The sequence below is a fragment of the Marinomonas sp. IMCC 4694 genome, assembly GCF_008122525.1.
In the GTDB taxonomy this organism is placed as follows: domain Bacteria; phylum Pseudomonadota; class Gammaproteobacteria; order Pseudomonadales; family Marinomonadaceae; genus Marinomonas.
The window spans coordinates 576714-634384 of record NZ_VSRV01000001.1; the positions used below are offsets into that span (position 1 = coordinate 576714).

The 57671-nt window shown below is 47.4% G+C and carries 50 protein-coding genes (2 of these 50 cut by a window edge); 24 read left to right on the forward strand and 26 right to left on the reverse strand.

Going from position 1 to position 57671, the window contains the following annotated elements; translation table 11 throughout:
- The 3 genes from FXV75_RS02670 to catA all read left to right on the forward strand — a co-directional run.
- Window positions 1-411, forward strand: partial view of a muconate/chloromuconate family cycloisomerase gene (locus FXV75_RS02670; protein ID WP_148831062.1) — the 3' end only. 708 nt of this gene lie to the left of the window's left edge; only the last 411 of its 1119 coding nucleotides appear in the window; its start codon lies off the left edge, out of view; its stop codon occupies window positions 409-411.
- Between the two features lie 36 nt (window positions 412-447).
- On the forward strand, window positions 448-726 hold the full coding sequence (gene catC, locus FXV75_RS02675) for a muconolactone Delta-isomerase (RefSeq protein ID WP_148831063.1): 279 nt from the start codon (window positions 448-450) through the stop codon (window positions 724-726).
- A gap of 71 nt (window positions 727-797) precedes the next feature.
- Window positions 798-1727 (forward strand): catechol 1,2-dioxygenase, encoded by a 930-nt coding sequence (gene catA, locus FXV75_RS02680; protein ID WP_148831064.1) that lies wholly within the window; start codon window positions 798-800, stop codon window positions 1725-1727.
- Window positions 1728-2679: 952 nt separating this feature from the next.
- Here the strand turns inward: catA and tnpB are convergent.
- The 5 genes from tnpB to FXV75_RS02705 all read right to left on the reverse strand — a co-directional run bounded on the left by tnpB (window position 2680) and on the right by FXV75_RS02705 (window position 7043).
- Complete coding sequence (gene tnpB, locus FXV75_RS02685; protein ID WP_148831065.1) at window positions 2680-2880, reverse strand: IS66 family insertion sequence element accessory protein TnpB; 201 nt, start codon at window positions 2878-2880, stop codon at window positions 2680-2682.
- Window positions 2881-3045: 165 nt separating this feature from the next.
- The gene (gene dctP / locus FXV75_RS02690; protein ID WP_148831066.1) at window positions 3046-4116 is read right to left on the reverse strand and encodes a TRAP transporter substrate-binding protein DctP; all 1071 of its coding nucleotides are present in this window, start codon (window positions 4114-4116) and stop codon (window positions 3046-3048) included.
- Window positions 4117-4152: 36 nt separating this feature from the next.
- Entirely contained in the window at window positions 4153-5445 is a 1293-nt protein-coding gene (locus tag FXV75_RS02695; protein ID WP_148831067.1) for a TRAP transporter large permease, read from the reverse strand.
- Between the two features lie 101 nt (window positions 5446-5546).
- Window positions 5547-6101 carry a TRAP transporter small permease gene (locus FXV75_RS02700; RefSeq protein WP_148831068.1) on the reverse strand — a complete coding sequence of 185 codons (555 nt, stop codon included), beginning with the start codon at window positions 6099-6101 and terminating at the stop codon, window positions 5547-5549.
- 39 nt (window positions 6102-6140) lie between these two features.
- Entirely contained in the window at window positions 6141-7043 is a 903-nt protein-coding gene (locus FXV75_RS02705) for an aldo/keto reductase family oxidoreductase (protein WP_148831069.1), read from the reverse strand.
- Window positions 7044-7330: 287 nt separating this feature from the next.
- On the opposite strand from FXV75_RS02705, the gene FXV75_RS02710 reads away from it, so the two are divergent.
- The 3 genes from FXV75_RS02710 (at window position 7331) to FXV75_RS02720 (ending at window position 10451) form a co-directional block, all read left to right on the forward strand.
- On the forward strand, window positions 7331-8047 hold the full coding sequence (locus FXV75_RS02710) for a GntR family transcriptional regulator (RefSeq protein WP_148831070.1): 717 nt from the start codon (window positions 7331-7333) through the stop codon (window positions 8045-8047).
- 74 nt (window positions 8048-8121) lie between these two features.
- Complete coding sequence (locus FXV75_RS02715) at window positions 8122-9252, forward strand: Gfo/Idh/MocA family protein (RefSeq protein ID WP_148831071.1); 1131 nt, start codon at window positions 8122-8124, stop codon at window positions 9250-9252.
- Window positions 9253-9452: 200 nt separating this feature from the next.
- Window positions 9453-10451, forward strand: coding sequence for a TauD/TfdA family dioxygenase (locus FXV75_RS02720; protein ID WP_148831072.1), 999 nt, complete (start codon window positions 9453-9455; stop codon window positions 10449-10451).
- A 46-nt stretch (window positions 10452-10497) separates the two neighbouring features.
- Here FXV75_RS02720 and FXV75_RS02725 read toward each other — a convergent pair whose 3' ends face one another.
- Window positions 10498-12429 (reverse strand): sensor histidine kinase, encoded by a 1932-nt coding sequence (locus FXV75_RS02725; RefSeq protein ID WP_148831073.1) that lies wholly within the window; start codon window positions 12427-12429, stop codon window positions 10498-10500.
- Here FXV75_RS02725 and FXV75_RS02730 point away from each other — a divergent pair.
- From FXV75_RS02730 to FXV75_RS02750, 5 genes are all read left to right on the forward strand, one after another.
- Complete coding sequence (locus FXV75_RS02730) at window positions 12424-13113, forward strand: response regulator transcription factor (RefSeq protein ID WP_148831074.1); 690 nt, start codon at window positions 12424-12426, stop codon at window positions 13111-13113. The genes FXV75_RS02725 and FXV75_RS02730 overlap by 6 nt on opposite strands.
- A gap of 187 nt (window positions 13114-13300) precedes the next feature.
- Window positions 13301-14278 (forward strand): EF-P lysine aminoacylase EpmA, encoded by a 978-nt coding sequence (epmA, locus tag FXV75_RS02735; protein ID WP_148831075.1) that lies wholly within the window; start codon window positions 13301-13303, stop codon window positions 14276-14278.
- A 53-nt stretch (window positions 14279-14331) separates the two neighbouring features.
- Window positions 14332-16635: an ATP-binding protein gene (locus FXV75_RS02740; RefSeq protein ID WP_148831076.1), complete on the forward strand. Its 2304-nt coding sequence runs from the start codon at window positions 14332-14334 to the stop codon at window positions 16633-16635.
- A gap of 8 nt (window positions 16636-16643) precedes the next feature.
- Window positions 16644-18002, forward strand: a complete 1359-nt coding sequence (locus tag FXV75_RS02745; protein ID WP_148831077.1) for a sigma-54-dependent transcriptional regulator — start codon at window positions 16644-16646, stop codon at window positions 18000-18002.
- Between the two features lie 35 nt (window positions 18003-18037).
- Entirely contained in the window at window positions 18038-18766 is a 729-nt protein-coding gene (locus FXV75_RS02750) for an SDR family oxidoreductase (RefSeq protein ID WP_148831078.1), read from the forward strand.
- 59 nt (window positions 18767-18825) lie between these two features.
- Here the strand turns inward: FXV75_RS02750 and FXV75_RS02755 are convergent, their stop codons facing one another.
- From FXV75_RS02755 to FXV75_RS02795, 9 genes are all read right to left on the reverse strand, one after another.
- Entirely contained in the window at window positions 18826-20439 is a 1614-nt protein-coding gene (locus FXV75_RS02755) for a TRAP transporter large permease (protein ID WP_148831079.1), read from the reverse strand.
- A 16-nt stretch (window positions 20440-20455) separates the two neighbouring features.
- The gene (locus FXV75_RS02760) at window positions 20456-21133 is read right to left on the reverse strand and encodes a TRAP transporter small permease (protein WP_148831080.1); all 678 of its coding nucleotides are present in this window, start codon (window positions 21131-21133) and stop codon (window positions 20456-20458) included.
- Window positions 21134-21316: 183 nt separating this feature from the next.
- Window positions 21317-22309, reverse strand: a complete 993-nt coding sequence (locus tag FXV75_RS02765; protein WP_148831081.1) for a TRAP transporter substrate-binding protein — start codon at window positions 22307-22309, stop codon at window positions 21317-21319.
- Window positions 22310-22614: 305 nt separating this feature from the next.
- Window positions 22615-24726: a GNAT family N-acetyltransferase gene (locus FXV75_RS02770; RefSeq protein ID WP_148831082.1), complete on the reverse strand. Its 2112-nt coding sequence runs from the start codon at window positions 24724-24726 to the stop codon at window positions 22615-22617.
- A gap of 73 nt (window positions 24727-24799) precedes the next feature.
- Complete coding sequence (locus tag FXV75_RS02775; RefSeq protein WP_148831083.1) at window positions 24800-26845, reverse strand: methyl-accepting chemotaxis protein; 2046 nt, start codon at window positions 26843-26845, stop codon at window positions 24800-24802.
- 294 nt (window positions 26846-27139) lie between these two features.
- The gene (gene prpD, locus FXV75_RS02780) at window positions 27140-28627 is read right to left on the reverse strand and encodes a 2-methylcitrate dehydratase (RefSeq protein WP_148831084.1); all 1488 of its coding nucleotides are present in this window, start codon (window positions 28625-28627) and stop codon (window positions 27140-27142) included.
- 29 nt (window positions 28628-28656) lie between these two features.
- On the reverse strand, window positions 28657-29796 hold the full coding sequence (prpC, locus tag FXV75_RS02785; protein ID WP_148831085.1) for a 2-methylcitrate synthase: 1140 nt from the start codon (window positions 29794-29796) through the stop codon (window positions 28657-28659).
- A gap of 41 nt (window positions 29797-29837) precedes the next feature.
- On the reverse strand, window positions 29838-30725 hold the full coding sequence (prpB, locus tag FXV75_RS02790) for a methylisocitrate lyase (protein WP_148831086.1): 888 nt from the start codon (window positions 30723-30725) through the stop codon (window positions 29838-29840).
- Window positions 30726-30766: 41 nt separating this feature from the next.
- Entirely contained in the window at window positions 30767-31453 is a 687-nt protein-coding gene (locus tag FXV75_RS02795; RefSeq protein WP_148831087.1) for a GntR family transcriptional regulator, read from the reverse strand.
- A 307-nt stretch (window positions 31454-31760) separates the two neighbouring features.
- On the opposite strand from FXV75_RS02795, the gene FXV75_RS02800 reads away from it, so the two are divergent.
- Window positions 31761-32021 carry a DUF5062 family protein gene (locus FXV75_RS02800; protein ID WP_148831088.1) on the forward strand — a complete coding sequence of 87 codons (261 nt, stop codon included), beginning with the start codon at window positions 31761-31763 and terminating at the stop codon, window positions 32019-32021.
- Window positions 32022-32069: 48 nt separating this feature from the next.
- On the opposite strand, the gene FXV75_RS02805 is transcribed toward FXV75_RS02800, so the two are convergent.
- The 3 genes from FXV75_RS02805 to FXV75_RS02815 all read right to left on the reverse strand — a co-directional run bounded on the left by FXV75_RS02805 (window position 32070) and on the right by FXV75_RS02815 (window position 33777).
- Window positions 32070-32795, reverse strand: a complete 726-nt coding sequence (locus FXV75_RS02805; protein ID WP_148831089.1) for an SDR family NAD(P)-dependent oxidoreductase — start codon at window positions 32793-32795, stop codon at window positions 32070-32072.
- Window positions 32796-32827: 32 nt separating this feature from the next.
- Complete coding sequence (locus FXV75_RS02810; RefSeq protein WP_148831090.1) at window positions 32828-33220, reverse strand: thiol-disulfide oxidoreductase DCC family protein; 393 nt, start codon at window positions 33218-33220, stop codon at window positions 32828-32830.
- A 110-nt stretch (window positions 33221-33330) separates the two neighbouring features.
- Window positions 33331-33777: a DUF3429 domain-containing protein gene (locus tag FXV75_RS02815; protein ID WP_187424839.1), complete on the reverse strand. Its 447-nt coding sequence runs from the start codon at window positions 33775-33777 to the stop codon at window positions 33331-33333.
- A 319-nt stretch (window positions 33778-34096) separates the two neighbouring features.
- Between FXV75_RS02815 and FXV75_RS02820 the strand changes: the two genes are divergently transcribed.
- The 12 genes from FXV75_RS02820 to FXV75_RS02875 all read left to right on the forward strand — a co-directional run bounded on the left by FXV75_RS02820 (window position 34097) and on the right by FXV75_RS02875 (window position 49228).
- Complete coding sequence (locus FXV75_RS02820; protein WP_148831092.1) at window positions 34097-35473, forward strand: glycine--tRNA ligase; 1377 nt, start codon at window positions 34097-34099, stop codon at window positions 35471-35473.
- A 323-nt stretch (window positions 35474-35796) separates the two neighbouring features.
- Entirely contained in the window at window positions 35797-36774 is a 978-nt protein-coding gene (locus FXV75_RS02825; protein WP_148831093.1) for a LacI family DNA-binding transcriptional regulator, read from the forward strand.
- Window positions 36775-37029: 255 nt separating this feature from the next.
- Window positions 37030-38268 (forward strand): ABC transporter substrate-binding protein, encoded by a 1239-nt coding sequence (locus tag FXV75_RS02830; RefSeq protein ID WP_148831094.1) that lies wholly within the window; start codon window positions 37030-37032, stop codon window positions 38266-38268.
- A gap of 59 nt (window positions 38269-38327) precedes the next feature.
- Window positions 38328-39254, forward strand: a complete 927-nt coding sequence (locus FXV75_RS02835) for a carbohydrate ABC transporter permease (protein WP_148831095.1) — start codon at window positions 38328-38330, stop codon at window positions 39252-39254.
- 9 nt (window positions 39255-39263) lie between these two features.
- Window positions 39264-40151, forward strand: coding sequence for a carbohydrate ABC transporter permease (locus FXV75_RS02840; protein WP_148831096.1), 888 nt, complete (start codon window positions 39264-39266; stop codon window positions 40149-40151).
- 2 nt (window positions 40152-40153) lie between these two features.
- The gene (locus FXV75_RS02845) at window positions 40154-41227 is read left to right on the forward strand and encodes an ABC transporter ATP-binding protein (RefSeq protein ID WP_148831097.1); all 1074 of its coding nucleotides are present in this window, start codon (window positions 40154-40156) and stop codon (window positions 41225-41227) included.
- A 78-nt stretch (window positions 41228-41305) separates the two neighbouring features.
- Complete coding sequence (locus FXV75_RS02850) at window positions 41306-42067, forward strand: sugar phosphate isomerase/epimerase family protein (protein ID WP_148831098.1); 762 nt, start codon at window positions 41306-41308, stop codon at window positions 42065-42067.
- Window positions 42064-43206, forward strand: coding sequence for a Gfo/Idh/MocA family protein (locus FXV75_RS02855; protein ID WP_148831099.1), 1143 nt, complete (start codon window positions 42064-42066; stop codon window positions 43204-43206). The genes FXV75_RS02850 and FXV75_RS02855 overlap by 4 nt, the downstream gene beginning before the upstream one ends.
- A 10-nt stretch (window positions 43207-43216) precedes the next feature.
- A complete protein-coding gene (locus FXV75_RS02860; RefSeq protein WP_148831100.1) occupies window positions 43217-44272 on the forward strand; it encodes a sugar phosphate isomerase/epimerase family protein in 1056 nt (351 codons plus the stop codon).
- A 9-nt stretch (window positions 44273-44281) separates the two neighbouring features.
- Complete coding sequence (locus tag FXV75_RS02865; protein WP_148831101.1) at window positions 44282-45439, forward strand: Gfo/Idh/MocA family protein; 1158 nt, start codon at window positions 44282-44284, stop codon at window positions 45437-45439.
- Between the two features lie 88 nt (window positions 45440-45527).
- Window positions 45528-47975 carry a glycoside hydrolase family 3 C-terminal domain-containing protein gene (locus FXV75_RS02870; protein WP_148831102.1) on the forward strand — a complete coding sequence of 816 codons (2448 nt, stop codon included), beginning with the start codon at window positions 45528-45530 and terminating at the stop codon, window positions 47973-47975.
- A 68-nt stretch (window positions 47976-48043) separates the two neighbouring features.
- On the forward strand, window positions 48044-49228 hold the full coding sequence (locus FXV75_RS02875) for an MFS transporter (protein ID WP_148831103.1): 1185 nt from the start codon (window positions 48044-48046) through the stop codon (window positions 49226-49228).
- Between the two features lie 34 nt (window positions 49229-49262).
- Here the strand turns inward: FXV75_RS02875 and FXV75_RS02880 are convergent, their stop codons facing one another.
- From FXV75_RS02880 to FXV75_RS02915, 8 genes are all read right to left on the reverse strand, one after another.
- Window positions 49263-49967: an HAD family hydrolase gene (locus FXV75_RS02880; RefSeq protein WP_187424840.1), complete on the reverse strand. Its 705-nt coding sequence runs from the start codon at window positions 49965-49967 to the stop codon at window positions 49263-49265.
- 2 nt (window positions 49968-49969) lie between these two features.
- The gene (locus FXV75_RS02885; protein ID WP_148831105.1) at window positions 49970-51607 is read right to left on the reverse strand and encodes an FGGY-family carbohydrate kinase; all 1638 of its coding nucleotides are present in this window, start codon (window positions 51605-51607) and stop codon (window positions 49970-49972) included.
- 14 nt (window positions 51608-51621) lie between these two features.
- Complete coding sequence (locus FXV75_RS02890) at window positions 51622-52353, reverse strand: SDR family oxidoreductase (protein ID WP_148831106.1); 732 nt, start codon at window positions 52351-52353, stop codon at window positions 51622-51624.
- 22 nt (window positions 52354-52375) lie between these two features.
- Window positions 52376-53635, reverse strand: coding sequence for a sugar ABC transporter permease (locus tag FXV75_RS02895; RefSeq protein WP_148831107.1), 1260 nt, complete (start codon window positions 53633-53635; stop codon window positions 52376-52378).
- Entirely contained in the window at window positions 53632-54450 is an 819-nt protein-coding gene (locus FXV75_RS02900) for an ATP-binding cassette domain-containing protein (RefSeq protein WP_148831108.1), read from the reverse strand. The genes FXV75_RS02895 and FXV75_RS02900 overlap by 4 nt, the downstream gene beginning before the upstream one ends.
- A gap of 81 nt (window positions 54451-54531) precedes the next feature.
- Complete coding sequence (locus FXV75_RS02905) at window positions 54532-55587, reverse strand: sugar ABC transporter substrate-binding protein (protein ID WP_148831109.1); 1056 nt, start codon at window positions 55585-55587, stop codon at window positions 54532-54534.
- A gap of 328 nt (window positions 55588-55915) precedes the next feature.
- The gene (locus tag FXV75_RS02910) at window positions 55916-56926 is read right to left on the reverse strand and encodes a LacI family DNA-binding transcriptional regulator (protein WP_148831110.1); all 1011 of its coding nucleotides are present in this window, start codon (window positions 56924-56926) and stop codon (window positions 55916-55918) included.
- Between the two features lie 384 nt (window positions 56927-57310).
- Window positions 57311-57671: the 3' end of a 2OG-Fe(II) oxygenase gene (locus FXV75_RS02915; protein WP_148831111.1), read on the reverse strand. Its footprint extends 419 nt past the window's final position; the window shows 361 of its 780 coding nt (coding positions 420-780); the start codon falls outside the window, past its right edge — the gene reads right to left on this strand; its stop codon occupies window positions 57311-57313.

Consider the following 57671-nt stretch of genomic DNA (forward strand, 5'->3'; position numbering starts at 1 on the left):
CTGTCGCAAAAATTTAACATCCCAATTTTGGCTGATGAAGGGGTAGCTGATGCGTCAGATGTGTATCAATTAGCTCATCGAGGTTTTAACGGCTCGATCGCTCTAAAAATTGCGAAATCAGGCGGCCCTATTGAGGCTCTCTATGCCGCAACGGTTTCATCCGCTTCGGGGCTGGAACTTTACGGCGGTACTTTATTAGAAGGCTCTATTGGAACAGCGGTCTCGATTCACGCTTGGTCTACGTTACCGAAATTGCATTGGGGTAGTGAGATGTTTGGTCCTCTTCTTTTACAAGATGACATAATCAAACAACCGCTTCGCTACCACAAAAATGGTGTAGATGTTCCTGATTTGCCCGGTTTAGGGATTGAAATTGACGAAGAGAAGCTTGCGCTTTATCGACGCAAATAACACAGCACCAACGCAAACAATTATGAGGAAATGAACATGCTTTTTAAAGTTGAAATGACGGTGGATATTCCTGATGACCTTTCGGCGGCAGAAGCCGATGCTATCAAATTGAAGGAAAAAAAATATTCACAAGAATTGCAAAACTCTGGAGTGTGGGTGCATTTATGGCGTGTTGTTGGGCAGTACTCTAATGTGAGTATTTTTGAAGTGAAAGATAATGCTCATTTGCATGAGGTTCTTACTGGTTTGCCTTTGTACCCATTTATGACAATGAATGTGACGGCTTTATGTCAGCATCCATCGTCTGTAAAGTAGCTCTAAATTTTTAAAATAAAAATAAATTTCATTAAAGTGTTGATATAGCACTAAAAAACGGAGAAATTAAAATGACTGTTAAAACAATTCAAACAGAAGCAGTACAAAATCTATTGAAAAAAGTCGCTGGGTTGGATAACGACCAAGGGAGTCCTCGAGTTAAGGAAATAATGTATCGACTCATGTCTGATATATATAAAATTATTGATGACCTTGATATCACTCCAGATGAATTCTGGCATGCTGCAAACTATTTAAATGAACTAGGCACGAACAAGGAAGCAGTATTACTGGCTCCAGGCCTTGGATTTGACCATTTCTTAGATATTCGTGAGGATGCTAAAGATGCAGCGGTAGGCCTACTTGGAGGAACGCCACGAACAATCGAAGGACCTTTATACGTTGAGGGTGCACCATTATCTCAAACAGAAACACGAATGGATGATGGTAGTACCCCAGGTCAGGGCATGTGGCTTCATGGCCAGGTTGTCGCGGAAGATGGTAAGCCTATTGCAGGAGCTCTTGTTGATATTTGGCATGCTGATAGCAAAGGAGGCTATTCTTTCTTTGACACAACTCAAAGCGAACTAAATTTACGTCGTAAAGTTTTAACTGATGAAAATGGCTATTACTATGCTCGTAGTATTGTTCCAAGTGGTTATGGCTGCCCACCAGATGGCTCTTCAATGAAAGTGCTGAATTTATTAGGCCGTCATGGTAATCGACCAGCTCATATACACTATTTTGTATCCAAGCCAGGTTTCAAGCATTTAACGACACAAATTAATTTAGCTGGTGACCCTTTTACATATGATGATTTCGCTTTCGCAACTCGCGATGAGTTAGTTGTAGAGGCTAAACCATCAAATGACCCAAAAATGATTGAAAAGCATGAATTTGATGGTGAATATTTAGATGTGGAATTCAATATCACTTTATTGGAATCTAATAGCTCATCAGCTGAAGAAATGCATAGCAGAGCACGCGTCTCATTAGTTTAAATTTATTTTTTGGGATGTAGATAATTTTAACCCCATGATGTTATTTTAATTAAACACTGAAAACAGCAGGCTATCCTGCTGTTTTTTTTATAAAAATCTTCTGTATTTCTTATTTAAGACGCTTTTATAAGTAATACATTAGTTGCAGTTTCCTTAGGGGATATGCGACTCAGTCGGTTACATGAGAAAATCTTGCGACTTAATCAGACTACTATTCCTATAGACGATGAACCCTCTTTCCTTCGCTTAATCAAATTCACCAGAAAATGCCGTAAAACCCGAAAAGAGCTTTTCCTTGGTAGAATGAGCGGACTTCATGGCATCAACTCGAAGCTTAAATTTAACCGTTTTACCTCAAGGCTGGCAATGGCCGGCGTCCCCATCCTCCCGCTACCACGCTATGCATTCACTTTATGCAGAATTTATACAACATGAGTGATCCTGCGATGGAATGTGCTCCATTTAGATTACCTCAATTCGTTTATTTGCTGCTTTATAACTATAGAGGCAATTCCTGATCACACTATTAATCAGGACTTCTCAGTTTGACTACCACACTCGCAACAGAGCATGAACTTAATTCAGACTTGTTCGAAGCTGTCTCAGTGTTGGTTATTAATTGTGCATTTTTGCATTTGTATCATTATCAATTTGTGACCAAAAAATCACTATGAATGTACTTTAATACACTACTATGTAAAATCTTTAGAATGATACAAGTTGCTGATTTAATTGAAATAAAGTACATTAAAGACGCATAAGGTATTCATGTGCAGTTCCCTCCGGAGGGTGAGGTCGGAGGTTCAAATCCTCTCGGGTGCACCATTTATCTAATTAATTCAAAGACTTAGACGACAGCTTCCTTTCTTTTATATCTAATAACGTCCCCGTTACTTTTTTCGCAGTTAATACTGTGTTTTAACTAAGGCTCCTCAAGCAGCATTTGCCTATTTTACTTTCGATGGCCTTTCATTACGCCAAGATCGTAGCCATCCAACAGCCAATTAATCTGTTCGCCGGTGAGTGACACCAACTCGTCTGAGGCTTTGGGCCACTTAAACTTTTCCTCAGCAAGGCCTTTGTAGTAGAGCACGAAGCCATTGTCTTCCCGCATCACGCACTTGATTTTGACGCTTACCAATAACTGATTCATATTCTTAACAGTGCAAAGAAGAAAAGCAAAAAAGACAAATGAAAAAGTTAAGCGGACAAGAGTTTAAAAACAACGGGTCAAAAACAAAAGGTCATAAACAAAAGATGTAAAAACGTAGAAAGTAGAAAGGCGAATGGCTCGCCTCTCTACAAGTGATAAAAAGGGCTAATTTAGGTCCATGTTGTATTCAGCTTGGACTCTTTGCTCCGCTTTTTTCGCTTCGGTGTCTAAGAGAGTAAACCATTTGTCGCCGTCTTCGATGTTGTCTTTGAACCAGCCGTACACCGGTTGGGCTGCTTTTGCAAATTGTGCTTTTTGTTCTGGAGTCGGGACATACAGCTCACCGCCAGCTTCATTAAACGCCTTGTAAGCGGCAATAGACTTGCGTTTAGGTGATGCAAACGTGGCTTGTTGCAGTGCTGAGAAGCCATCAACGACGACACGGCGAAGGTCTTCTGGCATGTCCATGAAGGAATCGTTGTTCATATACCAAAGCGCCGACATATACGCATGGCCGTCTAGGGTGACATGCTTAAGCCCTGCATCGGTAAATTTCATGCCCATAATGTCAGTGATGCCATTTTTAGAGCCTTCTACAACACCCGTTTGGAAAGACGTAAACAGATCGCCCCATGGGATCGGAGTAGGGCTGGCGCCCAATGAACGGACCAGTTCTTGAGGAAGGTCAGAAACGACGGTGCGAATTTTTAAGCCTTTCAAATCCTCTGGTGTTTTTACTGTTCGTTTGGTATTAGCAAAGTTGCGCCACCCACCCGTGTTACCAATCGTCATCAGGCGTACGGTATTATCGGAATCGGCCAGGATCTGTTTGCGTAGCGCACGGGTGAAGTCGCCAGAGAGCACTTCTTCAGCGATGCGGTCATCACGTAATACATAAGGTAGATCAAGCACTTGAACGTAAGGATACATGGCCGACGCGCCGCCAGACGTTGAAATGTAAATATCCAGTGAACCGTACTCAAGACCTTCTAAACATTCGACACCGTTCCCACAAAGTTGGGTTCCCATGAAAATATCAATGCCGATACGACCGTTTGAATGGGATTCGACAAAGTCTTTAAACACTACTAGGCCGTCGTAATCTTCGTCGTTTTCGTTGGAGTTCGCCACCGCGCGAAAATTAAAATCGGCGGCTTGCGCGATGCCGCTCATCATGACGCCTGCGCCTATTAATGTTGCTGCAACGACACTCGTTATTTTTGTTTTCGTGAGCATTTTAAAGTCCTCATTTAGGGTTTGCATTGCGATTCACTACCCGGTGACCAGGCCGAGTAGCCTCGGTATGGTCATGGATAACGATGGGAAAAAAGTAATCAAAAAGATAACCACAACCTCAACGGCCAAGAAAGGCAGAATGGCTTTTGAAATGGTTTCGATGCGTTCACCCGAGACGCTGGAAGCGACGAACAGTACCAGCCCCATGGGCGGTGTGGCCAAGCCGACGGTGAGGTTAACGCTCATGATGATGGCGAAATGAACTGGGTCTATGCCCAAGTTGACAAAGATGGGCCCTAAAATGGGGCCAAGAATAATAATGGCAGGGCCAGCGTCTAAAAACATCCCGACTAAAAACAACAATAAGTTGATTAAAAACAACAACATGAGAGGGTTTTCGCTGATAGACAATACCCATTCAGCCAGCATTTCCGCGCTGTGAGATAGGCTCACCACGGTTTTAAAGGCAATGGCAGAACCCACTAAAAGCAGCACAACCGCCGACGCTTGGGCGCCTTTAATAAAGATATCGGGAAGGTCTCGCAGTTTGACCGTTTTCATCACCCACACACTGATGATCAGAGCGTAAGCGGTGGCGACGGCAGAAGCTTCTGTCGGTGTGAAGATCCCACCAATGATACCGCCCAAAATGATCACCGGCGCTAACAAAGGGAAGATCGCATGGCGTGTTGCTGTGCCTCGTTCTTTCCACGTAGATTTGGGTCCGGCAACGGGGAAGTCGTATTTTTTAGCCATTAAAGCGACCATGGCCATTAATCCACCACCGATCAAAATTCCCGGTACTATGCCGGCGGCAAATAGGGCGGCAACAGAGACTTCCATCGTGTACGCATAGATGATCATGATACCCGAAGGCGGAATGATGGGCCCAATGACCGACGACGCCGCGGTAATGGCGGCGGCAAATTTTCGACTGTAGCCGTTTTTTTCCATGGCGGGAATCATCATCGAGCCGATGGCGGAGGTATCAGCGACCGCCGAGCCTGACAAGCCCGCGAAGAGCATGCTCGACATCACATTCACGTGCGCGAGACCACCACGCACATGCCCAATAAATGACTGAGAAAATTGCACCAGGTTCATGGTAATGCCGCCACGGTTCATTAATTCACCCGCGAGCATAAAAAAGGGAATGGCCATTAGGGGAAAAGAATCAATACCGTTGTAGATATTGCGAAACAACAAAGACACGTCGCGCTCCATGCCAGTGGCATACAGCATTAGCCCAGGGGCGGCCAGCATCGCAAAAAACACCGGCATACCAATCAACAACAGGATAAGGAATAAAGGCAAAAACAGAGCTAACATAGTACGCTTCTCTTTTATTATTGTTTTTTAGTTTTTAGTTTTTAGTCTGAGCAGTTCGGTGCCGTTGAATTTTATAGTCGTGATTTACTCAGCGCGCCACCTCAGTCAGCGGCGGCGTCGACGCGTACGTTATAGCGAAGCTCAAACGTATTTTTATCGCCTAATAAACAGCCAATTTCACGTAAACACAGCTCAATATTCGCCAATAACATCGTAAAAAAGCACACCGGCATGGCCAAATAAATCCAAGCACGAGAAATGTGAATCGAAGCGGCTCGTGAACGAAAGCCCCGCTCAAAAAATTCTACGCCCATGAGTGATAATTTCAGCAATACAGCGCCGGCGAGCAAGAGTAATGTCAGTTTTAATAGGCTGGATGCTTTGGTTGGCAAAGCGTAAAGCAGCATATCAATGGCGACGAAGGAGCCGCGACGATACGCTTCACCCGCCACCACGGCCATCATCCAAATCATTAATGCTCTGGCGACTTCTTCCGGCCAAGGCAAAGCATTGCCCAATACATAACGACAAAACACTTGCAATAAAATAACACTGATCATCAAGGTCACTAAGACCCAGGCAATGTTGCGTCCTACTCGATTGAGTAGTTCGTTAATACACGCCAGCCAAGCGACGAGCCGTTTTAGAATCGCCATACACTTCACCCTCAACAGTACAATTTATTGGAATTCGTATTATGGCACTTCGTGACCTGCCGCCGCGGTCCAGAGTTCAAACCAAGTTTCACGGTCGATCTGAATGTTTTCAACAGCGGACAGCGCTTTAATGCGCGAGACGTTATTGGTGCCTACAATCGGCATAATGTTGGCTGGGTGCGCCAGTAACCAGGCGAGTGCAACATGATCGGCTGAAGCGCCTTGTTGCTCAGCGAGGTGAGCGAACAGGGGCGCTAAACGGCGTGTTTGCGGGGAATCGGCGAATAAATCACCACCGGCTAAAGGCGACCAAGCCATCGGCGTCAGCTTATCAAGCTGCATGGCGCTGAGGGTGCCATCGGTAAAGACGTCGCGTTGCAATAAACTGATTTCAACTTGGTTTGCTGCCAATGGATGGCGCATGTTGGCTTGCAATAGACGCCAATCCCAGACACCAAAGTTAGACACCCCGACAGTACGGACTTTTCCGCTGTCGATAAGGGCATCCAAGGCGGCACCGGTTTCGGCGGCGTTCATTAGCGGATCTGGACGGTGAATCAGCAGCACGTCCAAATGATCGGTTGATAGGTTCTGTAAACTTTGATCCACGCTGGCGTTTAAATAGCCTGCACTGGTGTCATAGAATTTTACGCGACGATCGGGGAATTTTTCAGACAGCAAAGCGATGTCACATTTTGAGATCAATTGCATTTTTGCGCGCAGTGCAGGGTCTTGGGATAACACCTTACCAAAGAGCTTTTCACATTCGTAATCACCGTAAATATCCGCATGATCAAACGTGGTAATGCCCTGCTCAAGGCACAAATCGACTTTTTCGCGAACGTGTTTTGCGGACGTGTCTTTGGCCTCGGATAAACGCCAAACACCATAAATTAGACGACTTAGTTGTATATCAGACTGCCCCATTGTTACCGTTCGCATGTTTTGTCTCTCCGACTGTTGAGCGTTATTACATTTTATTGTCGCTCAGAAAATTGTATTTTTGTTATAGGCTCTTTGCCACAGATTGAATGATCCAAGTGACTTTTGATGAGCTTGTATAATTACCCTAACAGTGTATTCTGGCCGTGTAAATCAATAGTGAATGAATTGTGTTAAAAAAATGATTGGCGCCTTTATCGCATTGGCAACGCAGTATTTAAACGCAGTCACTTACGTCCATAAGCGGCTAAGTTATGGTCGAGCGGAACAAGTGAATAGGTAGAAAAGTGGAAAAGAAAAGCAAAACAAAACAGCTTCCTCTATACATTCAAGTGAGTGAGCTGCTCAATCGAGAAATTGCCGCCGGGCATTGGTTACCAGGTGATCGCTTACCTATTGAATCCGAGCTTGCTGCGACCTTGGGCGTGGCGATTGGCACCTTGCGAAAAGCGCTTAAGAAACTCGAAGAAGACGATCTTTTAGAGCGCCGACAAGGGTCAGGCAACTACATTAAGCGCGCCCCTGGTGGGCAGGCGATTTACCAGTTTTTTCATTTGGAAATGTTATCTGGAGGCGGCGTGCCAACGGCGGATACCTTGTCTGTCACCCTTGACGATGATGCCTTTGTACTGCGTCAGCTTAACCTTCCTGCCGATGGCAAGCTGTGGTGCGTGAAGCGAGCGCGTTATTTGAATCGAGAATTGGTCGCAATGGAGCAAATTTGGTTCAATCATCGCCATGCGCCCCAGTTAAAACCGAAAGACCTACACGAATCCCTTTACCTGCATTATCGCGACAGCTTTTCTTTTTGGATTAGCCGAGTGGAAGACGAAATCGACTGCTCGACGGCGCCGGATTGGGTTACCACGCCGCTTTTGCTGGCTCCTAACGCCATGCTGCCTAAGGTGCATCGTCGAAGTTGGTCGAATGAAGGGGTTATCGAGGAGTTCTCTTTTACTTGGTTTGATCCCGCTAAATGCCGTTATTTTGCTCGATGGCATTAACCAAGCTCGATGGCATTAACCAAGATAATAAGCAGAGTTTACAATAAAAACATAATAATAAGAGGGTAACCGTTATGGGTCATTCAGTGCGTTATGGCATGTTAGGCTGCGGAATGATGGGTCAGGAACATCTAAGAAATTTGGCGCTGATCGAGGGGGCGAACGTGGTGGCGATCACGGAACCCAACAAAGACATGCAGCAACGTTGTGCCGCGTTGGTTCCTAATGCGCGTTTTTTTGACACGCTAGACGCCATGCTTGCGGCGGATATGGGTCTTGAGGCCTTGGTGATTGCAACGCCAAATTACCAGCATGCCGATCAGCTGTTGGCCTTGTTTGAGCAAACGGCCTTGCCTATTTTGGTTGAAAAACCGGTGGTGAGTCGCTTGGATCAAGTTGCTCAAATTCGAGCCGCCGCGGCCAATCATCCGTCCCCAGTATGGGTCGCCATGGAGTACCGCTATATGCCGCCCGTCGTCCAATTTCGCAAGCAGCTGTTAGACGGTGATATTGGTCCTTTGTCCATGTTGGCGATTCGTGAACATCGTTTCCCTTTTCTTGAAAAAGTCGACGACTGGAACCGTTTTAACCACAAAACCGGCGGTACCCTAGTAGAGAAATGCTGTCATTTCTTTGATCTGATGCGTTTGCTCACGCAAAGCGAAGTCAAACGGGTTTACGCCTCTACCGGACAAGATTGTAACCATTTAGATGAAACGTACGACGGCACCATGCCAGACATTATCGACAATGCGTACGTGGTGGTGGATTTTGAAGGAGGCCAGCGCGCCAGCCTTGATTTGAATATGTTCGCAGAAGGGTCGCGCTATCAAGAAGAGCTGTGCGCCATTGGCCCCAAAGCCAAATTGGAATGTTTTGTCCCGGGTCCTGGGCGATTTTGGCCGACAGAGACGCTGGGTGCGGCACCGATTCCAAAAGTGGTTCTTAGTCCGCGTTTGCCCAAAGGGCCTATTGAGGCTAACATTCCTGTCGATGAGACCTTGTTAGGCGCGGGCGATCATAACGGCTCAACGTATTACCAGCATCTTGGTTTTTTTAAAGCGATTACCCAGCAGGCACCGGTAGACGTGACCATTGACGACGGCCTTCGAGCGGTCGTGATCGGTCTAGCGGCGCAGCATTCTGCGCAAACAGGACAGGCTGTTACCCTAACCGAATCGGGCTTTTCTTTTGAACGCTCCTAGCCTGTTGTGAAATAACCGTGCACTAAAACTTTATATAAATCAGTCATTAATCAAGAGTTAGGGTTTTTATAAGCAAAATTCATTCACTATTGATTTACTTTTTAATGAGGCGTGTTTAGAGTGAATCACCCTCTATGCACGTTTGATCTATGTGAATAGCCAATTATTTTGCAACACGATGACTGAAAAAGGAGCAAACAATGAGTGTGGTGATATCCAAACTAACAGAACAAAAACAAGTCAATGGATTGGATTTTCCGCTGCTGGTCACGCCTCACAATACCGAGGTAAAACAGCATAAAGCGACGTTTTTAGAGTGGGTAAATGAGAACAAAGCCGATTTGCACGCTTTACTGATTAAGCATGGGGCCGTGTTGTTTCGCGATTTTCCGGTGGAAAACTCCATTGAATTTGAGCAAATGCTAGATCAAACGGATTACCAAAATATGCCGTATGTGGGTGGCGCCGCGCCTCGCGCTCAAGTCACCGCGTCTCGAATTGTGACGGCCAATGAATCTCCGGCGTCTGAAACCATCCCGTTTCATCACGAAATGGCTCAAGTGCCTACTCCGCCGGGCTACATTTTTTTCTACTGTGAAACGGCAGCCACCACTGGTGGCGCGACATCAATTTTGCACTCGGGGGAAATTTGTAAACAATTTTTTGCATTGGCTCCGGATTTTGCGAAAAAAGTTGAAGAGCAAGGCGTTCGCTATATCCGAGTGATGCCAGAAATGACCGACAATTCGTCGGCGATTGGTCGCTCTTGGAAAGACACGTTTCAAGTCAATTCGCGGCAAGACGCTGAGGCCAAAATGCGCGAAGCCGGGATGACATGGGAATGGTTAGAGAACGGTGATGTTCGCACAGAAACTCAAGTGCTGCCGGGCATTCGCTTCGATGACGAAACCCAGCAAAAAGTTTTCTTTAACTCCATTGTTGCGGTCTTTACTGGCTGGAACGATGCCCGTAACGAAGGCAAAAAAGCGGTCTCGACGGCGGATGGAAAGCCCATGGACGAAGCCGTACTCAACCAGCTTGTTGTCGCTATGGACGCACTCTGCGTTAATTTTAAGTGGCAACATGGGGATGTGCTCTGGCTTAATAACCACACCGTTCTACACGCCCGCCAACCCTTCGAAGGGGATCGCCGCATATTGGCGTCTATCTCGTATAAATCACCCCATGGTCTTGGTTAACCAAAACAAGCTAAAGCGCGTGTCTATGCTTTGCACAGGCACGCCTTTATGACATGGATTTGGGCAACACGATACTGACTTTGGCCCCTGTTACTTTGCCGGACTCATAAGCGTTTTCTAAAAGGAGCTGGCTGTTCATTGTTGCGATAATTTCTTTTGCAATCACTAAGCCCAGCCCCAGCCCGCTGGTTCCGGTTGTATTTTCGCCCCGTTTAAAGGCTTTGGGTGTTAATAATTCCTCATTAAACCCTATTCCTTGGTCCGTAATGCTGATGTTGACCTGCGTTTTATTAACCACCATGTTAATAACAATAGTGCTGTTTTCAGGTGAGTATTTTATGGCATTGCTCAGAATAAGATCGAAAGCCATTAAAAATCCTTCTTGGTAGAGGTTAATATACTCCACCGGCTTGGACGTTTTTGTGTCGTATAAACACGTTATAGTTTGTGATGTTGATGGGGTTAATTCATCAATATGTTGAGTGAGTAATACCCACACCTCTTCTAAACGAACCAAATGAGAAGAGTTAAATTGTTTCATACGCTCTTGTGTCAAACAAAGATCAAGAACGTCGCTTATTTTATCAATGGCGACTTTTTGTTTTGATAAGCTTTTTTGTAAAAAATCAGATAAGCTGCTTTTTTCTTCAAACAGATTGCGATTCGCTGCCGACATAATCGCCAGCGGTGTGCGGATTTCATGGGAAAGCAAATTGACAAAAAGCCGTTTTTGCTCTACTTCCACTCTGTTTTTCTCGGCTAAGCTGGCTGTGAGCGCATTTTTTTCTCTTTCTTTTGTTTGTCCATAATTAATAGCTAAAAACAAAAAAACCACATCAATTAATAACGTAATGCCAGGAGCGTTATCAGTAAATCCATTTTTATTAATGATGCCATGAAGTCCTAATATTTGTATCGTATAACTAAGGAATATAGAAAGATAAATAATAAAAAAGAGTTTTGAAAAGGACTCTTTTTTCCAAAGAAAAATAGAAAAAACCAACAAAGAACCTAATAAAATTGACGATGATAAATGCACGATTCTTAAAGATAAATATATTTCCCCTATTACAACCGTAAGAATGGTCCAGAGTAATAGCGTGTAAAAATATAGAGAATATATTCTATTTATTTTGGGTAGATGTTTTTTTAATTTTAATGTACTTTGAGCTAATAAAAATATCATCAAAGCATTTGATGTTTGTGATATTGTTGATATTTTATCTCCAGCTCCGATAGGAAATATAATGTTACTAAAGCCATAAATTAATATGCCTGGGTTAAGCGTTCCTATCGTTAATAATGAGAAATAGATATACCCAATGTCTTTAAAGAAAACAAAATTAGTGAGAGACATTAATATTAAAATAAAAGATAACGCCAAGGTAAAAATGAAAATGATCCATGCTTTTCGTTCCTGAGCTTCAAGAATATCATCAGTAATTAAAGTCATTTTTATGGCTAATCCATTCTGCCCTGACAGCTTTACCCAGACGGTCTGCTCAAATCCCCCATCTTGCTGTTGACCTTGCTTTAATGGCACCAAGGGAAGACGCCTTCTATCGGTTTGATTTTGAGTATCCCCTAATGAAAATTGAGATGAGATTTTATTATTTTCAGTCAAGTAAACATCGATAATGTCTGTGTAGGGCGGTGTAATCTGTAAGAACCAAGTGGTGGTGTCTGAGCAGTTGGGTGGCACGGTGACGATCGCTTTTACCCAAAAGTTGCTTTTAGATAAGCCAAACGAAGTGTCGCTCAGTGGCCTTAAAATCTGGCTTTGGAGGTCTTCAAAACGAAGTTTTGCAGAGCTGTCCTCAAAAACTTGCAAATCTTGAACGATCGGATAAACTAATTTGCAGGTGTTTTCACTAGCGTATGCCAATGAATTGAACAGCAAAATACACACCAGCACAAACGCATTGCTTAGCCACCTTGCTGCATTGGCGTTGCCATAAAGGAAATAAAATAATTGCAAGCGTACAACCCCACCGTGAATATTTTGTTGTTAGAAGACAACCAAGACCTAGCCGATGAAATTATCTATTTTTTAGGCAAAAAAGGCCATCGCGTTGAGCACTGCGATCGACTCATTTCTTTATTGCAACACCTTGAACGTAATACCTATGATATTTTGCTGCTCGACCGATTACTGCCCGAAGGCGATACGCTTTCTTTTTTACCGCTAATCAAGCAAAAGCACGTAGGGATGTTAATTATTATCTCTGCGCTTGGGGATGTATCTGAACGTATTTCCGGTTTACAGCAAGGAGTAGACCATTACTTTGCTAAACCGGTTAATTTTGATGAACTTTTGGCTTATATAAATAACTATGCGCGAAAACGCGATGTAGAAACAGACAGCAGGCTGTTGCATCCTCTGAATTGGACGTTAAAAGGAAGCACATTAACGACTCCGCTGGGTGAACATGTGATATTGACGATGAGAGAAGCGTCGTTAATTGATGTTTTAATAAACGCATCCCCAGCCATGGTTGATAGAAACAAACTGCTTGCCGAGTTAGGTGAAGACCCTGTGAATTTTGATTTTAGGCGTCTTGATTCTGCTCTTTATCGCATACGCAAAAAAGTGCAGGATGAATCAACTTCTTCCCTACCTGTTAAAACTTACCATCGCCGCGGATACAGCTGGCAGATATGACACTCTAGGTCTATATTTTTACGCCTCCAACGTGCTGAATAAACGACAGGCATCGATTAACCGCTTCTCTTTGTAACGGTGAGTTGATAGTCGCTCAATCCGGTTACTGCTTCCCACGCGAGTTGGGAACCAGTAACCGGATTCTTTCATATTTGTTATGATGTGCTTTATTTTTTGAGTACTTATCATGTACGACGCGTCTTTATGGCAACCCAGTGCTTCTCTTTTTGTTCTGCAACAGCGTGCGCGGCTGTTTAAGCAGATTCGAACATTTTTTGATGCCCGTGAGGTGATGGAAGTAGACACGCCGTGTTTGTCTCTGGGCAGTATTACCGATCCTCATATCGAAGTGCTTAGCACTCACACTCGCTCTCAAGGCCAAGATCTGACGTATTACCTACAAACGTCCCCAGAATTTGCGATGAAACGTTTGCTGTGTGCCGGTAGCGGCTCAATTTATCAATTGGGTAAGGTCTTTCGGGCAGAGGAAATGGGTCGTCGGCATAGTATTGAATTTACTATGCTGGAATGGTATCGAGTGGGATTGGATCATTGGCAGTTGATGGATGAGATTCAGTGCTTGCTGTCGGTTGTCCTAAACGACAACGCCCTTGTGTGCGAGCGTCTCAGTTACCAAGCTGCGTTTGTGCGTCATGTCGGTTTGGATCCTTTCACTGCGACGCGCTTGCAGTTGCAACAGGCCGCTCATCAGCATACTGAATATGGTTTGCAAGAAAACGACCGAGATACCCTGCTCGAACTGCTGTTTTCCAGTGTGGTTGAAAACGCCATTGGTCAAGTTTCCCCTTGTTTTATCCACAGCTACCCAGCCTCACAAGCCGCTCTGGCGAAGACGCAGCTTGATAGCAATGGGCTATTAGTCGCCGCTCGCTTTGAGCTGTATTGGCAAGGAATGGAGCTGGCGAATGGTTACCATGAGTTGACCGATGCGAAAGAGCAGGCGCGACGCTTTGCAGAAGATACCGCCGCTCGACAGCGCATGGCGTTGGCAGAACGACAATGCGATGGTCGGCTAATTACCGCATTAGAAAGCGGCCTGCTGGCTTGCGCTGGCGTGGCGTTGGGGGTTGATCGGTTGTTGATGTTATTGTGTCATAAGTCACACATTAGTGAGGTGTTACCTTTTGCCCATGATCGAGCGTAATGTATGGCCCTGTATTGGGAATGTCAGGTTTAGAGAACAATAAGGCGCCAGTAATGAAAACCATTAACGATAAACAGGGCTGGAAAAAAGTATGGCCGAGGTTTAAAAAACACCTTGCCTGGCTGTATGCAGTGATTTTTTTTGTGACTTTTTTGTGTATTTGGAAGGGTGGTGAAGCCCTAAAAAATCAACAAATTAAAACGCTGCGAGTCGATTCTTTTGAGCAATTAAATCAGTTGGCGAGTGTGTTGGAGAGCGCCATCGCAAAATATCAGCATATGCCGACTTTGTTGGCCTCTAATGATAGGGTTAGGAAAGCACTGCGGGACGGTTTTGAACCGGATGTTAACCAATTAAATCGTGAGCTGGAACAGATTAACCGCATTACGGAAGCGTCAGACAGCTATATTTTAAACATTGAAGGTTTGACGATTGCCGCGTCAAATTATCGTGAAAACGCCAGTTTCGTCGGGCGTAACTTTGCGTTTCGACCGTATTTTCAAGACGCGATTAAGGGTAAGCCAGGGCGATATTACGCTTTGGGTACGACGTCGAATCGTCGTGGTTATTACTTTTCTTACCCTGTGTACGAGGGGGATGTGGTGATTGGTGTGGCGGTTGTTAAGGTGGATTTAACCCAATTTGAAAAGCGCTTTGCGAATCAAAATTATGAATTTTTGTTGCTCGACCCCGACGGCATTGTGTTTAGTAGTTCGCGCCCGAATTGGCTGTATCGAATTTTTGGTGAGTTGTCCCATACAGAATTGCAACGAATTGCCGATTCTCAGCGCTATTATGGTAAGTCGATTGAGAAGTTGGCGGTGGTGTACCAAAAGCCGTTTGACGAGAAGTCTCAAGTGGTGGACGTTTTGGAAAGTTCGCTGATCAATGGGGTGGATGACATTCAGCGCTTGTCTTTTTTGCGCATGAGTAGACCCATTCGATTGCTGAACTTCCAGATTTCTATCTTAGCGCCCCTCAAAACCATTAATGAACAAATCTCCTTATGGCGAACCATTTTTGCGGGGGGCGTTACCATCACGACCTTGTTGTTTGGTTTGGCGGTATTGCGTCGTCGTATGTTGCGCGAGCGATCCGATGCGAATGAAATGACACGTCATAATCAGGCATACATTCGCGAGGTGATCCAGAATACGCAGGCCGGTCTCGTGACGCTAGACGAGCATCATAAAATCGAATCTTTTAACCCTGCGGTGGAAAAACTGGTGGGTAAGCCCCTAGCGCCTTTGGTCGGTTTTCCCTTGAGTGTGCTGTTTACCTCCAGTGAGCAGGGCGCGTTAACCTTGCCCATTCAGGAGGATTTTCTAAACGCTTCCAGTGATTTAGGAATAAAAGTACTGACCCGAGAAGGTCAGTTAAGCTATTCCGATCAGGTGGCGGTACCAGTCGAGATGACCTTGTGCAAAATGCAGTTGCCCAATCGATTGAGTTATTTGGTGACGTTTCATGATATGACCGAACGCAAACGTTACGAGCAAGATATTACGCAAGCACGGATTGAATTAGAGGCGCGAGTCAAAGAGCGAACGGTTGAGTTAGAAGGGGCCAATACCCGCCTTCGCCATGAAATTGAAGAGCACAAAGGCACGCAACGCGAACTCATACAAACAGCAAAATTGGCCGTGTTGGGGCAGCTGAGCGCCGGCCTTAACCACGAGCTGAACCAGCCACTCACAGCGATACGCGCTTTTGCCGGTAACGGTCTGACGTTTTTAGATCGCGGTCAGCATGAGCAAGCTCATGCTAACTTACGGCACATTAGTCAATTGGGGCAACACATGGGTGACATTATTGCCCGCTTTAAAGTATTTGCCCGCAAAGGCGATGTTCATCAAGGGCCTATTGCGGTGCAAACGGCCATCGTTGGTGCACTCAAAATCATGAGCCCGCGTTATAAAGAAGTGGCGATTGAACTGGTGGTGGACGAAGACAGCGGTTTTATTGTTAATGGCGACATGGTGTTTTTAGAGCAGGTGTTGGTAAATTTACTGGCCAATGCAGCCGATGCGATCTTGGAAGCCCCCAATAACGTGCGTCGTGTTAGCGTAGAGCAGCGTTTGGTCAATGATCAGGTGGTGATTTCCATTCATGACTCAGGGAATGGGCTCAGTGACGAAGCCGTTAAGCATTTATTTGAGCCGTTTTTCACGTCTAAATCGTCCGGTGTTGGGTTGGGTTTGGGGCTGTCTATTAGTCAGCGTATTATTGACGCCATGGGTGGGCAGATCAGCGCCACCAATCGCCCCTCAGGCGGGGCTGAATTTTGTGTTAGGCTACCTCGATTCAACCATCACATCCCCGCTAAAGACGCTAAAGACGCTAAAGACGCTAAATAGGAACGCTAATGCCAGACAATAAGCACGTTTTATTAATCGACGATGAGCAAGCCGTGCGCATGGCCATCTCTCAGACGCTCCAACTGGAAGATTTTCAGGTGGTTGAGTTTGTCTCTGCCCAAGGCGTGGTGGAGCGTTTGTCGTTAGATTGGCCGGGTGTTATTGTCAGTGACATTAATCTACCGGGTAAAAGTGGGTTGGCGTTGTTCGAAGAGGTCAAAAAAATTGACGCTGAGATTCCATTCATCCTAATTACCGGACACGGCGATATTAGTATGGCAGTGAACGCCATTCGTGATGGGGCGTATGATTTTATTGAAAAGCCTTTCTCCAATGAAGACTTTTTGGAAGTAGTGCGCCGCGCTTCAGAAAAGCGTCGTTTAACTCTGGAAAACCGTTTTTTGCGCCTAGAATTGGCCGCACAAAATGCCCCAGGGCCTCGAATTATTGGCAATACGCCGGGCATTCATCGTTTGCGTCAAGCGTTATTGCATGTGGCGGACACCGGTGCGGATATCCTGATCCAAGGGGAAACCGGCACCGGCAAAGAGCTGGTGGCACGGTATATTCACGAACACAGCTCGCGCCGTGTTCATACGTTTGTCGCCATTAACTGTGGCGCTGTGCCGGACTCTATTATGGAGTCGGAGTTATTTGGTCATGAAAAAGGCGCGTTTACCGACGCCAAAGCCCAGCGTATAGGTAAACTAGAACACGCCAACGGCGGAACCTTGTTTCTTGATGAAATCGAAAGCATGCCCATGTCGATGCAAATTCGTTTATTACGCGTGTTGGAAGAGCGTCGTTTAGAGCGCCTAGGGTCGAATACCGCGATCGATTTGAATTTGCGTATTTTAGCCGCTACCAAGGTGGACTTGAAACAACTGAGCGAGGGCGGAACCTTTCGAGAAGATTTGTACTATCGGCTCAATGTAGTGCGTGTAGACATACCGCCGCTGCGAGAGCGCAAAGACGATATTTCCTTGCTGTGGCAGCATTTTTGCCTTGTGGCGATCGCACAATACAAGCGGGAATCCGAAGCTTTATCAGCCGCGCGCATGCACAGCTTATTGAGCTACGATTGGCCGGGTAATGTCCGTGAACTACGTAACTTGGCCGAGCGTTATGTCTTAATGGGGGAGGCGGGCTCGTTTGAGTTTGATCAGATCATTATTAACGAAAATAACCCTGGGGTCATGACGCTGCCCGAACAGCTCGAACGCTTTGAAAAAACCCTATTAGAGCAAGAACTGCTGCGCCAAAAAGGCTCCATTAAAGACACCATGGACGCGCTTGGACTACCGCGTAAAACCCTATACGACAAAATGCGTAAATACGGCTTAGACAAAGATATCTATAAGCAATAATGAACCGACTCAACAACAACAAAAAGAGAAGACGTATGACAGATAATTTAAAAGGGAAAGTCGCCGTAGTGACCGGCTCAGCCTCGGGTATTGGTTTAGCCAGCGCGGAGGCGATGATCGCCGAAGGCGCCACAGTGGTGTTTGTTGACCGTGACGAGGTCGCGTTGCAAGCCGTGTGTGAGAAACACGGTGACGCGGCGGTTCCTATGGTGGTTGATCTGCTGGATGCAGAGGCTTGCAAGCAGTTGATCCCGCGTATTTTAGAGGCGGTGGGGGTGATTGACATTTTTCATGCCAATGCTGGGCTGTATGTGGGCGGGGATTTGGTCGATGCAGATCCCGATGCGATTGATCGCATGATGAATCTCAATGTGAACGTGGTGATGAAAAACGTACGCGATGTGATTCCGCACATGGCCGCACGCAAAACCGGCGATATCTTGGTGACCAGTTCGCTAGCCGCTCATTATCCTACGCCCTGGGAGCCGGTGTACGCGTCGTCGAAATGGGCGATTAATTGCTTTGTTCAGACCACACGCCGTCAGGTGTTTAAAGATGGTTTGCGCATTGGGTCTATTTCGCCAGGTCCTGTGGTGACTGGGTTATTAGCGGATTGGCCCGAAGAAAAATTAGCCGGAGCGAAAGCCAGTGGTAGCTTGGTAGAAGCCAGTGAGATTGCCGAGATATTGATTTTTATGCTGACGCGTCCACGCGGTATGACGATTCGAGATGTCGTCGTCATGCCCACTAACTTTGATTTATAAGCCAAAAAAAGCGCCCTTTCGGGCGCTAAACTGTATAAATTTTTGCAAAACTGAAACCGTTATTGCACGATTTCTGGACCCATGATGCTGTACGGTAATGCCGTAGACAGTGCTGGAATGTAAGTGACCATCACCAAGAACACCATCAATACCAACACGAATGGCATAGCGGCTTTAACCACACGGGCCAAGCTCATGCCGGTAATACCGGATGTTACAAAGAGATTCAGACCAATCGGCGGTGTGATCATACCGATTTCCATGTTGACCACCATGATGATACCTAGGTGAATGGGGTCAACCCCCAGCTCCATTGCGATTGGGAACACGACCGGCGCAACGATGACCAACAGGCCAGAAGGCTCCATGAATTGGCCACCAATGAGCAACAAGATGTTCACAGCAACAAGGAAAGTAAACCAGTTAAAACCGACGCCCAGCATCCATTCTGTGATCATTTGAGGGATGCGTTCTGCTGACAAGGTGTGTGCGAACAACAAGGCGTTTGCGATGATAAACATCAACATGATGGTTGTTTTTGTGCCTTCTAGCATAACTTTACGAGATTCTTCGCCAAACAAAGAGGGGAAGAATCCACGTACCATCATCGACAAGTTACGGCCCCAAATCGGTGTCCCCGCGGCTAAGCAAGAACCAATCGATTGTTCGATGTGTTTCGAGCGTTTAAACACATAGAAAATGGCCAATGCCACTGACATGATGGCGCCCCACAAAGCACGATCACCACCAGTAACGGTTTCGCTGTCGGCAAATACGAAGAACGACATGATCTCCCACACTAGGAAGAAAGACACGCCATAAACCATGCCATTGAAGCCCACACGAGCGTGAGGTGCGTCGCCGTCATTGGTCCATGTTTTGCCTTTAAGTGGTCCCATATCGCGGTATACAAATAGGGCAATAAACATCGAGTAAACGGCTGCAACAACCGCGGCTTCCGTAGGCGTAAACACACCACCGTAAATACCGCCCATGATGATGACGACTAAGAACAAGCCCCAGCCAGCGTCTTTACCACCACGAATCAAATGACCAAAGCCTTTCCATTCTTCTGCAGGTAAATTTTTGATACGAGCCACAACATAGATGGCCAACATCAACATACCCCCCGCCATTAAGCCGGGGATAACGCCTGCCAAGAACATGCGTCCCACTGACACATCTACTGATGCGGCGTATACCACCATCACGATCGATGGCGGAATCAAGATGCCCAAGGTGCCCGCGTTAGCAATGATGCCCGCGGCGAATTCTTTTGAGTAACCCACTTGCGTCATACCGGCAATCGCGATGGTACCGATGGCCACTACGGTTGCTGGAGAAGACCCAGACAAGGCCGCGAACATCATACACGCCAATACCGATGCCATTGCCAAACCACCACGAAAATGGCCTACGCTGGCAATCGCAAAGTTAATCAAACGCTTAGCCACGCCACCCGTCGACATGTACGACGAGGCGATGATGAAAAACGGGATAGCCAACAGCGTATAGTGTTGACCAGCCCCAAACAGAGAAATAGCGACTGACGACAAAGAGTCGTGTGAGAAAAAAGTAATAAATAATATGGACGATAAGCCCAACGAAATACCCACCGGTAAACCCACAAACAGTAGGACAATGACCAATGAAAATAGAATGATTGATTCCACAATGACGCTCCCGCGGCTAGTCTTTTAAGACGTTTTTGTTTTCTGCGACAAGTTCTTGCGCTTCATGACCACTGATCAGCATGTCACGTTTGCCACTTGCGATATCGATAAAAGCTTGCAAAGAACGGTAAGAAAGCATCGCCAAACTGATGGGTAGAATAACCAGCACGATCCAACGATGAACACGAGGACGCAAACCAAACATTTCCTGAACAAATTCAGGATAACGCAACTCGTTTGACCCTATGCCAATGTTGTACATTTTTTGCCAGTACTCAATCGCCCCACCGCTCACATCTACGCCTAGCATGGCTAACCACGTAGAATCGAGCAGAATTAAGCCGTACATCATGGCGGCTGCAGCGCCAAATAAAGACAACCCTTTAGAAACGCGTTTAGGCACGGCGTTTAAGACGATGTCTACACCCAAATGCAGACCGGTTTTAATGCCGTAACTCATGCCTAGCAAAATCAACCAAGAGAAGGCGACGGTATTAAACTCTAATGCCGCGTCCCAGCCAGTATTAAACCCATAACGAGCGATTACCTGACCAAATGATACCGCCATGATCGAGGAGATAACGATGATCAACAGGTTTTCTTCGGCCCGCTCCATGACTTTTGGGAAGCGTTTTTCCAATGCCCAAAGAATAATAATAAAAAAAAGTAGATAAAGATGCGGCCAAAGTGCCATGGGGGTCTCCTAACTAAGTGGACCAGAACACAGTAAAATGCAGAGTTGCGGTATATTGTGTGGATTCTAGGATTAAGCGCTGATTCGTGTTGCTATGAGAAGGCGAAAGGCTAAAAAGAATGCACAGAATAAAAACACAAGAGCTGGCCTGTTAAGGCCAACTCACTGCGAGATAACAATTCATTAAGCACCGGCAGCGGCGTCAATTAGGTCTTTACCAATGTAGCTTTCAAACTGCTTCCAAACGGGCTTCATGGTGTCTACCCATTCTTGGCGCTGTGCAGGCGTAAGGGTATTGATTTTACCACCGGCTTTAAGAATGTTGGCACGGTTAGCCGCTTCGGCCGCTTTCACTTCTAAGTTCGCTTGCTGTGTGACTTCGTCAGCAATTTGAGTGAACTGCGCACGGTCTTCCGCTGAAAGGCTCTTCAAAAATTCAGACGATGTCATGAACAAGTACGCCAACAATTGGTGGTTGGTTTCTGTGGTACTGTCTTGTACTTCGTAGAATTTTTTCGTGTAGATGTTAGACCAGGTGTTTTCTTGGCCGTCTACGACACCAGTTTGCAAAGCACCGTATACTTCAGAGAACGCCATCGCTTGAGGAGAGGCATCCATTGCGGCGATCATTTGTTTTGCTACGTCAGAGGTTTGCACGCGGAATTTTAGGCCAGACGCATCGCTTGGAACCATTAGCGCTTTGTTGGCAGAGAAATACTTCATGCCAGACATCCAGTAACCCAAACCTACGAACCCTGCGTAATCGTCCATTTCAGTTAACAGCTTTTTACCTTGTTCTGTTTTGGTAAAGCGAATCGCGTGGTCCATGTCTTTAAAGATGAAAGGTAGATCAAATACACCGTATTTGTCAGTGTAAGAACCAAACTTAGAAAGAGACGGTGCAAGCAACTGAACGTCGCCTAAAAGTAGGGCTTCAAGCTCTTTAGAATCACCAAATAAGGTAGAGTTAGGGAACACTTCGACACACAATTTGCCGTTCATTTCAGTGTTTACACGTTCTGCAAAATTGTTTGCAGCAACGACTTTAGGGTGAGTGGTTCCGCCAGTTACGTGGCTGAATTTTACAACACGCTCACCAGAATCACAGTTTGCAACCGCAGTACCTGCAGAAAGGGCAAGAGCTAAAGACGTTAGAGCAAGGCTAATTTTTTTCATTGTTATAAGACTCCAAAACTGAATTATTATTGTGTACCTGATATTTAGCCTGATGATTCTATGGAGCAGACATCAAAAACAGGCAGAGCGAAACAGGTGATGCTTGTCATACTGTTTACACAATCTATGCCAACTTTGTTTTTTTAAATTAAATATATGATTTTAAAAGAAAAATATTATAACCAAATGTTTTCGAGTGTTTTTTACTCGTTATGAAAACGTTTTTTTTGGGGGGATTACACACACGATTTATTTTGTAATGGGTGGTTATTCACCCATTTTTCTATGGGGTGTGAATGCGTGATTTATGGCGGTGTGTGCCGCGTGCGCAACACGGTTTTAAAAGCCGCTAACATGGCTTTTTTCCCCGACATGTTGGCTTTTTTGCGATCAGCTTCGGTGTCTCGACCTAATGCAGCGGACAAAAAGAGCCGATGAATAGGATTTTTGTGGGACAGCTGGCTTAGTTGCGCCATTAATAAGGCCACGTTAAGAATCGCCGGACGAATGCTGTCGAAAGGCCTATGATGATCCACAAACAGCGCAATATCTTGCTCATCTTGAGGGGATAGCGTCGTCATTACTGAGGGCTCATGGCGTGATGCAACGGAAAGAGGAGAGTGGCGCAACATCAGCAACATCAGTTCTGCGGACAAATCCTTGTATTGTAAAAGCACATTGATGACAAAACGTTCGACAAAGTGCTGGTGCCATTGATTTGCCAAAAGGGTGGCAGGTTGTGAAATAGGTTTGACCATCATGAAAGAATAGTGGCCACTGGCCTGATCTTTTGCTGTACCAAGGCGGACGGGCGTAAAGCCATTTTTTTGCCAAAAAGCCACCACATCGACGGTGGCGGCAAAACTGGCGCACAAAAAATCACCGTTTTCTAGTGCTGCTCTGTTTTCAATATGGTTAAGCAATTGGCTGGCAAGGCCTTGGTGTTGCAGGCTTGGCTCGGTGGCAATGCGGCTAATGCGCCAATAGCAATATTGTCCAGCGTTGGTTATGCCCTCGTGCGCGAGTAAGGATTGTGGCACCAAATGGCCTCTGGGGCGTCGTGTGCCTTGTAAGACGGCGTGACTTAATGCGTCGGGTAAATGGCCTTCTTTGGTCACGACGGCCACACTGTTTAGGGCGTTGTTGTGGGTGGAAAGGTACGTAGTCACCGAGGGATCATCAAAAATCCAGCGCAAGTTATCTGGTGATGTTTGATAGTGGGCGCTTACTAATAAATGAAAAGTATTGGCGAGGTGCATCGGTTGACTAAGCCAATCTGCTCCTGATAACGCTGCATAATGTGCCGGTGCGTTTTGTGATTCTTGCGCGATAAAAATCGGGTGATTAGGGGATAAAAAAAACGTCTCGTTAATCCATTTTTCGAGTGGGTCATTTTCCCCCCATCGAATTGGCGTGTCTAAGGTGAGGTGTTTTAATGCCGACAAAGAGGAGCTGGGTGGCGCTTTTTTGTGTTCTAAATACGGACAAAAGCGTAAGCCAAAGCCTTTTCCGGCGCCTTCGTAGCCATAATCTGTGGTGCTAAACACGCTGTGAATGGCGAGCTGACTGAGCGCTTCTAGCATTGGCAAAGGGATCATCGATGCTTCGTCGACAAACAGATAGTCCCATTTGGGGTTCTCTTGCTGATTAAGACTTTCTAACAACATAGCATCGGGCGCAAAGAAGGGTAAGTCGGCCACGGTTTGAGTGGCTCCCCATGACGTGGCAAAACGTTGTTTTAAAGTCGCTATGGCGTTTTGATTCGGTGCCGTGATCGCCACCCGTTTTCCGGCTTTGGTGAGCGTGGCTAGGGTGTCACCGAGTAAAGTAGATTTGCCTCGACCCCGTGGCGCCATTAGAACGTAAGACCGTGCCTGACCGCTAAGTAAACACGCTTGGGCGGTGGTTTGTTCCTGCGTCAGAGGTGGGTTGGCTATTATGGTCTCCAACGCCGGTAAGGCTCTCAGTTGGTGAGAGTGTATTTGAATAAAAGGTGATGTGTTCTTGTGCAAAAGAGCAAACAGGTACAGTTTGAAATAAGAGGTGATTTGCTCTGGTTTATAAGGCCACGGCAAATACCGCGATAAATCCTGATCAGCCAGTCTCTGCCAGTTATGCTTGGGTAAGCCGATGGCGAACACTCCGTTACCGCGTACCGTACCCGCCAGAATCGCCAAGGCACTGGCCGACACGCCATGAGTTAAGTCTACCAAAATCGCTTCGTGAGAGCGGCCTAAATGCTGACGAATGTGCTTGAATGAGCAAGTTGAGAAAGAAGAGGGGCTGGCATCGTATTGATTCACATCGTGCGCGACAACAAGGGGCGAAGCCAACAGCTGGCTCAGACAGAGAAAATCCGCCAAAATCTCACTAGGTGAACCTGTGAGTAAATAACAATGTCGATGGTTGTCAGGCATGAATCAATCTCCTTATGGTCGCGCTATGATACTGCGACCACAAGGAAGCGCCAATGCTACGCGTGTCAGTCGGTTATTTTAAGGTAAAAATAGCTAGGTCGCTTTGCAGCTGAGACGCCAGCTTACGTATCCGCACGCTGTGTTCTTGTGACGTGTCGGCTAGCTCAAGTGTTGTTATCGCAGAGTGCTGAAGATCTTCCGCATTACGGCTAATTTGCGTGGACGCAACGCTCTGCTCTTCTGTGGCGACGGCAACGTTGTTGATGCCGGTTTCAACGTTTTGTATCGACTGATAAATCTTATTCAATAGGCTGTTGGCGTGATTCGCTTGTTGTACGCTGTTGTCTACCTGATTGCGACCGTTTTCCATGTCGTTAACGGCGGAACGGCTGTTGTTCTGCAGCGTTTCAACGACAGCGCGAATTTCTTCTGTGGAGTGTTGTGTGCGTTGGGCCAATACTCGGACTTCGTCGGCCACAACCGCAAAACCACGACCTTGCTCACCGGCTCGTGCGGCTTCTATCGCGGCATTAAGGGCCAGTAAGTTGGTTTGTTCGGCAATATTACTGATGACGGTAACCACGTCACCGATGTTTTTAGAGCTGACTTCAACGTTTTGAATGGTCTGAGAGGCTTTGCTAAAGGCGGAAGAAAGGGCGCTGACGGTGCTTTCTACCTGTTGCACAGCGGTGTTGCCTTCTGCGGTTAACTTCCTCGCTTCGATCGACTCTTCAGAGACTTGGTTTGAATTCTGTGCTACGTCTTGAATGGACGCCGCTATTTGTGTAATCGCCGAACTGACTTGGGAGCTAGCGTCTTGGCTATGATTCGCGCTGACACGCAGGTCATGATTCGCACTTGAAATGCCCTCGGTTGACTTCAATAGCTCTTGACTAGACTGCAAGATCGTCTGTACCAGAGAGATTAAATTGTCACGCATACGAATTGAGTCGTTCTGCAATAAGTCAATTTCGTTTTGACTGTCGGCGTCTTTAGTGTGTTTAAAACGGAACGATAAATTCCCTTGCCCCAGTTGGTTTAGTGCGTGCGAGATGTCTTTTAGAGGGGCTAAGGCGGAGCGGATAAACGCCCATAACACCGTGCTTAGTAAGGCCGCGGCAATCGCACAGACCCCCATAATGGCCCAAATAATGCCACTGATCTCCTCTTGATATTCATCATTGTAAGATTTTAATGTCACTACCCAATTCCAGCCTTTCACGTGTTGATACACAGCTTTGGACGAGCGTGCTGTGTCGCCTTTTCCCTGTATTTGCAATGCGTAAGACACGATGCCGCTGTTGTCTTGGTACATTTTCTTAAAGGTGTTTGTTAGCTCGGGAAATTCTGTGTATAAATTTTTGCCCACTAAATTTGGGTGAATCAGTAAGTTGGCTTCATTACGTCCGGTATCGGTTACATAAATGTAGCCGCTTTTACCAAACGTCATACCGTTAATGGTATTGGCGGAAGACTCAATGATGTCCGCATAAGGCACGAGCAATTCAATCAGCACGTTTGGCAGATGAGGTACACTGGCATAATGGCTGAGGTATTGCTTGTTTTGGACCTGAGATGGGCCAACTTGAGGGGCTTTACTTTGAAGTGCTTTCGCTGCGTCGGGCAAGGTAACCAAACTGCCCGCTGCGGTTTGGCCAGCTTGATCTTCTATGCTTGTGATCGCTCTCACAAGGCCGTCTGAGGTTTTGAGTATTAAGCTGGCGTCGACGTGAGCGGCTTGGGCAAAGTTCGTTAGAAAATTCGGCTGATCTGTAATCCCTTGATTTAGAACGTTTTGGCCGTTAAGAAATACAGTAGGCACAGTTCGATTATTGAGAGTGGTTGTTAAGGCTTCATCAATGGTTAAGGTTTTGAGTTGACTTGCCAGCAGTAGGCTCAAACGGTCGGCAGTTGTATTTATGTGCTGGTATTGAGCTTCCAGTTGTTCGGCCACCAGTGAGGCTTCTTTTTGTTGGTGGCTGCTTACGATCGTGTTGATTTGGCTGCTAAATAATCGCTCAATAATGAAAATGACGAAAATAAAAACAACCGTAACGCTTAGGAGGGTGCCAAGGCTCAATTGTTTGGGTAAAGACGTTTTTTTAAAGGCTGAAATCATAGCGCGAGAGTCCTTGCGGCGTTGAATATGGTAGTCGTCGCCAAAAATGGCTTTTTAGTGCAGTTAAGATACCGTTAAGAAGGCGTTTTTACAATTTGCTTACTGTTGTTTTTGGTTTTCGGCTTAAATGTTCAGACTTTATCTTGTTATTTTGATTCAGATTGGCAATGAAAGAGCCATGGAACGAAAGAACCATAAAACGAAAGAACCATTAAAAGCGTGGGCGATGGTTGCCCATAAAAAAGCACCCTTTAAAAAGGGTGCTTTGCAGAAACGCCTCAATGCAACAGATCGTTATGCGATAACGAACAAGTCCATAAAGCGGTTAACGGGCGTGTTTTCCAATGCCGTTTGGTCTTTACATAAAGTGAAGATTTGGTTGCACTGACGATGTGGAAAACGGGTCGCCAAGTTGTTTTTAAATTTCTGTTCAAGCAAGGGAATGCCTTCTTCACGGCGACGACGATGGCCTACGGGGTATTCCACTACGACTTCTTCGGTATGGCTGCCATCTTTAAAGAAGACTTGAATCGCGTTAGCAATAGATCGCTTATCCGCTTCTAGGTATTCAGCCGTGAAGCGCTTGTCTTCGACGATGTCCATCTTGTTGCGCAATGCGTCGATGATGGGGTTTTGAGCATGGAAATCATCTTCGTAATGCTCGGCAATCAGGTTACCAAATGCCAAGGGCACGGCGGCCATGTATTGCAAGCAATGGTCGCGGTCGGCGGCGTTGGCCAAAGGACCGGATTTAGAAATAATACGAATCGCTGATTCGTGCGTACGAATGACGATTTTTTCAATGTCCGCCAAACGGTCTTTGACTTGTGGATGCAAAGTGACAGCCGCTTCGGCCGCAGTTTGTGCATGAAATTCTGCTGGGAAAGAAATCTTAAATAGGATGTTTTCCATCACGTAGGTGCCGTAATCTTGAGAGAACGAAAACTGACGTTGTGCCTCCGGTTTGATCGCTTGATCTTTGTTGGTTTTTGAGAAAGATACGTCGTAAAAACCCCACTGAGGCGCGGTTAATACGCCAGGAATGCCCATCTCACCGCGCATCGACATGTCGGCCAAACGTACCGCGCGTGACGTGGCATCGCCCGCGGCCCAAGACTTACGTGAACCGGCGTTCGGTGCATGACGGTAAGTGCGAAGGGCTGAGCCATCGACCCAAGCTTGTGAAATCGCCGCCATGATCTGCTCGCGATCCCCCCCCATCATCTTAGTCACCACCGCCACGGAAGCGACGCGTACTAATAAAACGTGACATAAACCCACGCGATTAAACGAGTTCTCCAGAGCGATAACGCCTTGAATCTCGTGTGCCATGACCATGGCATCTAATACTTCGCGCATGGTCAGTGGACTTTCTCCGTTGGATAAGCGCACTTGTGAAAGGTGATCCGCCACGGCCAAAATGCCGCCTAAGTTATCAGAAGGGTGCCCCCACTCTGCTGCCAGCCAAGTGTCGTTGTAATCCAACCAGCGAATAATACAACCGATGTCCCAAGCGGCTTTTACTGGGTCGAGCGACAGCGAAGTGCCTGGCACGCGCGCGCCATTGGGTACAACAGTACCTTGGACAATAGGGCCCAAATGCTTGGTGCATTCAGGGAAACGCAAGGCCAACAAACCACAGCCTAGGGTGTCCATCAGGCAGTTACGGGCGGTGTCTAGGGCTTCTTGGCTGTCGACTTTAAAGTGGATCACATAATCCGCAATGTCCTGAATGACTTGGTCGTAATCTGGGCGGTTGTTTATGTCTACGTTGTTGCTCATGGAATATCCTTTATTGTTAAATTTGCTTGTTATGGGCGGTGGTCGATGTCGATCCACTCGGAATGATCTGGCCCAATGTAATCGGCGCTTGGACGAATAATGCGATTGTTAGCGCGCTGCTCCATCACATGAGCGGCCCAGCCAGTAACGCGAGAGCAGACGAAAATGGGCGTGAATAACTTGGTCGGAATGCCCATAAAACGGTACGCGCTGGCGTGGAAAAAGTCGGCGTTACAAAAGAGTTTTTTCTCGCGCCACATAACGGCTTCGCAGCGTTCTGAGACCTCGTACAAGTGATCGTCGCCCATGTCTTCGCTGAGTTTTTTAGACCATTTTTTGATGATGTCGTTACGTGGGTCGCGTTCGCTGTAAATAGCGTGCCCAAAGCCCATGACTTTTTCTTTGTTGGCAAGTTTTTGCATGAGTGCCGCTTCCGCTTCGTCTGCGGTTTGCCATGCTTCAATCATGTCCATGGCCGCTTCGTTTGCACCACCATGTAAGGGCCCGCGTAAGCTGCCGATGCCACCGGTAATGCAGGAGTGCATGTCAGACAAGGTCGATGCGCACACGCGAGCGGTAAAGGTAGATGCGTTGAATTCGTGCTCTGCGTACAAAATCAACGAGGCGTTCATGACTTTTGTGTGCAATTCACTGGGGGCTATGTCGTGCAGCATAGTCAAAAAGTGCGCCGCCAACGAGGGCACATGGGCATTGTGAGTATTAACGCGAACGCCATCGTGGGTAAATCGATACCAATACACTACCATGGCAGGTAAGGTCGCCACTAAGCGATCCGCCGCGTGTAAAGCCAATAACGGTTGTTTTTCAAAGGGTAATTCTGGTTCAAGATTGCCTAAAAAAGAGCAGCCTGTTCGCATCACATCCATCGGGTGTGCGGTGCTAGGAATCAGCTCTAGCACGGCTTTGAGCTCCTCGGGTAAGCTGCGTAAGCTCATCAGTTTCTGTTCGTAGTCGTGCAATTCGTGACGGTTTGGTAGGGCGCCATACAATAATAAATAGGCGACTTCTTCAAAGCTGGCTTTGTCGGCCAGCACGTCAATGTCGTAGCCGCGATAGGTTAAACCGGCGGCCGCTTTACCAACGGTACAGAGTGCGGTTTCACCGGCGCTTTGACCACGTAGTCCAGCGCCTGAAAGTATTTTAGCCATGATCCTACTCCTTATGTCTTTTTATAATAGTGAGTGATGATTTACAGGTTTTTTTTGACTGAAAAAAGGGCGTCTAGCTTGTTCTCGTATTCATGATAGTTAAGAAATTCATACAATTCGTTGCGAGTTTGCATGCTGTCGACCACATTGCGCTGGTGGCCGTCAATTAAAAGGTGCTGATAGACATTGAGCGCCGCTTTGTTCATTGCTCTAAAGGCACTCAATGGATACAGCACAAGATCCACCCCCGCGGTACCCAGCTCTTCTCGGCTGAATAATGGCGTGGCACCAAATTCGGTGATGTTGGCCAACACCGGCACATTGACCGCGGCCACAAATTCTTTGTATTGCTCCAAGGTGATCATGGCCTCGGGGAAAATCATGTCGGCCCCGGCCTCTACACAGGCGATAGCACGCTCAATCGCCGACTCCATGCCTTCAACCGCAAGGGCATCGGTGCGCGCCATAATAACGAAATTGGCGTCGACTCTGGCGTCGACGCAGGCTTTCACTCGATCGACCATTTCGTCTTGGCTGACGATGGCTTTATTGGGACGATGGCCACAGCGTTTTTGCTGTACTTGATCTTCAATATGAACCGCCGCGGCGCCGGCTCGTTCCATTTGTTGAACGGTTCGTGTGATATTAAAAGCGCCGCCAAAGCCGGTATCGATGTCGACCAGCAAGGGCAATGGGGTGGCTGAGGTGATACGACGAACATCTTCCAGCACATCGTGTAGATCAGTCATGCCCAGATCCGGTAGACCGTAGGAAGCGTTTGCCACGCCGCCACCGGATAAATAAATGGCATGATGGCCACTTTGTTCTGCCATCATGGCGCAGTAAGCATTCACAGCGCCGACCACTTGTAAGGGGGATTGAGTTGCAACGGCGTGTCTAAAACGGGCGCCAGCTGAAAGTGTTGTCATGGTGTTCCTCTCTTAGGGTTTCAAATGGGAAACAAAAAGGGTTAATGAGAAGCGAGGGCGGTGTGCTCCATCGCTAGCTTTAAGAGTTGACTTGCGCGGCTAATATGGCGGCGCATGAGTAACTCAGCCAAATCACCTTCGTGATTGGCGATGGCATCTAAGATGGCTCTGTGTTCTCGCAATGCTTGGCGTGGGTCGCTGCGTTGATCGGCGGTATGTCGACGATACATACGAATCACGGCATACAATTCTTCGGTCAAAAGGCGAATTAATTTGACGTTTTGGCTGGCGTGAATAATGCGCTGGTGAAAATCGTCATTACCGCCTTGTTGTAAATAATGGTCGTCTTTGTTGTTGTCTAGGTGTGCTTGGTGTTTATCGAGTAGGGCGTATAACTTGAGTACTTCATCGGCCGGCATGTTATGGGCCGCTAACCTAGCGGCCATGCCTTCCAACGCTTCGCGCATGGTAAAGGTATCGAGCATGTCTTGAATGTTCAGCTGTATTACTCGCGCACCCACATTAGCGGTACGAGTGACCAAGCCCAGCCCTTCCAATTTAACAATCGCTTCTCGTAAGGGGCCACGAGACACGCCATATTGCTTAGCCAGTTCTGGCTCAGAGATTTTGCTGCCTTGGGGGATATGCCCTTGTACGATCGCATTGCTCAGCTGCTGAGCAATGTCTTCAGAAAGCGTGGCAGATTTGATGGAAATAAGGTTATTCATAAAAGACTAACTTGCTTCATTGTTGACAATGTACTCTTTATAATCGTATTCAAGGGGTTTATCAAGTTAGATTGTCGACAATTTTGCGATATACGTCTTATTCTTTCGTCTTAGTGTGTTAATTTATGAATATTTTTTTGGGGGGGGAGGTGCGGCTAAAGGCGTGTTTATAAAGTATTTTTTGCTTTTTTAATGAGAAATACGGGGCAGGGTAATAAAAACTGATAAAGTCGAGCCAATACGTTGGCCGAATTAATGGTTACACAGGCCGCCCATTGTTTAAGAAATTGTTATTTGAGAGATTATTATGAAGAAAATTAAAAACGAAATAGCATTGAGCAAAAAAGCCATTCAAGTGGGCGAAAATTACGCGTTGAAGCGTGGCTATGAGGGCTTTTCAGCTACCATGTCGGCGAATGAAAAAACCGAAGCCATTTACCGTTTGTTGGTGTTGGATAAGTTGATTGTGGCTCTGCCTGCTGACAAAGAAGACCTGCCGAGCATGAAGCACAAATTGGCGTTGTGGATTCAAAAGTTGTTGCCAAAAGACGATCCTTTATTGGCTTAGTCGTCTTAATAGCAAAGCGTGCTTGAGTTAGGCCAATTCCCCATCAATTTACCAACTAATCGGCTGATTATTCCAATCAAGGTAAGCCGCTTTGTTGTTCATTTCGACGTTGTTCATAATGAACAGCAGTTGCGAGGCGACAAACTCAGGAGTAAACAACTTTCCTTCTGGCACCGAACGTTGAAATGGCTTAGACAAGGGCGTGTCTGTGGTGCCGGGGTGAAAGGCAATCAGCTTTACATTTTTGGCGCGGCGCGCGTATTCAATTGAACTGGTCTGAATGAGCATGTTGAGTGCGGCTTTAGACGCTCGATAACTGTACCAGCCGCCTGTTTTGTTGTCTGAAATACTGCCGATGCGGGCGCTAAACAACGCGATTTGAGTCGCATGCTCGCCTTTTAACAAGGGCAAGAGTTTGCTCAGCCACAACATGGGAATAATAGTATTGGTGTGTAACATTGCTTCCAGTTGAGAGGCGCGAATGTCTTCCAGTTTCCGTTCTGGCATCATGCTATCGTCGTGCAATACACCATTGCACACCAATACTTTCGTTATTTTACCCGCGTAAGGGGCGATTTCCTTACACACTTTATCGATGGCTTGTTCGGTGTAATCGCCTGTCAGCCAGTGTGTTTTTGAGGTCGCCGTTTCAGGGGGTAAAGATCGACTGACCGCAAAAACACCAAGGCAATCTGGATGTGCTTCGAACTGCTGAATGGCGGCTTGTGCAATTTTGCTGCTGGCGCCGATAACCAGCGTGTAAAATGATGACATTGAGTTATTCCTATCCATTAAAACGGCTAGCGTTAAAGGTCACACTGATCTTTTTTGCAGGGCTCACAACGGGGTCTACCACTCACAAACGACGAGATCTGATGGCGATAACGTGCGAAGAATAAGTAGGTCTTATCCGCAAAAAAACGAATCAATGGCCAGCGCAGTACTTGCATCCACTTATGTTTACCCACCAGTTTCCACGCCAGACAAGTCACATCCAAGCCGGTGATTATTTGGCCATTGGCTAATTGACCATGTAGGACTTTGTCGGCCTCAACCGGATCGATGTGTGGGTATTTGTCGGTGAAATCATCGGCATGAATGTCTTCTAAGCGCAGCTTTTGTAGGGAGTCCAATGACCGTAACATGTTCATCTCAGCGACGCAGAGGGGGCAAAGACCATCGTAAAATAGGGTTAGCATGAGTGGCGTCTCGTATAAAAAGTGTGTCTGTATTAAGGTATACGAAACTGAGTGGTTTTTAGATCTGTAGAGTGGCCCGTGTGGGGCTATATTGTCGACAATACCACGTATTAATAGTGTGGATAAAGCATCAATAGGTGCAGTACACAGACCACAAGAGTGATCACAAAGCGCATGTTAAAATAATGTGAATGAGACGGTTGGATGAGTGTGTTGGCGCGTACTTCTAACCAAAAAATGCTCATAAAACCTAACAACAAAAGAGCGATAGCCAAAGCGGTCGTGTGCATAAGTAGCGCTAACCAAGCTGCCAAGGCAATAAGTTTAGTGGACAGTAAAAGCCATTTTCCAAACGTCGACACCTGTTTGTGCACCAGCTGACCCCAAAGCGCACCGCTCAAAAAACTTAAAATCATCGCGCTGTAAGTGCTGAACAGCTCATGGCCGGACCAACCCAAAAAAGTCTCATTTTGCCAGTTTAGATAAGTGGCTGTCGCAAAGGGAATAACACCTAATGAGCCCAATAATGTGGTCAAAAAGGTATAAGAAGGTTTCATGATAAAAGTCCCTATCTTAAAAGCTTTGATCTCAAAAAGCCCTATTGTTAAAAACGAAAGGTAATAAGGCCAAGAGATGAAAGCACAAAATGTGCAAAAAAAAATCATTGGTATTTTAAACGCAAGCGATAAATAAATGCCAGTTATATGAGGCATTCCCCTCCTTGGTTGCGTGCTTGATTGCGGCGCTCATGAATAATCGCCATTGAGCGAGGTACGGGCAAAGAGTACAATGATCGGCTATAACGATTGTATGAACATATTGCCAAATGGCTTTTGTGTACTTCATTAACCAATATTGCTTAAGGTGTGTTTAGAAATGCCAGCTAAAACAATGGATGAACTCGTCTCCCTATGTAAACGTCGTGGATTTATTTTCCAAGGCAGTGAAATCTACGGTGGTATGCAAGGCGCTTACGATTACGGTCCGCTAGGTATTGAATTAAAAAACAACCTAAAAGCCGCGTGGTGGCGTTCGATGGTTTACGAACGTGATGACGTAGAGGGGTTGGATGCAGCGATAGTCCAAAACAAACACGTTTACAAATATTCTGGTCATGAAGACACCTTCACTGACCCAATGGTTGATTGCCATGAATGTAAATCTCGTTTGCGCGCCGACCACATGAAAGACATCAAAGTCTGTGATAACTGTGGTTCGACCAATGTAACAGAACCTCGTGACTTCAACTTGATGTTTAAAACCAACGTCGGCCCAATGGTAAACGAAGAGTCGTACACGTACCTTCGTCCAGAAACCGCACAAGGTATTTTTACTAACTTCAAAAACGTTGTGGATTCGACTTCTCGCACCTTGCCTTTTGGTATTGCACAAATTGGTAAATCTTTCCGTAACGAAATTACGCCGCGTAACTTCATCTTCCGTGTTCGTGAATTCGAACAAATGGAATTGGAATTCTTCTGCAAGCCAGGTGAAGATGAAAAGTGGCATGAATTCTGGGTAGGTGCGCGTAAACAGTGGTGGTTGGATCAAGGTCTATCAGCAGAGAATATCGAGTTTGAATACGTGACTGGCGACGATCTTTCGCATTATTCAAAATCGACTGTGGATATCTTGTACCGTTTTCCACATGGTTTGGAAGAGCTTGAAGGTGTGGCCAACCGTACCGATTACGACTTGGGTTCTCATACCAAAGCGCAAGATGAATTCGATATCACCGCGAAAGTGAAAAAGAACGAACATTCTACGGCGAAGTTGGCGATTCGTGACCTTGAAGCGAACAAATGGGAAATTCCATTCTGTATCGAACCTTCTGCCGGTCTTGATCGTGGTTTACTTGCCGTGATGACAGAAGCCTACACAGAAGAAGCGCTGCCAAACGGTACGACTCGTACTGTGTTGAAATTTAAGCCGCATTTGGCGCCGATCAAAGTCGCTATCATGCCGCTGAAAAAGAACAAGCCTGAGATTGTTGCGCTAGCGAAAGAGTTGAAAAACAAGCTTCAAAAACTGGGCTTGGGTCGTATTCTTTATGAAAACACCGGCAACGTAGGGAAAGGCTACCGTCGCCATGACGAGGTCGGTACGCCTATTTGCGTGACCGTAGACTTTGATTCCATCGAAAAAGAAGGCGCCCCCGTGACCGTTCGTGACCGTGACACCATGGAACAAATCGTTGTGAACGCAGCGGACCTTCCTGCTTATGTAATTAACTATTTTATTAACCAAAATTAAAACAGTCGGTTGATAAAACTGTTAACTCAATAACCGTTAAAATGCCGTTAGGATGACAATCTTAACGGCATTTTTTATCTTCTTAATATTGAGTCTTTTTAAAAGCGCGCGCAGTTTGAATACATTGTCGGCGTGTGTATGCCCAGTAGCCAAATAAGCTATTCGTCATGATATCGGTACGATAAATGCGGATGAGCTTGTGAAGAACGAATCGGTGGTCCATTTCACCCTTCACAAATTACTGTCTCTTAAGTCAAGTTTAAGATGACCTCTGTTTGTTTAAGTGAATATAATGTGAGTCATCGGGTTGATAGGCGGTAGTAATGAGCACCATTAATGAAGTAGCCAGTGCGGCTGGCGTGTCTAAGGCGACGGTTTCACGTGTTTTGAGTGGCACCACACCTGTTAAAGAGGAAACTCGAGCTCGTATTTTGGCCGCCATAGAAACACTGGGTTATAGCCCAAATCAGGCGGCTCGCTCGTTGGCGTCCAATAAGTCTTTTACGGTTGGTGTGGTGGCCAGCTCGGTTGAAAGCGGGTATTACGGCCCGTCTGTTGGTGCCATTGAACGCACTCTGCGTCGATTTGATCGTCACGTTATCATTGCCAGTGGATACAAAACGCTCATCGGTGAGCAAGATGCGGTTGATTTTCTGATAAAGCGACAAGTTGATGCTTTAGTATTGGTAACAAATTGGCTTTCTCCGGAGCAAATATTAGAGATTAACAAGCGTTGCTCGGTGTTTGTGATGAATCAGCATTTCCCCGGCGATCGTGGTAAAAACATCAGTTTTGACAACTTTAAAGGGGGGCATTTGGCGCTGGATTATTTGCTGGGTCGTGGGTACAGGAAAATCGCTATTGTCAGTGGTCCGCTTTGGAAAGACGATGCCAATCAGCGTCACCAGGGTTGTCTAAAAGCGTTATCTGATAAAGGCTTAGTGCCTTTTTGGCATCAAGAAGGAAGCTTTGAGCGCAGCGATGGTACCCGTCATATGGAAGCGATTTTGGCTTTGCCAGAGCGCCCCGACGCGGTGTTTTTTGCCAATGATGAAATGACGATTGCGGCGTTACGTGTGTGTTATCAGCAAGGGGTAAAGGTCCCTGAGGATATGGCGATTATGGGGTTTGATGATTCAGAATTAGCCAACTACTATTCCCCTAGCATTACCACGATCCGAATGCCTTTGGCGGATATGGCGCAAGCCACGGCTAAGCTTTTAATGAAACGAATTTATGGCGCAAACCTAGAGGTTAAAGCGGCTTTTGAGCCCACACTCGTGGTTCGAGAATCGGCTTAGTCATGTTTTTTTGACAGAAAATACGGTTATCTTCGAGAATATCCGATTTTCTGCCACTTTCTGTGTTGTTACCGTCTTCATTTCCCCTTCTGTATTGTGCAAAAAAAAATCAAATAAAGATTGACGACTCAAAAACCTTCTGGCTATTATTTAGCAATGAAACCGGTTTCATTTTATCAGTAGATACTGTTTCTTGCTTCGCAAAGATGGACGCATTGGTGGCGAAGCCCCAACCCAATAAAGGATAAAAATAATATGATGGGCAAAAAAATTGGAATGTTGACGTTGGCGCTAAGTGCTGTGTCTGTATCGGTACACGCAGCCAATGTGGAGGTGATTCACTGGTGGACATCGGGCGGCGAGCAAAAAGCGGTGACGGTATTTGCGGATGAATACAACAAATTGGGCGGTGACAGCTGGGTCGATTCTGCCGTTGCCTTGGGAGAAAACGCTCGTGCTCTTACTATGCAGCGTATTCTGGGTGGCGATGCCCCTGGCGCAGCGCAGTTCAATACGTCTCGTCAATTTGAGGAGTTAATCGAAGAAGGGTTGTTGCTGGATTTAACGCCGATAGCGAAAAAAGAAGGTTGGCTGCAATTTATTCGTCCCACTAGCGTATTGGATCCTTGTATGAAAGACGGTGGCATTTATTGTGTGCCAGTCAATATTCATTCCAACCAATGGTTATGGACCAACAAAAAAGTGTTTGCTGATGCGGGTTTGCAAGAGCCAACCACCTGGAAAGAATTTTTACAAGTGGCGCCTAAGTTACGTGCTGCAGGCGTTATTCCCTTGGCGCTTGGTGGGCAAGCATGGCAAGAGCGTCACTTGTTTGATGTGGTGATGATAGGCACAACCGATAAGGCATTTTGGAGCCAAATATGGGACAAAAAAGACCCAGAGGCCGCATCGGGCGACACGATGCGCGGGGTATTTGAGACTTTCGGTGCTTTGCGTCAGTTTATTGACCAAGGTTCGCCAGGTCGCAATTGGAATGATGCCACCAATATGGTTATTACAGGTAAAGCAGCCACACAGGTCATGGGCGACTGGGCACGCGGTGAATTTTCAGCGGCAAATTTAAAAGCCGATGTGGATTATGGCTGTATTCCGGGCCCCTCTATTAAGCCGTATTTAACCTTAGCGGGCGATGCATTCATCTTCCCCAAAACAGACGATGCTGACCTCGAAAATGCGCAATTCAAAATGGCGTCTATGATGCTTAGTCCTCAGGTTCAAGCCAAATTCAATAACGCCAAAGGTTCCTTGCCAGTGCGTGATGATGTGGACATGTCATTGGCCGATGCCTGCATGAAAAAAGGCCTCAAACTGCTCGAAAACACCGACGCTACGTTTGCGCCCGCGAACGTTTACATCACCGCAGACACCAATGGTCAGGTGGATGATCTTATTACAACCTTCTGGAATGAGCCGGATATGAGCGTAGATACAGCATTAACCATTTTTGCTGGCATCATTGACGACGCGGAATAATCCCTTATTCGCCCTCTTGCTTTAAGAGGGCGAATCTTCGACTGTTTTAGGAGTTTCCTATGGATGAGAGAAGCAATTCCTCCCAATCGTCTCAATGCATTACCCCCACTCGAAGCGGCCGCAAACTACAACTGTCGGCGGTGTTGGCCAGTGTGCCCATGGCAATAGTCGCGCTAGGTATTTTTGTTATTTGTGTTGCCTATTCTGTGGTCTTGTCGTTCACCAAGTCTAAGCTGTTCCCTAATCTCAATTGGGTTGGATTAGATCAATACGACCGCTTATGGGGCAGTGCCCGCTGGCTTACGTCGGTTGAAAACCTCATGCTCTATGGTGTGTTGTTTATTATTTTATGTCTGCTTTCGGGCTTTCTTATGGCGGTATTTTTAGATCAAAAAGTACGCTTTGAAAGCGGTTTTAGAACACTGTTTTTATACCCCTATGCCATGTCTCTTGTTGTAACCGGTTTGGTTTGGCAATGGATGATGGAGCCTTCGCTTGGGATCCAGAATGTGGTGCAAAAGCTGGGGTGGGAGTCGTTTCAATTTGCGCCGCTGGTGGATTCGGATTATGCCATTTATGGGGTGCTCATTGCGGCGGTGTGGCAATCGTCTGGTTTGGTGATGGCGCTGATGTTAGCGGGTTTACGTGGCGTTGATGGCGAGATTTGGAAAGCCGCTCGTATTGATGGGATTCCAACGTGGAAGATCTACCTATTTATTGTTGTACCTATGTTGCGTCCTGTGGTGATTACCTCCGTGGTGTTGTTGGCGGTGGGTGTGGTACGCGTGTATGACTTAATTGTGGCGCAAACGGGGGGGGGACCGGGCATGGCAACTGAAATGCCGGCCAAATTTGTGATTGATCATTTAACCGGACGCAGCAATGTAGGCTTGGGAATGGCAGCGGCTACCATGATGTTATTGCCTGTATTAGTGGTGATTGGCCCTTGGATTTATCGCGAATATGTTCGCCCAGCTAAGCGATAGGAGACACAAATGACTAAGTTAACTGGCCCGCAAGGCCCAAAACCGAGCCGCAACTCTACCTCACGTTATGGTGTGTATGGTTTTTTGATTATTGCTGCGATCTTTTTTTGTATTCCTTTGTACATCATGGTGGTGACGAGCCTAAAAGGTATGCCAGAAATTCGCTTGGGAGATTTGTTCGCTTTACCAGGCGATCCCAGTTTTGCGGCATGGACCAAAGCCTGGTCTGAAGCCTGCACTGGCGTGCAATGTGATGGTATTCAAGGGGGATTTTGGAACTCGATCAAAATCTCGGTGCCCAGTGTTGCGATCTCTATTGCGATTGGTGCAATAAACGGTTATGCCCTGTCCTTTTGGCGATTTAAAGGCGCAAATGTGCTGTTTGGGGTGTTATTGTTTGGGGCATTTGTGCCCTTTCAAGTGGTGATTTTTCCTATCATTATTTTCTTTCGTGAAATCGGTATTTACGGTTCATTGTTAGGGATTATTTTAGTTCATACCGCGTTTGGTATGCCGATTATGACGTTGTTGTTCAGGAACTATTTTTCTTCGTTACCCGAAGAATTATTCAAAGCGGCCCGTGTTGATGGGGCGGGATTTTGGCAGATATTTTTCCAAATTATGATGCCGTTGGCCATTCCTGTGACTGTGGTGGCGGTGATTCTGCAAACCACTGGGATCTGGAACGACTATCTGTTGGGCCTCATTTTTGCCGGTCGAGAAAACTTACCGATGACGGTTCAGCTTAACAACATTGTATCCGCCACCTTTGGAGTTCGTGAGTACAACGTCAATATGGCGGCAACGATTTTAACGGCGATGGTTCCATTGGCGATCTATCTTTTTTCGGGTAAATATTTTGTGCGTGGCATCGCTGCTGGCGCGGTTAAGGGGTAATTATGTACAGCGTATCTATCAAAGATCTCGACCTTAAATACCAAGATGCTCATGTTTTAAAACGCTTAAATCTCGACATTAAAAAAGGCGAATTTTTAGTGCTGCTTGGCTCATCAGGGTGTGGGAAATCCACGTTACTTAATTGCATCGCCGGTTTGTTGGACATATCTGCTGGGCAAATTTGGATAGACGGACGCAATGTTACCTGGGAGGAACCAAAAGACCGTGGCATTGGCATGGTGTTTCAGTCTTATGCTTTGTACCCACAAATGACGGTAGAGAAAAACTTGTCCTTTGGCTTAAAAGTCAAAGGGATGCCGCAAGATGAGATTAAACAGCGGGTGGAACGTGCATCAAAGGTGTTGCAAATTGAGCCTTTACTGAATCGTAAACCTTCTGAGTTATCCGGTGGACAGCGCCAAAGAGTGGCCATTGGACGAGCTTTGGTGCGAGATGTGGATGTGTTTTTATTCGATGAACCTTTGTCGAATTTAGACGCAAAACTACGGGCTGACTTGCGGGTTGAGATAAAGCGCCTGCACCAGAAATTAAAAAACACCATGATCTACGTGACCCATGACCAAGTGGAGGCGCTCACATTAGCCGATCGCATTGCCATCATGAAAGGTGGCGAGATTCAGCAGTTGAGTTCTCCGTTTGAGATTTACCACAAGCCCTCTAGTTTATTTGTGGCGCAGTTTATTGGTTCGCCTAGCATGAACTTATTGTCAGGCCAATTACAGGGGAATGAGTTCGTCTACGGATCACAAAGTATCAACGTGGCGGAATACGACTTTGCTATCGAGTCTGAAAAATTTCAAGCCGCGTATTTGGGCATTCGCCCCGAACATTTAGCCGTAGAAGCAAATGAAGGTTACGAGAAGTTGGCTACAGTAAAGATCGACATAATTGAACCCATGGGCGATGAAACGATCATCTGGTTTGAGTTTTTAACCCAGAAATGGTCTGTAAAAGTCCATGGTGACCATGAATTTAGGTCGAATCAACAGGTTGATATGTATTTAGACCCAAGAAAAGCGCACTTATTCTCTGAGACAACCGAGTCTCGCCTTTAATGCGCCAAACAAACAAACAAACAAACAAACAAACAAACAAACAAACAAACAAACAAACAACAATAATAAGGAATCGTTATGACACCTTTTTCATTTCAGTTATACAGTGCTCGTAACACCGCGTCATTAGATGAGGTTTTTGCGTTGCTGGCGGCATCAGGTTACCAACAAGTCGAAGGTTACGGTGGCTTGTATGACAACTTAGACACCTTACAAACCCTAATGGAGAAATACGGTTTAACCATGCCAACGGGGCATTTTGATCTGGCCATGTTGGAGCATAATTTGCCTCGCGCTTTGTACATTGCCAAGGTATTAGGAATGCACACGATCATCTGCCCATATATTTTGGAACAAGATCGTCCCAGTGACTTTAGTGGTTGGTTTGCTTTTGGCCAGCGTTTGGAAGCGGTTTGCCAACAAGTAAACACCGCCGGTTTTGAATTTGGTTGGCACAATCATGATTTTGAATTTGCAGCGTTTGAGGATGGGCGCTTGCCTATGACGGCTTTGTTAGAAGGGGCGCCTTCTATTTTATGGGAAATGGACGTGGCCTGGGTCGCCAAAGGCGAGTGCAATCCAGTGGATTGGTTAACGCAATACCGTGAGCGTATTTGCGCGGTGCATTTAAAAGACATTGCGCCTTTAGGCGAATGCTTAAACGAAGACGGTTGGGCCGATTTTACACAGGGTATTTTGCCTTGGGCAGAGTATTGGGTGGCGGTGCGCCAAACACCCGCGCGTACTTTTGTGATGGAGCATGATAACCCCAGCGATGTATCTCGTTTTGCACGCCGTTCAATAGACGGCGCAACTTTGATCGTAGGAGCCACAGCATGAATCATGTACTCAACGTTGGTGTGATTGGTTGCGGTAATATATCGACCAGTTACTTGGATTTAGCGCCGCAATTTAACGGCTTTATGTTTACCGCTTGTGCGGATTTAAACGCGCAAATGGCCCAAGAGAAAGCCGCTAAATACGGTTTAAAAGCCATGAGTGTCGACGCTCTTTTGGCCGATAAAGAGGTGGATGTCATCGTTAATTTGACCATCCCGGATGCTCACGCAGACATTACGCTCAAGGCTCTAACGGCAGGCAAACATGTGTATTCAGAAAAACCTTTATGCCTAACCTTGTCTGATGGTTTTAAAATGAAAGCGCTTTCAGAAGCGAAGGGGCTCAGAGTCGGCAGCGCCCCAGACACTTTTTTAGGTGGCGCTCACCAGCTTGCTCGTCATCTTGTTGATGCCGATCGTGTCGGTCGCATCGTCAGTGGTACTTGCCATGTGATGAGCCCAGGGATGGAAATGTGGCATCCGAACCCAGATTTTTTCTTCAAAACGGGAGGGGGCCCCATATTGGATCTAGGGCCTTATTACCTTGCTAACTTGATTCAGTTATTAGGCCCCGTGAAAAGCGTAACGGCGCGGACTGCTACGCCTTCTCCGTATCGTACCATTACCAGCCAACCCCGTTATGGCGACAAAATAGCGGTAGAAACGCCTACGACGTTGCATGCCATTTTAGAGTTTGAACAAGGGGCTCTGATCACCCTCGGAGCCAGCTGGGATGTGCAAGCACATCGTCATGCGCCCATGGAGCTTTACGGCACTAAGGGCTCGTTGTATTTACCCGATCCGAACTTCTTTGGAGGTAAGTTAACACTAACAGAAGGCGCTTATGAGGTGCGTTTAGAGGAAGAATGGCCTCACCCGTTTGGCATTCCGAATCAGATTCATGGTGATCAAGCGTTTGCCAATTATCGCACTGCAGGTTTAGCCGACATGATCCGTGCGATTCAGCAGAAGGAAGATCATATGTGCTCATTAGATCGAGCGCTACACGGTGTGGACATCATGACGGGCATTTTGGCGTCCGGTGAAACGGGTCAAACCGTGATCATGACCACCTCTTGCGAGCGCCCACGCGCGTTGACCCCCGCCGCAGCCAATGAGCTATTGGTTAATCCAAAATAAGGAGAACATCATGCAAACAATCAAAGGGCCAGCGATTTTTTTGGCGCAATTTGTTGGCGATGAAGCACCGTTTAACAGCTTTGATGCTATTTGTGGTTGGGTGGCTTCATTAGGCTACAAAGGCGTTCAGGTTCCCACTTGGGACAAGCGTTTAATGGATTTAGAGCGAGCGGCTCACAGTCAAGCCTATTGCGACGAGTTGATCGCCACAGCGGCTCGGCATGGCGTGGTGATTTCAGAGTTATCGACCCATTTGCAAGGGCAATTAGTCGCCGTGCACCCCGCTTACGATGCCGCATTTGATGGCTTCGCTGATCCCTCTGTTCGCGGCAATCCGGATGCCCGTCAGGCTTGGGCGGTGGCGCAATTGTTGCTCGCGGCGAGCGCATCGAAGCGTCTGGGGCTCACGGCCCACGCGACCTTTTCCGGGGCATTAGCCTGGCCGTATTTCTACCCTTGGCCCCAGCGCCCAGCGGGGTTGGTCGAAGAAGCGTTTGCTGAGCTTGGACGACGTTGGTTGCCGATTTTAGACGCATTCGACGAGGCGGGAGTGGATCTGTGTTATGAGATTCACCCAGGAGAAGATCTGCACGATGGGGTGTCTTTTGAGCGTTTTCTAAGGGAAGTTAATCAACACCCTCGTGCCAATATTCTGTACGACCCAAGTCATTTTGTCCTGCAACATTTGGATTATCTGGCGTTTATTGACCATTACCATGAGCGTATCAAGATGTTTCATGTGAAAGACGCGGAATTGACTTTAAACGGTAAGTGCGGCGTGTACGGTGGTTTTGAAAGCTGGGAGGATCGTCCAGGTCGTTTTCGATCGATTGGCGATGGACAAGTTAATTTTAAGAATATCTTCTCTAAGTTAACCAAGTACAATTTTACCGGTTGGGCGGTGTTGGAATGGGAGTGCTGCCTTAAACACCCCGAAGACGGCGCTGTAGAAGGAGCGCGTCATATTAACGATTTTATTATTCGTGTGACAGATCGAGCGTTTGATGACTTTGCGGATTCAGGTATAGATCAGGCGGCGAATCGTTCCATGTTAGGTTTGAAGTGAGGATCAAAGATGAGCATACAGAGGGCGCCCCTTCGTTGGGGCATGATCGGTGGTGGGGAAGGGGCTTTTATCGGTGAGGTGCATCGCTTTGCCGCGCGTCTTGATAACCAATATCAGCTAGTAGCCGGCGCGCTGTCAACCGATCCGGAGCGTAATAAGCGTTCTGCGCAGGCTCTGGGTTTATCGCGTAGTTATGATTGTTTTTATGCTATGGCGAGTGCAGAAAGTGCGCTTGAAGACGGGGTTCAGGTGGTGTCTATCGTTACGCCGAACTTTCTTCATGCGCCGGTTGCCAAAGCCTTTTTAGAAAAAGGCATTCATGTGATTTGTGACAAACCGATGACGGCCACCTTAACCGAAGCGCTTGAGTTACGAGCGATTGCACAGGGGAGTAAGGCGGCGTTTTTATTGACGCACAATTATTCCGCTTACCCACTGATTCGCGAAGCACAAGCCATGGTGGCAAACGCCGAACTTGGACAACTGCGTTCGGTGCAGGTGCGTTACGCACAAGACTGGTTGACCCTGCCGTTAGAGCAAGAAGGCAATAAGCAAGCTGCATGGCGCACCGACAAAAGTCAATCTGGACTTGGAGGCAGTCTTGGGGATATTGGGACCCATGCCTATCAATTGGCGACTTTTATCATGGGCTCACAAGCGAATGCGGTATTAGCGGATCTTTCGGCTTGGGGGCAAGGCCGTGAATTAGACGACGAGGCCAATGTTCTACTGCGCTTTGATAATGGTGTCAAAGGCCATTTGTGGGCGTCGCAAGTCGCCCCTGGCAATGAAAATAATTTAGCCATTGAGCTTTATGGCGACAAAGCCAGCCTTCGCTGGTGTCAAGAGCAGCCAAATCAGTTGGAATTTACGCGTTTTGGGGAACCAACACAGCGCCTAACTCGTGGTAGTGGCTATTTATCTTCGGCTGCTCAATCCGTGACGCGCATTCCCGCAGGGCATCCCGAGGGGTATCTTGAGGCTTTTGCAACCCTTTATAACGCATTTTCTCGTCAGTTAGACAGCGCCACTGAGCAGACCTTGCCCTCTGTGGATGATGGTGTGCAAGGATTGGCTTTTATTACCGCGGCGGTTCGTTCCCATGAACAGGGCAATGTGTGGGTTTCATTGCAATCGGTGATAGAGCAAGAGTCCCTTGCGCTATAGTTTGGCGATCGCACAGCGTTTCAGTGCAGCATATTTAGAATCAACCGTTTTATAGTGACACAATATAAATAGATTCAGCAGGTAACGTATGAGTAACATGAATATAGAAGACATGATAAAAAACATGACATTGAGCGAAAAAGTCGCGCTGCTGTCCGGTCAGGATTTTTGGTCAATAGGTGCTCTTGAGCGTCTCGGGTTAGGCGAACTGCGCATGACAGATGGCCCGAATGGCGCTCGCGGCGCAGGGTCTCTGGTAGGCGGTGTGAAGTCGGCGTGTTTTCCTTGTGGCATTGCATTAGGTGCCACGTGGAACCCAAGTTTATTAAAAGAAATAGGCAGTGCGATTGCCGATGAAGTTAAATCAAAAGGCGCCCATGTCTCATTAGCTCCTACGGTTAATCTCCATCGAACTACCCGAAATGGCCGTAACTTTGAGTGTTATTCAGAAGACGCGGTTTTAACGGCGGAATTGGCGGTACCCTATATTCAAGGGCTACAAGAAAAACGCATTTCCGCCACGATCAAGCATTTTGTCGGCAACGAAAGCGAAATTGAACGTACGTCGATGAGCTCTGAAATAGACGAGAAAACCCTGCGTGAACATCACTTATACCCATTTGAAATGGCGGTGAAAAAAGCCGGAACCTGGGGGGTAATGTCGTCCTATAATCGTTTGAATGGCACCTATACAGCTGAAAATAGTTGGTTATTAAACACTGTGCTGCGTGACCAGTGGCAGTACGATGGCATTGTTATGTCGGATTGGTTTGGCTCTAAAACCACCGCGCCGACGGTGAATGCGGGCCTCAACTTAGAAATGCCAGGGCCAACTCGAGACCGAGGAGACAAGCTCATTGCGGCGGTAAATGCGGGCGAGGTGTCTCAAGAGCAGATCGATGCCCTTGTAACAGGCGTATTAACCTTGATGGAACGAACCGGCGTGTTGCACAATCCTACGCCACGCCACGAAGTGGCCGATAATCGCCCTGAACATCGCGCCCTGATTCGCAGAGCGGGTGCAGAAGGCACTGTGCTGCTTAAAAATACAGGTATTTTGCCGTTAGCACGTTCGCAGTCTATCGCTGTGATGGGGGCGAACGCAAAAACCGCTCAAATCATGGGTGGCGGCTCCGCTCAGCTTAATCCACATTATCGCGTGTCGCCCTACGATGGGTTGGTCAATGCCCTTGGTGAGGCGCACATCCGCTATGCTTTGGGCAGTCAAAATCGCCGTTTTGAACCTTTAATTAAAGAGGGTGATTTTACGGTGGAATACTTTGCCAATCGCGATTTAGCCGGTGAGGCGGTTTATACCGAATCCTTGACGGAGTTGCAGGTGTTTTTGTTGGAAAACATTGCTGCCGGCAAGGTCGATGGTGCCCATTTTTCATTGCGTATAAGCGGCTCTGTGACGGTGGATGACACCGCAACCTATTTCTTGGGTGGATTTTGTGCTGGTTGGATGAAGGTTCATGTGAATGGTAAGGAAACCCTAAATCTATGGGGTGAGCAGTGGCAAAAAGGCTCAACTTTTTTTGAAGAAGGCTGTAACGAGAAAACGGCCGCGATTGAATTAAATGCAGGTCAAACCATCGATATCGTGGTGGAGTTCGCGGTAAAACCGTCAGACAATTTAACCTTGTCAGGTTTGCATGTAGGCTTAGGGATACACACCACAGACGCTGACATTGAACAAGCGGTAGCGCTGGCAAAACAGGCGGATGTAGCGGTGTTGTGTGTCGGTCGAAATGGCGAATGGGACACCGAAGGCAGCGATCTTCCTCACATGAATTTGCCCGATAGACAGGATGAATTGGTTGCTGCCGTTGCCGCAGTGAATCCTAATACCGTGGTGGTGTTGCAAACAGGTGGTCCGATTGCCATGCCGTGGTTACCGAATGTGGCGGCAGTGATGCAGGCCTGGTATCCGGGTCAAGAAGTGGGCAATGCCATTGCCGATGTGCTTTTAGGCGACGTCGACCCTTCTGGTCGTCTGCCGCAAACCTTTCCTGTGAATGAATCCAACGTGCCGTTTTTGGATGGTAACGCTGACACTTACCCAGGTGAAAAGGGCAAGGTGGTGTATCGTGAAGCAGACCTATTTGGCTACCGTTATTACGATCATGCTAATGTAGCGCCATTATTTGAATTTGGGTATGGTCTGAGTTACGCGGCGTTTGCGCTTAATGATGTTGAAGTCCGTGAGCAAGATGGCGTGACGCAATGTTGTTTCACCCTTCACAATACCAGTGATCGCGATGGTGTGTGCGTGCCCCAGCTTTACGTTACCGTTCCCAGTGCAAGGCAAGGCACCAAGGCTTTACGTCAATTTGGCAAGTACGCCTTAGCGGCGGGTGAATCGCGTCGAGTCGCTTTGGCATTAACTGAGCGTGACTTTGCGGTGTATGATTTGGATAAATCCGCATGGCGAGTAGACGCAGGTGAGTATTTACTTACGTTAGGGCTTTCATCTCGTCAGTCTCTGAACACACTGTCGGTTGAGCGTGAACACACTGTCTTACTGCCAGTTTAAACAGAGCGCTTATTTGTTACCTTTGTCGCCACGCTTTATGTGGCGACGTTTTTTTATAAGAGGCCCTTATGAATACACAGAAAACCAAGTCGAGTCGTTTAGATACCAAAAACAGGGTGCTCACCTCTCAACGTTTGTTTTTTCTCGCATTGTGTGCGGGTTTATCAGTAGCCAATTTATATTATTCTCAGCCATTGTTGGCGGACATTGCACGCTCATTTGAGACGGATTTGAATGTGGGGTTGGTGAGCACGGCAACGCAGATCGGCTACGCCTTAGGTATTGTAATATTACTGCCTCTGGGAGACTTGGTTGATCGTCGTCGTCTAATAATGGTGCTGTCGCTGACATTGAGCATGGCGATGTTGCTATGCAGTGTTGTGATGTCGATTGATGCCTTGATTATGTCGTCTTTTTTCGTTGGTTTTGGGGCAATTTCTGGGCAGATCCTGGTGCCGTTAGCGGCAGATTTAAGTCACCAAGAAAAGCGTGGTCACGCTATTGGGACTGTGTTTAGCGGTATTTTGTCGGGTATATTATTGGCGCGAACGGTGAGCGGCACGGTGGGCGAAGTATTTGGCTGGCGTGCCATGTTTGTATTCGCCAGTTTTATCGCGCTGACATTGGCGGTGATCGTGTATTTCACTTTGCCAGTACTGCAGGCGAAAAGTCAGCAAAAATACAGTCACTTATTTATGTCGATGGGCACATTGTTGCGCCAGCATAGTGCGCTACGAATGGCTTGTTTTACGCAAGCCTTGTTGTTTGCAGTATTCAGCGGTTTTTGGAGCGTGTTGTCTCTGGTGTTGGCTGAACCGCCGTTTGAATATGGATCGGCCATGGCGGGAGCATTCGGTTTCATCGGAGCCGTTGGCGTACTGGGTGCCAATATAAGTGGTCGTTTTATTGATAAAATTGGCGCTCGACGCGTGTTGTTGTGCGGTCTATTGTGTTGTGTGATCGCCTACGGCGTGTTTGCCGCTCAGCTCTCATTAGTGGCGTTAATTGTGGGTATTATTGTGCTTGATTTTGGCCTTGCTATCGCGAATGTGGCCAATCAATCGACTATTTTAACATTAGACGAAACGGCCCGAAGCCGGATTAATACGCTTTACGTCACCAGTATTTTCACCGGTGGGGCAATAGGTTCTGCCGTTGCCAGTTTTGCTTGGTTTCACGGAGGTTGGGGCTCTGTTTCTGTGTTTGGATTGTTTCTTTCTGGAAGCGCCCTGTTGCTGCACATTAGAAAATAGGGTGAAGGTCTCGTTGTCATGGTAAAGAGGGCATTTACCTTACCGCCTTAATGATTTTGGCTACGTCTTCGTAGCTGTCTACGACCCAGTTTGCCCCTGCATCAATCAGCTTTTGAGTGTGATTTGGGTGTTTTGCGTGGGCTCCAGCCGTCAGTCCAATGCATAACATTCCCGCTTGTCGAGCCGCTTGAATGCCCGCTGGGCTGTCTTCGATCACGAGCGCGCTGTCCGCCGAGCATCCCATTGTGTGTGCCGCAAGTAAGAATAGATCTGGGGCGGGCTTTCCATTTTTCACCATGGTGGATGAAAATACCTTACCAGCAAAGTGGGCTTGCAGCTGAGTCGCATCGAGACTTACGTTGATGCGTTCTGGGTGAGAAGATGACGCGACACAGAAGGGCAGAGTGAGGGACTTGATAAAGTCCGCGACCCCTTGGATAGGTTGAAGTGCTTGGTAAAAGCGCGCAAATAACGCCACATTCATGGCATCAAGAGCCACTTGAGTAAGCGCCACACCTTGTGATGCAAACAGCTCCTCCTTGGCTGATTTCATGCTGCGACCCTGAAATTGTGCAATCACTTCGTCTTTTGTTAGTTTTCCCCCTTCCGCAAGGATTAAACGGTGCAAAGCATCAATGGACAGCACTTCGCTGTCCACTAATACGCCATCACAATCGAAGATAATTAATGCCAATGAGGCGAGCCGTTTCGCCTCTGAATGTTCTGTTTGATGCAACACGTTTATAACTCCCTTGCCAAGGTTTGTAGTTTGGTAAAGGCAAGAAAGCGCGCCTCGTGCCGTTGTGTAATGATAGCGGAGGGTGAGGGTAAATAACGACCCCCAAATGAAGACATCGCCTGCATAGCGTGTTCTAAACCTTCATAGTCCCCCGAGGCCACCGCCGCCAGCATGGCCGTACCTAATAAAACGGGCTCTTCTGCCGTGGGAGCGACCACTTCCTTGCCGGTCGCGTCGGCGATAAGTTGTCGTATTAGGGGGTCTTGCCCCGCTCCTCCGCTGATCACCACTCGTTGTATAAAGAGACCTTTTTCGGCTTGTGCTTCAATGATTTGTCGTAAGCCGTAGGCGATACCGCAAAGGCCTGCCACGTACAAGCTAACTAGGCTGTCTAAGGATTTATCCATCGTCAAACCTGCCATAATAGCGCGGGCGTTAGGGTCAGCAAAGGGCGCTCTATTGCCTAAAAACTCAGGCACGAGGTGCACGTTTTGGGCGAGATGCACCGCGTCACTCAGGTTGCTAAGTTGTTTTTTGGTGTGTTGGGATAACCAAACGGTTAATGGGATGCCTGCGTCGTGTGCCAATAGGGTTGCTTGTGCGGACGCTGGGTGCATTAACACTAAATGGTCTATGGCAGCGCCTGCAGCGGATTGCCCTGCTTCGTTCAGCCACATACCAGGTATCATGGCAGCAAAGTACGGCCCCCAAATACCGGGCACAGTCACCGGATTGGTTGAGGTGGTTAGTGTGCAGGCCGACGTGCCAAAAACATAAGCCAAGCCGTCTTCCGGGGCTGAGGTACCCGCTTGTGTTAAGGCTCCCACTGACCCAACACCGCCTGCATGAGCATCAATTAAGCCAGCGGCAACGGCGGTTCCAGGGTGGAGTCCGAGTTCTTCGGCCGCAGTGACGGTTAAACCTTGCCCTAAGGCGGTACCCGGAGCGACAACGTGGGTGCCAATTTTTGCACAGTGATCATCGACTAAATCGGCCAAACCAATCGACTCAAAGTAAGACGCGTCCCAGCGTTTTTCATGCGCCAAATAGGTCCATTTGCACACTAGTGTGCAAATGGAGCGAGCGTCAGAGTTCGAGGCGCGAAAGGTGAGATAATCCGTCAAATCAAAAAAATGACGGGCGCTATGGTAGGTGTCAGGTAAATGCGTTTTTAACCAGAGCAGTTTGGGAGTTTCCATTTCTGGTGAAATACGGTTACCAACGTAGTGTAAAACTGGGTGTTCAAGGTCGTTGATCAGACGAGCTTGCTCTGTGGCTCGCTGATCCATCCAGACGATCACATTACGATCAGCAATACCGTGTTCTCCAACAGGCAGTGGACGCTGGTTGTCCCCTAATACAACCAGCGAACAGGTCGCATCAAACGACAAGCCAACGATAGCGTCTACTGGCAAATTCGAGGCCGCGACGACGCTTTTAACACAGGCACAAACCGCCTGCCATATGTTGTCCGAAGACTGTTCATAGCGTGCATCGCTGTCTTGGTAAGTAATAATGGCTTGCTTGGCAAGATGCAGCTGGCGGCCTTGCAGGTCGAATAAACCCGCGCGAGCACTGCCAGTACCAACGTCAACGCCCACCACGTAACGAGCGGCAGCGTCATGAATGCGCTTACTCATTCTTTCATCCTCTCTCATAGATCCACGCTGTTGGGTAAAATAACCAGATCACGAATGGTGACATTAGCGGGTCGTGTCAGCATGAAAACCACAGAGTCCGCCACCACTTCTGGCTGCATTAAACTGCCACTTGATAAGGCTTCCTCCATTTTGGCGGCCGGCCAATCGTCTAATAATGCCGTTACCACAGGGCCAGGCGCCACGGCACCGACTCGAATAGAATGAACACTTAACTGACGGCGCAACGTATGGACAAATGCCTGAATCGCGTGTTTGGATGCCGTGTAGATTGGTTCCCATACCACGGGAACCAATCCCGCAATAGAGCTGGTGACGATAATGTCACCGCTTTTTTGAGCCATCATGTGCGGCAGCACCGCATGCACAGACCGAAATACCGAATTGATGTTTAAGTTCAGCATACGGTCCCATTCGTTTGGGTTGCCTTCGGCAAACACGCCGCCGACATAACCACCGGCATTGGCGTGAAAGGCGTGAAGGCGTCCGTCGGTAAGTGCCAGAATGCGTGCTAGGAGTGCATCCACTTCGTCTGCTTTTAGCAAGTCCATCACCAAGGGAATGGCTTTGCTGCCCAATTCTCTACAGACTTTTTCCAGCGCACTGGCAGAGCGGTCAATTAGCACTACGTCGGCTCCTTCAGCAATAAACGCCTTAGTGCAGGCTAAGCCGATGCCCGACGCCGCCCCTGTGATCGCGATGACTTTGCCTTGTAAATTCGTGTTCATAAAATACTCCTTAACGACCACGTTATGCTTTACCGTGGGAAACACGGCTCTGACGGGCAATACTGTCAACAATGACGGCAATGGCTAGCACGGCACCGGTGATCATGTAGCGGTGAGACGAGGACAAATTCAGCAGCGTTAATCCATTGGCAATTGACTGAATGACAATGATCCCCAGCAACGCCGACCACGCGGATCCACGGCCACCGAATAAGCTGGTGCCACCAATAACAGCGGCTGCAATCGCATTTAAGTTAACGTCCCCAGTGCCGGCTTGCTGGCTGGCAGAGGCCAAACGTGACGCGGCCAAAACACCACCCAATGCGGCCAATGAAGAACACAAAACAAACGCACTGATATAAATGGCCTTAACGTTGATACCCGCGCGACGAGCGGCTTCGGCATTACCACCAACGGCAAACATATAACGACCCCATTTGGTTCGAGTAAGCGCATAATTCATCGTAATCACCAAGAGCATAAATAAACCGAACATCCAAGGCACGCCGCGGGATTGATTCAAGTAAAATGCAGCCGCTTGAAGGGCGAGAGTGACGAGTATGGCTTTGATCACAATACTATTGAGGCTTTTAGCCGACAGGTTAGCCGCTTGACGTTTGCTACGAACGCGTGCACCCATGACCACAATGACGATACCTGGCATGAAAGCAAAGGAATACGCTACCCACGCAGGCATGATCATCAGTTGACCAAAATCCACCATGGACGAACCGTAGGGTAAGTTAATAGAACCGGTGGAACCTAAAATAAACAGCTGAAATCCCAGCAGAGCCAACAAGCCCGCCAAGGTGGAGACAAAGCTCGGCATACCAAATTTGGTACGTAAAAAAGCGTAACCCAAGCCCATCATGGCGCCAACGCACAAGCTCGCCCCAATGGCCAAAGCCAATGGCCATCCTTGATTGACCCACAACACGCCCAGCAAAGCCGACCCCACACCGCTCATGGAGCCCACGGAAAGGTCAATTTCACCTAACATCAATACGCACACAATGCCCAGCGCAATAATGCCAACGGTCGAGCAGTCAAACAGCAAGTTCACTAGGTTGTTTGCAGATAAGAAAATGGGGTTAATGGCTGTAAAAATCCCCCAAATTAGTACCAAACCAATGATCACCGGTAAGGAACCCAGGTCGCCAGATTTGATGCGGTCGATCGAGGCGTTAATACTGTCTTTTACACTGTTTGAGTGGGTAACGCGCACATCGCTTCGATCTAACAGCGTGGTGCTGTCGACAGATTTATGAATGGAATCACTCATGCTTGCTCCTCGCTATGGTTCTCTGCTTCTGCCAAGCGCTTTGCTCTTCTTGACACGGCATTATCCGTAGCGCCGGTAATGGCGCCGATTAATACTTCGTTAGACGCACTGACATCAAACACGCCATTATTTTTGCCCAGTCGCAACACCACCACGCGGTCGGCTATGGCTCGAACGTCTTGCATATTGTGAGAAATCATAATGACGCCTAAGCCTTTGGCCTTAACACGTTCTACTAAGTTGAGAACCTCAGCGGTTTGCGCGACACCCAATGCCGCGGTGGGTTCATCGAGCATGATGATCTTAGGGTTTGATAGCAGAGATCGGGCAATGGCAACAGTCTGACGTTGTCCGCCCGACAGTGACGCCACCACATCACGAACGCTGGGAATGCGCGCAGCCAATTCGTTTAACAGCGTCCAAGAGGTGACTTCCATGGTGGTTTCATCGAGGTGCAAGGCGTTTTTTTCTTGGCCCAAGAAAATATTGGCCACCACATCTAAGTTTTCACACAGGGCTAGATCTTGGAAAACGGTCGCAATACCCAGATCCAGCGCGTCACTGGGCCCGTTCATGACGACTTCTTTTCCTTCAAAAAGAATCGTGCCTGAGGTAGGCGAATGAGCGCCGGCTAAGGTTTTAATCAGCGTTGATTTACCTGCGCCATTGTCTCCGACCAGGGCGACCACTTCGCCTGGGTAGACGTCCAGATCGATGTCTGTAAGGGCGGCAACTGCGCCAAAATTTTTAGACACTTTGCGCAAACTCAGAATGGGTTGAAGCCCTTCTGGGCGTGCAGAAGTATGGGAAGGCATGATCTGCTCCACTAAATATCAGTTAGGAAAGACGCCACTCACAGGAGGTGAGTGGCGGAGCGTATGGTAATCAGTACGACGTTAGCGCCAGATTCCCAGCTCTATGCAGCCCGCTAAATAGCGACCAGTGCATACATCGCCCGCATACGTCACGCCGGTATCAAACACGATTTTTTTGATATTCTCACGTGTCACAACCTCTGGAACGAAGAGTTCAGAAGGTGTGTTGTACAGCGTTGTTTTGGCAACAGGTGTTATACCGTTCAACATCTGCACAGCCACATTCGCGGCCGCGGCGGCCACTATTTCAGACGGCTTAGAGATGGTGTTGTACTGGTCACCTGCGATAATCAATTGCAATGCTGCGATGGTGGCATCATTTCCGGTAACAGGGGGCAGGGGGTTAACGCCTGAGGCTTTTAACGCGGCGATCGCGCCACCCCCCGTACCGTCATTGGCTGCTACGACGCCTAAAATATCGGAGCCGAAACGGGCGATTTGCCCATTTGCCCACGTTTGTGCTTTTGGTGGCGCCCAGTCTGGCGTGTCGTATTCTGCGATGGTGGTGTAACCGCTGTTGTCCAAACCTTCATCGATACCGTCGCGGATCAAACCGGCCGCTGCGTCGGTAGGTGAACCGTTAATTTGTAAAATACCGCCCTTGTTTTTTGGTACACCCATGTTTTCTAAGTGTTGAACTAAGCTTTCTGCAATGGCTTTACCAATGCCTTTGTTGTCAAAAGACACATAAAAATCGGCGGCCTTGCCCGGGATAGGTCGATCATAGGCGATTACTTTGACGCCTTGGCTTTGTGCCAAGTTCACCAAAGACGCTGCAGCGCTGGAATCAACAGGGTCCAATACAATGACTTTGGCACCTTGTGTGATCACTGAGTTGAATTGTTGTTGCTGCAACGACACATCGCCGTTGGCATTTTGGTAAATCAATGTGCAATCAGCACAGAGTTTGGTCATGGCGGCTTTGAAGCCAGGGAAATCATGTTTTTCATATCGAGTCGATGCCTGATCTGGCATCAAAAAGGCAACAGTTGAGCTGGCTTGAGCTTGTGCAGCATACAGCCCGGCTGTGGCGGCAAGCGTAGTAAAACCGATTGTTTTTATTACTATAGATTTCATTACTGACACTCCGATCAAAAATGTAGGCGAAAATCGCCTTCAACAATCTAATATAGATTGATGCTTTATGGTCTCACCTTGACGTTGTTGGTAAACACACTCAGATGTAATACACTATGTCCGTCTTTTATGGCTGCTGTCACAGCGATATTAGGCGGTTAGACATCTTAATTGAGCTCTAATCGACGTTAAGGTGTAGGGTTAATTCGTTAGTGTGATTGACTTTCGTGGTCCTTTATTAACTCTGCATCTTGGCCTCCTCCTCGCGCTGTAAATGGTGATCAATATAGGGTTCTTTGTTGAACCCTCCCTGTGTCAAATGTGACGGTTATATAATACTTTTCACAGAATGACGTTTAATTAAACTGGCGTTTAGCACCGTGGCTTGCGGGTCGCTGTTTTTGCGCTCAGAATCGATGCGTTCCAATAATTTTGACCAAGCGTTGGCAGCGACCGCTTCTACAGGCTGACGAATGGCGGTTAGGCTGGTACTGCGAGCCGACATCCAAGCGTAATCATCGAATGCGACCAATGAGATATCTTCCCCGACCTTGGTGTTCAGTTCCGCCAGTGCAGTGAGTGTGCTGAGGGTCGTAACGTTAGTGAGAGCAAAAATGGCCGACGGCTTTGGATGACTGGCGAGCCAGTGGGTTATTGTTTCTGCACCGGCTTCTAATTCACAGCCTAATTCGATCACGCTAGGCTGCACAATGTTGGCATTTCTCAGCACGTTTAGAGCCCCTTCCACCCGTTCACGAATCGGTGGAAAAGACAAATCAGACGCCGCAATAAGAATGTTTGTATGGCCGGCATCGATAAGGTGTTGGCAAGCAAGTTCGCCGGCCGCACTGTTATCAATAGTAACCGTATCAAAAGGCGCCGAATGTACCGATACACGGTCAATTAACACGGTAGGGCAAAGGTTTTTTAGGTTCAAAAGCGCGCCGGATAATTGCCCCGCGCATGGAATGGCGATCATGCCAGCGGGGCGCCAACTCATAAGGGCCTTAATGCGCGACGCTTCGACCTCTTCACGGTCATGGGAGCTGGCCACAATCACATCGTAGCCGTGTTCAAAGGCAAGGTTTTCAAGCTGAGAAACAATAGTGGCAAAAAACGTATCGGTAATATTGGGCACCAACACGGTGACGACCTTATTACGCTGAGAGCGTAACTGAGAAGCCGCACGATCCATTTGATAACCGAGTTGATCAGCCGCAAGTTGCACGCGTGCTTTAAGTTCATCATTCACTGGTTTCTTGCCTGAAAAAACGTTAGAAACCGTGGCCGTTGATACCTCGGCTAATTTAGCGACTTCACGAATAGAAGGCTTTCTCATTACTAACGTACCTTTGTTGTTTTGCAGTTAAACGTTTAACAGTCATAAGGCTAACAGACTCTTATTTAGTCAGGCAAGTGTTTTGTTAAACGTTTAACAGTAGAGGTTTTTACTTCATTTGAGGGCAAGGCTGATGAACTGCACTTTGCTGTCTCAAAAAGAGAATGTACCCAGTAAGACAACTTGGTCTGCAAGCCAAGCGATTGGCACCATGGTATTGTGGCTAGGGTTTAAGCACTGGCAGATTGGAGTAAAAAGAAACGCTTTTGCTTGTGTTAATCATCGTTTTTTCATCGTACGCTGGGCAACCCTTTGGGTAGCCGCGTACGATATGCTTGCCTCCTGTTTACGATTATTGTCATGCTGAAGACACGAAAAGGCGCGTTAACTGACTCGGCCATAGAAGGTTTTACTGGCGGCTTCAGAGAGCGCGACGCCGGGTTTTGAATTGTAGGCGAGCACCGCCAGCATGCGAGTTGTGTCGCCTTGCGTTGGCGTGACTCGATGAATGGCATTTCGACCGCGGAACAACACTAATGCGCCAGGTTCAATCGCCAGCTCTTTGGCTTTGCGTTGTACGGATAACACCTCACTTACGCCGCTGTAATTCATTTCCCCTGCGTCAGCGTCACGCATGTTTTCAATGTATTCAAACACACCGCCGCCACTTGGCTTTTGAATTAACAAGGTAATGGCAAACGACGAATTGTCGAAATGCCAGCCCAGTTCCTGACCTTCGCTGGCG

Bases quoted from the DNA above. Each gene is read 5' to 3' on its own strand.
- FXV75_RS02900 (WP_148831108.1), bottom strand. From the start codon at position 54,450: ATGCCTTCCCATACTTCTGCACGCCCAGAAGGGCTTCAACCCATTCTG.
- FXV75_RS02875 (WP_148831103.1), top strand. From the start codon at position 48,044: ATGAATACACAGAAAACCAAGTCGAGTCGTTTAGATACCAAAAACAGG.
- FXV75_RS02825 (WP_148831093.1), top strand. From the start codon at position 35,797: ATGAGCACCATTAATGAAGTAGCCAGTGCGGCTGGCGTGTCTAAGGCG.
- FXV75_RS02795 (WP_148831087.1), bottom strand. From the start codon at position 31,453: ATGAATAACCTTATTTCCATCAAATCTGCCACGCTTTCTGAAGACATT.
- tnpB (WP_148831065.1), bottom strand. From the start codon at position 2,880: ATGAATCAGTTATTGGTAAGCGTCAAAATCAAGTGCGTGATGCGGGAA.
- catC (WP_148831063.1), top strand. From the start codon at position 448: ATGCTTTTTAAAGTTGAAATGACGGTGGATATTCCTGATGACCTTTCG.
- FXV75_RS02885 (WP_148831105.1), bottom strand. From the start codon at position 51,607: ATGAGTAAGCGCATTCATGACGCTGCCGCTCGTTACGTGGTGGGCGTT.
- dctP (WP_148831066.1), bottom strand. From the start codon at position 4,116: ATGCTCACGAAAACAAAAATAACGAGTGTCGTTGCAGCAACATTAATA.
- FXV75_RS02775 (WP_148831083.1), bottom strand. From the start codon at position 26,845: ATGATTTCAGCCTTTAAAAAAACGTCTTTACCCAAACAATTGAGCCTT.
- prpB (WP_148831086.1), bottom strand. From the start codon at position 30,725: ATGACAACACTTTCAGCTGGCGCCCGTTTTAGACACGCCGTTGCAACT.
- FXV75_RS02695 (WP_148831067.1), bottom strand. From the start codon at position 5,445: ATGTTAGCTCTGTTTTTGCCTTTATTCCTTATCCTGTTGTTGATTGGT.
- FXV75_RS02860 (WP_148831100.1), top strand. From the start codon at position 43,217: ATGCAAACAATCAAAGGGCCAGCGATTTTTTTGGCGCAATTTGTTGGC.
- FXV75_RS02750 (WP_148831078.1), top strand. From the start codon at position 18,038: ATGACAGATAATTTAAAAGGGAAAGTCGCCGTAGTGACCGGCTCAGCC.
- FXV75_RS02845 (WP_148831097.1), top strand. From the start codon at position 40,154: ATGTACAGCGTATCTATCAAAGATCTCGACCTTAAATACCAAGATGCT.
- FXV75_RS02805 (WP_148831089.1), bottom strand. From the start codon at position 32,795: ATGTCATCATTTTACACGCTGGTTATCGGCGCCAGCAGCAAAATTGCA.
- FXV75_RS02905 (WP_148831109.1), bottom strand. From the start codon at position 55,587: ATGAAATCTATAGTAATAAAAACAATCGGTTTTACTACGCTTGCCGCC.
- FXV75_RS02890 (WP_148831106.1), bottom strand. From the start codon at position 52,353: ATGAACACGAATTTACAAGGCAAAGTCATCGCGATCACAGGGGCGGCG.
- prpD (WP_148831084.1), bottom strand. From the start codon at position 28,627: ATGAGCAACAACGTAGACATAAACAACCGCCCAGATTACGACCAAGTC.
- FXV75_RS02700 (WP_148831068.1), bottom strand. From the start codon at position 6,101: ATGGCGATTCTAAAACGGCTCGTCGCTTGGCTGGCGTGTATTAACGAA.
- FXV75_RS02840 (WP_148831096.1), top strand. From the start codon at position 39,264: ATGACTAAGTTAACTGGCCCGCAAGGCCCAAAACCGAGCCGCAACTCT.
- FXV75_RS02760 (WP_148831080.1), bottom strand. From the start codon at position 21,133: ATGGCACTTTGGCCGCATCTTTATCTACTTTTTTTTATTATTATTCTT.
- prpC (WP_148831085.1), bottom strand. From the start codon at position 29,796: ATGGCTAAAATACTTTCAGGCGCTGGACTACGTGGTCAAAGCGCCGGT.
- FXV75_RS02895 (WP_148831107.1), bottom strand. From the start codon at position 53,635: ATGAGTGATTCCATTCATAAATCTGTCGACAGCACCACGCTGTTAGAT.
- FXV75_RS02770 (WP_148831082.1), bottom strand. From the start codon at position 24,726: ATGCCTGACAACCATCGACATTGTTATTTACTCACAGGTTCACCTAGT.
- epmA (WP_148831075.1), top strand. From the start codon at position 13,301: ATGTACGACGCGTCTTTATGGCAACCCAGTGCTTCTCTTTTTGTTCTG.
- FXV75_RS02765 (WP_148831081.1), bottom strand. From the start codon at position 22,309: ATGAAAAAAATTAGCCTTGCTCTAACGTCTTTAGCTCTTGCCCTTTCT.
- FXV75_RS02870 (WP_148831102.1), top strand. From the start codon at position 45,528: ATGAGTAACATGAATATAGAAGACATGATAAAAAACATGACATTGAGC.
- FXV75_RS02855 (WP_148831099.1), top strand. From the start codon at position 42,064: ATGAATCATGTACTCAACGTTGGTGTGATTGGTTGCGGTAATATATCG.
- FXV75_RS02705 (WP_148831069.1), bottom strand. From the start codon at position 7,043: ATGCGAACGGTAACAATGGGGCAGTCTGATATACAACTAAGTCGTCTA.
- FXV75_RS02810 (WP_148831090.1), bottom strand. From the start codon at position 33,220: ATGCTAACCCTATTTTACGATGGTCTTTGCCCCCTCTGCGTCGCTGAG.
- FXV75_RS02745 (WP_148831077.1), top strand. From the start codon at position 16,644: ATGCCAGACAATAAGCACGTTTTATTAATCGACGATGAGCAAGCCGTG.
- FXV75_RS02910 (WP_148831110.1), bottom strand. From the start codon at position 56,926: ATGAGAAAGCCTTCTATTCGTGAAGTCGCTAAATTAGCCGAGGTATCA.
- FXV75_RS02800 (WP_148831088.1), top strand. From the start codon at position 31,761: ATGAAGAAAATTAAAAACGAAATAGCATTGAGCAAAAAAGCCATTCAA.
- FXV75_RS02830 (WP_148831094.1), top strand. From the start codon at position 37,030: ATGATGGGCAAAAAAATTGGAATGTTGACGTTGGCGCTAAGTGCTGTG.
- FXV75_RS02740 (WP_148831076.1), top strand. From the start codon at position 14,332: ATGAAAACCATTAACGATAAACAGGGCTGGAAAAAAGTATGGCCGAGG.
- FXV75_RS02850 (WP_148831098.1), top strand. From the start codon at position 41,306: ATGACACCTTTTTCATTTCAGTTATACAGTGCTCGTAACACCGCGTCA.
- FXV75_RS02820 (WP_148831092.1), top strand. From the start codon at position 34,097: ATGCCAGCTAAAACAATGGATGAACTCGTCTCCCTATGTAAACGTCGT.
- FXV75_RS02865 (WP_148831101.1), top strand. From the start codon at position 44,282: ATGAGCATACAGAGGGCGCCCCTTCGTTGGGGCATGATCGGTGGTGGG.
- FXV75_RS02715 (WP_148831071.1), top strand. From the start codon at position 8,122: ATGGGTCATTCAGTGCGTTATGGCATGTTAGGCTGCGGAATGATGGGT.
- catA (WP_148831064.1), top strand. From the start codon at position 798: ATGACTGTTAAAACAATTCAAACAGAAGCAGTACAAAATCTATTGAAA.
- FXV75_RS02835 (WP_148831095.1), top strand. From the start codon at position 38,328: ATGGATGAGAGAAGCAATTCCTCCCAATCGTCTCAATGCATTACCCCC.
- FXV75_RS02720 (WP_148831072.1), top strand. From the start codon at position 9,453: ATGAGTGTGGTGATATCCAAACTAACAGAACAAAAACAAGTCAATGGA.
- FXV75_RS02815 (WP_187424839.1), bottom strand. From the start codon at position 33,777: ATGAAACCTTCTTATACCTTTTTGACCACATTATTGGGCTCATTAGGT.